Origin of the sequence: Streptomyces sp. NPDC051064 (assembly GCF_044455985.1) — a bacterium.
Lineage (GTDB): Bacteria > Actinomycetota > Actinomycetes > Streptomycetales > Streptomycetaceae > Streptomyces.
This window is the reverse complement of the sequence record NZ_JBITFK010000003.1, coordinates 56,670-112,848: the sequence shown is the minus strand read 5'-3', so window position 1 is coordinate 112,848 and position 56,179 is coordinate 56,670. Positions and strand designations below refer to the sequence as shown.

The 56,179-nt window shown below is 70.3% G+C and carries 56 protein-coding genes and 1 pseudogene (2 of these 57 only partly in view); 40 read left to right on the top strand and 17 right to left on the bottom strand.

What is annotated here, in order from left to right; translation table 11 throughout:
* The 4 genes from ACIBCU_RS12430 to ACIBCU_RS12415 form a co-directional block, all read left to right on the top strand.
* Positions 1–35, top strand: partial view of a DUF742 domain-containing protein gene (locus ACIBCU_RS12430; protein WP_033302786.1) — the final stretch only. The gene continues 334 nt to the left of window position 1, outside the view; 35 of the gene's 369 nt are visible here — the last part of the coding sequence; the start codon falls outside the window, past its left edge; the stop codon is at positions 33–35.
* The gene (locus ACIBCU_RS12425; RefSeq protein WP_362940143.1) at positions 16–630 is read left to right on the top strand and encodes an ATP/GTP-binding protein; all 615 of its coding nucleotides are present in this window, start codon (positions 16–18) and stop codon (positions 628–630) included. Before ACIBCU_RS12430 ends, ACIBCU_RS12425 begins: the two co-directional genes overlap by 20 nt.
* Before the next feature lie 78 nt (positions 631–708).
* Positions 709–2,220, top strand: a complete 1,512-nt coding sequence (locus ACIBCU_RS12420) for a cytochrome P450 (RefSeq protein ID WP_399231037.1) — start codon at positions 709–711, stop codon at positions 2,218–2,220.
* An 82-nt stretch (positions 2,221–2,302) separates the two neighbouring features.
* Positions 2,303–3,646 carry a 6-phospho-beta-glucosidase gene (locus ACIBCU_RS12415; protein ID WP_362940149.1) on the top strand — a complete coding sequence of 448 codons (1,344 nt, stop codon included), beginning with the start codon at positions 2,303–2,305 and terminating at the stop codon, positions 3,644–3,646.
* A 4-nt stretch (positions 3,647–3,650) separates the two neighbouring features.
* On the opposite strand, the gene ACIBCU_RS12410 is transcribed toward ACIBCU_RS12415, so the two are convergent.
* Both ACIBCU_RS12410 and ACIBCU_RS12405 read right to left on the bottom strand, forming a co-directional pair.
* A complete protein-coding gene (locus ACIBCU_RS12410) occupies positions 3,651–4,091 on the bottom strand; it encodes a hypothetical protein (protein WP_362940152.1) in 441 nt (146 codons plus the stop codon).
* A complete protein-coding gene (locus tag ACIBCU_RS12405) occupies positions 4,085–4,543 on the bottom strand; it encodes an ATP-binding protein (protein ID WP_399231033.1) in 459 nt (152 codons plus the stop codon). The genes ACIBCU_RS12410 and ACIBCU_RS12405 overlap by 7 nt, the downstream gene beginning before the upstream one ends.
* Positions 4,544–4,749: 206 nt before the next feature.
* On the opposite strand from ACIBCU_RS12405, the gene ACIBCU_RS12400 reads away from it, so the two are divergent.
* From ACIBCU_RS12400 to ACIBCU_RS12385, 4 genes are all read left to right on the top strand, one after another.
* Positions 4,750–5,610, top strand: a complete 861-nt coding sequence (locus ACIBCU_RS12400; protein ID WP_362940157.1) for a helix-turn-helix transcriptional regulator — start codon at positions 4,750–4,752, stop codon at positions 5,608–5,610.
* Positions 5,610–5,846 carry a DUF397 domain-containing protein gene (locus ACIBCU_RS12395; protein ID WP_014152862.1) on the top strand — a complete coding sequence of 79 codons (237 nt, stop codon included), beginning with the start codon at positions 5,610–5,612 and terminating at the stop codon, positions 5,844–5,846. The genes ACIBCU_RS12400 and ACIBCU_RS12395 overlap by 1 nt, the downstream gene beginning before the upstream one ends.
* Before the next feature lie 65 nt (positions 5,847–5,911).
* A complete protein-coding gene (locus tag ACIBCU_RS12390; RefSeq protein WP_362940160.1) occupies positions 5,912–6,721 on the top strand; it encodes an SAM-dependent methyltransferase in 810 nt (269 codons plus the stop codon).
* Between the two features lie 73 nt (positions 6,722–6,794).
* On the top strand, positions 6,795–7,244 hold the full coding sequence (locus tag ACIBCU_RS12385; RefSeq protein ID WP_362940163.1) for a YchJ family metal-binding protein: 450 nt from the start codon (positions 6,795–6,797) through the stop codon (positions 7,242–7,244).
* A 13-nt stretch (positions 7,245–7,257) separates the two neighbouring features.
* On the opposite strand, the gene ACIBCU_RS12380 is transcribed toward ACIBCU_RS12385, so the two are convergent.
* Both ACIBCU_RS12380 and ACIBCU_RS12375 read right to left on the bottom strand, forming a co-directional pair.
* A complete protein-coding gene (locus ACIBCU_RS12380; RefSeq protein WP_362940166.1) occupies positions 7,258–9,330 on the bottom strand; it encodes an MDR family MFS transporter in 2,073 nt (690 codons plus the stop codon).
* Positions 9,331–9,384: 54 nt separating this feature from the next.
* A complete protein-coding gene (locus ACIBCU_RS12375) occupies positions 9,385–10,221 on the bottom strand; it encodes a hypothetical protein (RefSeq protein WP_399231028.1) in 837 nt (278 codons plus the stop codon).
* A gap of 106 nt (positions 10,222–10,327) precedes the next feature.
* Here ACIBCU_RS12375 and ACIBCU_RS12370 point away from each other — a divergent pair, with 106 nt between their 5' ends.
* Together ACIBCU_RS12370 and ACIBCU_RS12365 are read left to right on the top strand one after the other, a co-directional pair.
* A complete protein-coding gene (locus tag ACIBCU_RS12370; RefSeq protein ID WP_399231026.1) occupies positions 10,328–11,563 on the top strand; it encodes a cytochrome P450 in 1,236 nt (411 codons plus the stop codon).
* Complete coding sequence (locus ACIBCU_RS12365; RefSeq protein WP_362940175.1) at positions 11,560–12,087, top strand: DinB family protein; 528 nt, start codon at positions 11,560–11,562, stop codon at positions 12,085–12,087. Before ACIBCU_RS12370 ends, ACIBCU_RS12365 begins: the two co-directional genes overlap by 4 nt.
* 15 nt (positions 12,088–12,102) lie before the next feature.
* On the opposite strand, the gene ACIBCU_RS12360 is transcribed toward ACIBCU_RS12365, so the two are convergent.
* The 5 genes from ACIBCU_RS12360 to ACIBCU_RS12340 form a co-directional block, all read right to left on the bottom strand.
* Complete coding sequence (locus tag ACIBCU_RS12360; protein WP_399231024.1) at positions 12,103–12,603, bottom strand: hypothetical protein; 501 nt, start codon at positions 12,601–12,603, stop codon at positions 12,103–12,105.
* Between the two features lie 95 nt (positions 12,604–12,698).
* Positions 12,699–13,913: an acyl-CoA dehydrogenase family protein gene (locus ACIBCU_RS12355; protein ID WP_399231022.1), complete on the bottom strand. Its 1,215-nt coding sequence runs from the start codon at positions 13,911–13,913 to the stop codon at positions 12,699–12,701.
* Between the two features lie 4 nt (positions 13,914–13,917).
* Positions 13,918–14,391, bottom strand: a complete 474-nt coding sequence (locus ACIBCU_RS12350) for an SCP2 sterol-binding domain-containing protein (protein WP_399231020.1) — start codon at positions 14,389–14,391, stop codon at positions 13,918–13,920.
* 77 nt (positions 14,392–14,468) lie between these two features.
* Positions 14,469–14,732: a hypothetical protein gene (locus ACIBCU_RS12345; RefSeq protein ID WP_362940187.1), complete on the bottom strand. Its 264-nt coding sequence runs from the start codon at positions 14,730–14,732 to the stop codon at positions 14,469–14,471.
* Between the two features lie 199 nt (positions 14,733–14,931).
* Positions 14,932–16,146, bottom strand: coding sequence for a helix-turn-helix domain-containing protein (locus tag ACIBCU_RS12340; RefSeq protein WP_362940190.1), 1,215 nt, complete (start codon positions 16,144–16,146; stop codon positions 14,932–14,934).
* A gap of 659 nt (positions 16,147–16,805) precedes the next feature.
* On the opposite strand from ACIBCU_RS12340, the gene ACIBCU_RS12335 reads away from it, so the two are divergent.
* From ACIBCU_RS12335 to ACIBCU_RS12250, 18 genes and pseudogenes are all read left to right on the top strand, one after another.
* A complete protein-coding gene (locus tag ACIBCU_RS12335; RefSeq protein ID WP_362940192.1) occupies positions 16,806–17,444 on the top strand; it encodes a hypothetical protein in 639 nt (212 codons plus the stop codon).
* A 213-nt stretch (positions 17,445–17,657) separates the two neighbouring features.
* Positions 17,658–17,786: a hypothetical protein gene (locus ACIBCU_RS12330; protein ID WP_362940194.1), complete on the top strand. Its 129-nt coding sequence runs from the start codon at positions 17,658–17,660 to the stop codon at positions 17,784–17,786.
* Between the two features lie 151 nt (positions 17,787–17,937).
* Complete coding sequence (locus ACIBCU_RS12325; protein ID WP_362940196.1) at positions 17,938–19,386, top strand: DUF6801 domain-containing protein; 1,449 nt, start codon at positions 17,938–17,940, stop codon at positions 19,384–19,386.
* 70 nt (positions 19,387–19,456) lie between these two features.
* Positions 19,457–20,413: a hypothetical protein gene (locus ACIBCU_RS12320; RefSeq protein ID WP_362940199.1), complete on the top strand. Its 957-nt coding sequence runs from the start codon at positions 19,457–19,459 to the stop codon at positions 20,411–20,413.
* Between the two features lie 710 nt (positions 20,414–21,123).
* A complete protein-coding gene (locus ACIBCU_RS12315; protein WP_362940202.1) occupies positions 21,124–22,107 on the top strand; it encodes an ATP-binding cassette domain-containing protein in 984 nt (327 codons plus the stop codon).
* Positions 22,104–22,949 (top strand): annotated as a pseudogene (locus ACIBCU_RS12310) (MlaE family ABC transporter permease); the annotation flags it as partial. The gene ACIBCU_RS12315 and the pseudogene ACIBCU_RS12310, both read left to right, overlap by 4 nt.
* 7 nt (positions 22,950–22,956) lie before the next feature.
* Entirely contained in the window at positions 22,957–23,760 is an 804-nt protein-coding gene (locus ACIBCU_RS12305) for an ABC transporter permease (RefSeq protein ID WP_351280556.1), read from the top strand.
* Positions 23,760–25,058, top strand: coding sequence for an MCE family protein (locus ACIBCU_RS12300; RefSeq protein WP_399231667.1), 1,299 nt, complete (start codon positions 23,760–23,762; stop codon positions 25,056–25,058). The genes ACIBCU_RS12305 and ACIBCU_RS12300 overlap by 1 nt, the downstream gene beginning before the upstream one ends.
* Positions 25,055–26,086: an MCE family protein gene (locus ACIBCU_RS12295; protein ID WP_399231016.1), complete on the top strand. Its 1,032-nt coding sequence runs from the start codon at positions 25,055–25,057 to the stop codon at positions 26,084–26,086. The genes ACIBCU_RS12300 and ACIBCU_RS12295 overlap by 4 nt, the downstream gene beginning before the upstream one ends.
* The gene (locus tag ACIBCU_RS12290; RefSeq protein WP_399231014.1) at positions 26,083–27,102 is read left to right on the top strand and encodes an MCE family protein; all 1,020 of its coding nucleotides are present in this window, start codon (positions 26,083–26,085) and stop codon (positions 27,100–27,102) included. Before ACIBCU_RS12295 ends, ACIBCU_RS12290 begins: the two co-directional genes overlap by 4 nt.
* 1 nt (position 27,103) lies before the next feature.
* On the top strand, positions 27,104–28,243 hold the full coding sequence (locus ACIBCU_RS12285; RefSeq protein ID WP_399231012.1) for an MCE family protein: 1,140 nt from the start codon (positions 27,104–27,106) through the stop codon (positions 28,241–28,243).
* Positions 28,240–29,382: an MCE family protein gene (locus ACIBCU_RS12280; RefSeq protein ID WP_399231010.1), complete on the top strand. Its 1,143-nt coding sequence runs from the start codon at positions 28,240–28,242 to the stop codon at positions 29,380–29,382. The genes ACIBCU_RS12285 and ACIBCU_RS12280 overlap by 4 nt, the downstream gene beginning before the upstream one ends.
* Positions 29,382–30,617 (top strand): MCE family protein, encoded by a 1,236-nt coding sequence (locus tag ACIBCU_RS12275; RefSeq protein WP_399231008.1) that lies wholly within the window; start codon positions 29,382–29,384, stop codon positions 30,615–30,617. The genes ACIBCU_RS12280 and ACIBCU_RS12275 overlap by 1 nt, the downstream gene beginning before the upstream one ends.
* Positions 30,614–31,135: a hypothetical protein gene (locus tag ACIBCU_RS12270; protein ID WP_362937217.1), complete on the top strand. Its 522-nt coding sequence runs from the start codon at positions 30,614–30,616 to the stop codon at positions 31,133–31,135. Before ACIBCU_RS12275 ends, ACIBCU_RS12270 begins: the two co-directional genes overlap by 4 nt.
* A complete protein-coding gene (locus tag ACIBCU_RS12265; RefSeq protein WP_399231006.1) occupies positions 31,132–31,719 on the top strand; it encodes a hypothetical protein in 588 nt (195 codons plus the stop codon). Before ACIBCU_RS12270 ends, ACIBCU_RS12265 begins: the two co-directional genes overlap by 4 nt.
* A 12-nt stretch (positions 31,720–31,731) precedes the next feature.
* Positions 31,732–32,262: a nuclear transport factor 2 family protein gene (locus ACIBCU_RS12260; protein ID WP_399231004.1), complete on the top strand. Its 531-nt coding sequence runs from the start codon at positions 31,732–31,734 to the stop codon at positions 32,260–32,262.
* Positions 32,263–32,303: 41 nt separating this feature from the next.
* A complete protein-coding gene (locus tag ACIBCU_RS12255; protein ID WP_362937226.1) occupies positions 32,304–33,053 on the top strand; it encodes a hypothetical protein in 750 nt (249 codons plus the stop codon).
* A gap of 19 nt (positions 33,054–33,072) precedes the next feature.
* Positions 33,073–34,305, top strand: a complete 1,233-nt coding sequence (locus ACIBCU_RS12250; RefSeq protein ID WP_362937229.1) for a lytic murein transglycosylase — start codon at positions 33,073–33,075, stop codon at positions 34,303–34,305.
* Between the two features lie 4 nt (positions 34,306–34,309).
* Here the strand turns inward: ACIBCU_RS12250 and ACIBCU_RS12245 are convergent, their stop codons facing one another.
* Positions 34,310–35,371, bottom strand: a complete 1,062-nt coding sequence (locus ACIBCU_RS12245) for an ATP-dependent DNA ligase (protein ID WP_362937232.1) — start codon at positions 35,369–35,371, stop codon at positions 34,310–34,312.
* Between the two features lie 94 nt (positions 35,372–35,465).
* Between ACIBCU_RS12245 and ligD the strand changes: the two genes are divergently transcribed.
* Entirely contained in the window at positions 35,466–36,473 is a 1,008-nt protein-coding gene (gene ligD / locus ACIBCU_RS12240) for a non-homologous end-joining DNA ligase (protein WP_362937345.1), read from the top strand.
* Positions 36,470–37,549: an ABC transporter permease gene (locus ACIBCU_RS12235; RefSeq protein WP_399231001.1), complete on the top strand. Its 1,080-nt coding sequence runs from the start codon at positions 36,470–36,472 to the stop codon at positions 37,547–37,549. Before ligD ends, ACIBCU_RS12235 begins: the two co-directional genes overlap by 4 nt.
* Before the next feature lie 13 nt (positions 37,550–37,562).
* Here the strand turns inward: ACIBCU_RS12235 and ACIBCU_RS12230 are convergent, their stop codons facing one another.
* Positions 37,563–39,800, bottom strand: coding sequence for an OmpL47-type beta-barrel domain-containing protein (locus ACIBCU_RS12230; protein WP_399230999.1), 2,238 nt, complete (start codon positions 39,798–39,800; stop codon positions 37,563–37,565).
* Positions 39,797–42,241 carry a ThuA domain-containing protein gene (locus ACIBCU_RS12225; RefSeq protein ID WP_399230997.1) on the bottom strand — a complete coding sequence of 815 codons (2,445 nt, stop codon included), beginning with the start codon at positions 42,239–42,241 and terminating at the stop codon, positions 39,797–39,799. Before ACIBCU_RS12225 ends, ACIBCU_RS12230 begins: the two co-directional genes overlap by 4 nt.
* Before the next feature lie 285 nt (positions 42,242–42,526).
* Here ACIBCU_RS12225 and ACIBCU_RS12220 point away from each other — a divergent pair, with 285 nt between their 5' ends.
* On the top strand, positions 42,527–43,516 hold the full coding sequence (locus ACIBCU_RS12220) for a multicopper oxidase domain-containing protein (RefSeq protein ID WP_362937244.1): 990 nt from the start codon (positions 42,527–42,529) through the stop codon (positions 43,514–43,516).
* A 33-nt stretch (positions 43,517–43,549) separates the two neighbouring features.
* On the opposite strand, the gene ACIBCU_RS12215 is transcribed toward ACIBCU_RS12220, so the two are convergent.
* Together ACIBCU_RS12215 and ACIBCU_RS12210 are read right to left on the bottom strand one after the other, a co-directional pair.
* Positions 43,550–45,730 (bottom strand): DEAD/DEAH box helicase, encoded by a 2,181-nt coding sequence (locus tag ACIBCU_RS12215; RefSeq protein ID WP_399230995.1) that lies wholly within the window; start codon positions 45,728–45,730, stop codon positions 43,550–43,552.
* A 94-nt stretch (positions 45,731–45,824) separates the two neighbouring features.
* A complete protein-coding gene (locus ACIBCU_RS12210) occupies positions 45,825–46,604 on the bottom strand; it encodes an IclR family transcriptional regulator (RefSeq protein ID WP_399231665.1) in 780 nt (259 codons plus the stop codon).
* 195 nt (positions 46,605–46,799) lie between these two features.
* On the opposite strand from ACIBCU_RS12210, the gene ACIBCU_RS12205 reads away from it, so the two are divergent.
* The 9 genes from ACIBCU_RS12205 to ACIBCU_RS12165 all read left to right on the top strand — a co-directional run bounded on the left by ACIBCU_RS12205 (position 46,800) and on the right by ACIBCU_RS12165 (position 53,964).
* Positions 46,800–46,910 carry a putative leader peptide gene (locus ACIBCU_RS12205; RefSeq protein WP_362937250.1) on the top strand — a complete coding sequence of 37 codons (111 nt, stop codon included), beginning with the start codon at positions 46,800–46,802 and terminating at the stop codon, positions 46,908–46,910.
* 148 nt (positions 46,911–47,058) lie between these two features.
* A complete protein-coding gene (locus ACIBCU_RS12200; RefSeq protein WP_399230992.1) occupies positions 47,059–48,102 on the top strand; it encodes an ABC transporter substrate-binding protein in 1,044 nt (347 codons plus the stop codon).
* Positions 48,099–49,106 carry an NrtA/SsuA/CpmA family ABC transporter substrate-binding protein gene (locus ACIBCU_RS12195; RefSeq protein WP_399230990.1) on the top strand — a complete coding sequence of 336 codons (1,008 nt, stop codon included), beginning with the start codon at positions 48,099–48,101 and terminating at the stop codon, positions 49,104–49,106. The genes ACIBCU_RS12200 and ACIBCU_RS12195 overlap by 4 nt, the downstream gene beginning before the upstream one ends.
* Positions 49,103–49,942 carry an ABC transporter permease gene (locus tag ACIBCU_RS12190; protein ID WP_399230988.1) on the top strand — a complete coding sequence of 280 codons (840 nt, stop codon included), beginning with the start codon at positions 49,103–49,105 and terminating at the stop codon, positions 49,940–49,942. The genes ACIBCU_RS12195 and ACIBCU_RS12190 overlap by 4 nt, the downstream gene beginning before the upstream one ends.
* Complete coding sequence (locus ACIBCU_RS12185; protein WP_362937262.1) at positions 49,939–50,721, top strand: ABC transporter ATP-binding protein; 783 nt, start codon at positions 49,939–49,941, stop codon at positions 50,719–50,721. Before ACIBCU_RS12190 ends, ACIBCU_RS12185 begins: the two co-directional genes overlap by 4 nt.
* Positions 50,722–51,618, top strand: coding sequence for an ABC transporter substrate-binding protein (locus ACIBCU_RS12180; RefSeq protein ID WP_399230986.1), 897 nt, complete (start codon positions 50,722–50,724; stop codon positions 51,616–51,618).
* Positions 51,619–51,623: 5 nt separating this feature from the next.
* Positions 51,624–52,697 carry an LLM class flavin-dependent oxidoreductase gene (locus ACIBCU_RS12175; RefSeq protein WP_399230984.1) on the top strand — a complete coding sequence of 358 codons (1,074 nt, stop codon included), beginning with the start codon at positions 51,624–51,626 and terminating at the stop codon, positions 52,695–52,697.
* 123 nt (positions 52,698–52,820) lie between these two features.
* Entirely contained in the window at positions 52,821–53,612 is a 792-nt protein-coding gene (locus ACIBCU_RS12170) for a VOC family protein (protein ID WP_362937271.1), read from the top strand.
* Positions 53,613–53,706: 94 nt separating this feature from the next.
* Positions 53,707–53,964, top strand: a complete 258-nt coding sequence (locus ACIBCU_RS12165) for a WhiB family transcriptional regulator (RefSeq protein ID WP_362937274.1) — start codon at positions 53,707–53,709, stop codon at positions 53,962–53,964.
* Between the two features lie 24 nt (positions 53,965–53,988).
* Here ACIBCU_RS12165 and ACIBCU_RS12160 read toward each other — a convergent pair whose 3' ends face one another.
* The 3 genes from ACIBCU_RS12160 to ACIBCU_RS12150 all read right to left on the bottom strand — a co-directional run.
* Positions 53,989–54,873, bottom strand: coding sequence for a chitosanase (locus ACIBCU_RS12160; RefSeq protein WP_362937277.1), 885 nt, complete (start codon positions 54,871–54,873; stop codon positions 53,989–53,991).
* Positions 54,874–55,044: 171 nt separating this feature from the next.
* A complete protein-coding gene (locus ACIBCU_RS12155) occupies positions 55,045–56,022 on the bottom strand; it encodes an acyl-ACP desaturase (RefSeq protein WP_362937280.1) in 978 nt (325 codons plus the stop codon).
* Positions 56,023–56,177: 155 nt separating this feature from the next.
* Positions 56,178–56,179 carry a 2-nt sliver of an ABC-F family ATP-binding cassette domain-containing protein gene (locus tag ACIBCU_RS12150; RefSeq protein ID WP_399230980.1) on the bottom strand. It continues 1,645 nt past the right edge of the window, so only 2 of the gene's 1,647 nt are visible here; its start codon lies beyond the right edge, outside the window — the gene reads right to left on this strand; only part of the stop codon is in view: it crosses the right edge, with 2 bases visible at positions 56,178–56,179.

Sequence of the window (56,179 nt, the reverse complement as noted above, 5' to 3'; positions counted from 1 at the left end):
TCGAAGCGGTGATGCATGGACTTCAGAAGCTCTGACACGATCCCGGGCCCCCGCAGCGAGGACGTCCTTCCCGACACGGCCACGGCCGCGGTGAAGGTCGTCGTCGTCGGCGGGTTCGGGGTCGGCAAGACGACCATGGTCGGATCGGTGAGCGAGATCCGGCCCCTGACGACCGAAGAGACCATGACCCAGGCCGGTGTCGGCGTGGACGACAACGTGGGTGTGGAGACCAAGACCGCCACCACCGTCGCCATGGACTTCGGCCGGATCAGTCTCAGCGAGGAACTGATCCTCTATCTGTTCGGCACCCCCGGCCAGGAACGCTTCTGGTTCCTGTGGAACGGACTGTTCGAAGGAGCGCTCGGGGCCGTCGTCCTCATCGACACCCGGCGGCTCCAGGTCAGTTTCGACGTCATCGGCAGGCTGGAGGAGCGCGGCGTGCCGTTCGTCGTGGCCGTCAACACCTTCCCCGGTGCACCGCGCCACCCGGTGGAGGCCCTGCGCAGCGCACTGGATCTGTCGGACGAGGTCCCGATGATCGACTGCGACGCCCGGCTGCGCACCTCCAGCCGCGATGTGCTGATGACCCTGATGCGCTACCTGCACAGCCTTGCCGTGCCGCTCGCCTGAAGGCGACACGCACCCCTGCCTCTGAACGGGCTCTGTCCCCCTCGCCCGGTCTCGGAACGTCTTATTCCTGGAGCCACAGTGACAACCCCCTTCCACCATGAACCCGGATCGCCCACAGGTCCGGTTCCGCCCCCGCAATGCCCCGCGCACGGCATGGGTACCGGGCCCGGCGGGCTGCGTCGGCTGTACGGCCCCGAAGCCGAGGCGGACCCCGCGGGTCTGTACGAGAAGCTGCGCGCCGAACACGGCACGGTTGCCCCTGTCCTGATGCACGGGGACGTACCCGCCTGGCTGGTTCTCGGACACAGCGAGAACCTTCACATGACCCGTACCCCCTCCCAGTTCTCCCGCGACTCGCGCCGTTGGCGTGCCCTGCAGGAGGGAACTGTGGCCTCGGACCACCCACTCGCCCCGGTCTTCACCTGGCAGCCGGTGTGTTCGTTCGCCGAAGGCGCCGAACACGAACGGCTGCGCGGCGCGGTCACCGACAGCATGGCGCGCATCGACACGCGTGGCGTACGCCGCCACATCAACCGGTACAGCAACCGGCTCGTCAACGACTTCTGCCGGGAAGGCCGTGCCGAACTGGTCAGCCAGTTCGCCGAGCGGCTGCCGATGATGGTGATGTGCGCGATCATCGGTATGCCGGAGGAGTACAACGACCGCCTGGTGCAGGCTGCCCGTGACATGACACGAGGCTCGGAGACCGCCGTCGCGAGCAACGCCTACGTGATCGGCGCGCTGGACCGGCTGGTCCGACGCCGTCGGGAGGCGCCCGCCGAGGACTTCGCCACCTGGCTGGTCGAACACCCCGCCGGACTCACCGACAAGGAGGTCAGCGAGCACCTCCGGGTCGTCCTCATCGTCGCCTACGAGACGACCACGAACCTGATCGCCAACGTGCTGCGCATGGTTCTCACGGACCCACGGTTCCGGGCCAGGCTCAGCGGAGGGCACATGACCGTGCCCGAGGCCGTCGAGCAGACCCTGTGGGACGAGCCGCCGTTCACCTCGATCCTCGGCCGCTGGGCGGTGGGGGACACCGAGCTCGGCGGGCAGCAGATCAAGGCCGGTGACGCCCTCATCGTCGGTATCGCGCCGGCCAACACGGACCCCGTCGTGCGTCCCGACCTCACCGCGAGTATGGAGGGCAACCGCGCCCACATGGCCTTCAGCAGCGGCCCTCACGAGTGCCCCGGCCAGGACATCGGACGCGCCATCGCCGACGTAGGCGTCGACGCCCTGCTGATGCGTCTGCCCGACCTGGAACTCAGCGTCGACGAGAGCAAGCTGAGCTGGACCGGGAACTTCGTCTCACGGCACCTGGTGGACCTGCCGGCGAGCTTCGCCCCCAGTCCGCAGCAGGAGATCGACGCGGAACCCCTGCCGGCGGTGTCCCGGTCCCGGTCGCAGGCCGACTGGGAGGTGTCGTCGCCCGCCGCCCCCAGGAGGGGCCCTGCGGCCGTCCCGGCCGCAGCGCGCACCGCCGAGCCGTACGCGGCACCCGGAGAGGGGGCCGTCATCCCCGCGCAGAGGAGTGGGCCGACGAAGATCTGGCGCGCCGTCGTGCGCTGGTGGAACGGCCACTGACACCGGAGCGGTCCGCCGCTCCGGGTGCCCCGGACCCCAGGGTCCGGGGCACCCGGCTCCCCGCCCCGTACCATCGATCAGCGTGAAGCTGACAATTCTTGGCGGCGGCGGATTCCGGGTCCCTCTGGTGTACGGGGCACTGCTCGGCGATCACGCCGATGGCCGCGTCTCGCGGGTGACCCTGTACGACACGGACGCGGACCGGCTCACCGCCGTCGCCCGGGTCCTCGACGAACAGGCGCGGGGCATCCATGACGCGCCCGCGGTCGTCGCCACCGACGATCTCGACGAGGCACTGCGCGGCGCGGACTTCGTCTTCTCCGCTATCCGCGTCGGCGGCCTCGAAGGCCGCGCCGCGGACGAACGCGTCGCCCTCGACGAAGGCGTCCTGGGCCAGGAGACGGTCGGTGCGGGCGGCATCGCGTACGGGCTGCGCACCGTGCCCGTCGCGGTCGCCCTCGCCCGGCGCATCGCGCGGCTCGCCCCAGACGCGTGGGTCATCAACTTCACCAACCCGGCCGGTCTGGTCACCGAGGCCATGTCCCGGCACCTCGGCGACAGGGTCATCGGGATCTGCGACTCCCCGGTGGGGCTCGGCCGTCGCATCGCCCGGGTCCTGGGCGCCGATCCGGACCGGGCCCGGGTCGACTACGTCGGGCTCAACCACCTCGGCTGGGTGCGTGGCCTGGAGGTCGACGGCCGCGACGAACTCCCGCGCCTGCTCGCGGATCCCGCCCTGCTCGGCTCCTTCGAGGAGGGCAGGCTCTTCGGGGCGGACTGGCTGCGCTCCCTCGGCTCGATCCCCAACGAGTACCTGCACTACTACTACTTCAACCGGGAAGCGGTCCGCGCCTACCAGGAGGCCGACCGGACCCGCGGAGCCTTCCTCCGTGACCAGCAGGAGGGCTTCTACGCCCGGATGAAGGATCCGGGCGCCCCGGCGCTCACCACCTGGGACCGTACGCGCGCCGAACGCGAGGCCACGTACATGGCGGAGAACCGCGACGTGGCCGGGGCCGGAGAGCGTGAAAAGAGCGACCTGGACTCCGGGGGCTACGAACAGGTCGCCCTGGCCCTGATGCGGGCCGTCGCCCGCAACGAACGGACCTCCCTGATCCTCGACGTCCGCAACCGGGGCACCCTCTCGGTGCTCGACGAGGACGCCGTCATCGAGGTGCCCTGCCTGGTCGACGCCAACGGCGCCCATCCCGTGGCCGTCGACCCGCTCCCGTACCACGCGGTCGGCCTGGTCACCGCCGTCAAGGCCGTGGAACGCGCGGTGCTCGAAGCGGCGGAGACCGGCTCGCGTGCCGCGGCCGTCAAAGCCTTCGCCCTGCACCCGCTGGTCGACTCCGTCTCCGTGGCCCGCCGGCTGGTCGACGGGTACACGAAGGTCCACCCCGGCCTCGCCTACCTCGCGCCGTGACCGGTCAGGGAGCGGGCACGGCCTTCGGCCGGCCGGACGGGTCCCAGGACGGCACGACACCGGTGACCTGACACACCATGAGGAAGAGCGGAATGGGCGGCGTGTACGGCGTCCGGCTGTCCGGTGCGTGGATCAGGCGGGGACGCCCGGCGGGGACGTAGGCCCCGGTGGCGTACGACGCCTGCTCCGGCCAGTCGAGATCGAGATCCGAACCCGACGGGACGATCCACCACCACTGGTCGGCGTCGGCGAACACGCACCCGGCGCGCGGCAGATGCGACATCAGCCTGAATCCGTACCGCGCGGGCACGCCCACCGCGTCGTAGCCGAGGCTCGCCGACAGCGCGGGCGGCAGCGGAAGCCGGACCCGGCCCGCCGCGCCGTCCTCCTCCGGGACCCGGGCGCGACGCGCGCCGAGCAGCTGGGACAGGGCGTTCTTCAGCATGTCGGCTCCGGGCCGCACGGCAGTTCGGCCCATACGATGCGCCCGGAGTGGTTCCCCGCGTCGTGGGATCCCCACGCACTGCTCACGGAGTCGACGAGCAGCAGCCCGCGTCCGTGCTCCCCGTCGGCGGTGAGGGACAGCCGGGGGCCGCCGGGCTGATGCCCCTGGTCCTGTACGGCTATGCGCAAGCGGCCGTCGTCACAGCGGAGTTCGCAGACGACCCGGGCGCTCGCGGTGTGCACCACCGCGTTGGTCACCAGCTCGGAGACGATCAGCACCGCCGCGTCGTGGGCGTCCCCCGTCAGCCGCCAGTCCGCAAGCCGGGCCCGGGTGAGGCGCCGCGCACCGGCAACGGACTCGGGGTGCGCCGGGAGCGCGAAGCAGTAACGGAGCGCTTCCGCCCCGGGGCTGAGGTCCACGAGCCGGGGGATGAGCGCACTGCCAGGTGCCACGACCGATTCCTCACAGTGGGGGCTGTGTCACGCTTCGCACCGTCCCGCAACGGGGCGGGCGCGACCACGCGAACTTGGTTCGGTTACCAACTCTCCCCCCGACATGAACACTTGGCAAGAGGCACTCTGAAAAATTCAGAGTGACTGTGTCCCTGGCGCCCCGCGCATGGCACACTGCTCGCACACAGCGCATCGGGAGGTCTGAAGTGAGCGAACCGCGGTCGGCCCCGACCGTGGGCCAGGTCGTTCTCGGTAAGCGTCTGCAGGACCTGCGGGAACGCGTGGGCCTGAGCCGGGACCAGGCGGCGAAGGTGCTCCGTGTCGCCCCGGGGACCATACGCAGGATGGAGACCGCCGAGGTCGGGCTGAAGATCCCGTACGTCCAGCTCCTCCTCAAGGCCTACGGGATCGCAGACGACGAGACCGACGCCTTCGTCGAGCTGGCGGAAGAGGCCAACAAGCCCGGTTGGTGGCAGCGTTTCCACGATGTGCTGCCCGACTGGTTCAGCATGTACGTCAGCCTGGAGGGCGCCGCGAGCCTCCTGCGCACGTACGAGCCGCACTTCGTCCCCGGGCTCCTGCAGACCGAGGACTACGCACGCTCCGTCCTGCGCACCGGCGCGGTCGGCCAGACCAGGCCCGCCGACATCGAGCGCCATGTCGCCCTGCGGATGGAGAGGCAGGCGCTGCTCACCAAGGCGGAGGCGCCGAAGCTCTGGGTGGTCATGGACGAGACGGTCCTGCGCCGCCCCGTCGGCAGCCCCGACGCCATGCGGACCCAGGTCGACCGTCTGCTCGAAGCGACCGACCTGCCCAACGTGACCCTGCAGATCGCGGAGTTCGCCACCGGCCACCACCCGGGCACGTACGGTCCGTTCGTCCTCTTCCGCTTCGCGGTCCCCGAGCTGCCCGACATGGTCTACAGCGAGTACCTGACGGGCGCCGTGTACTTCGACGCGCGCCCGGAAGTGGCCTCGTACCTCGAGGTCATGGACCGAATGGCGGCTCAGGCCGCGACTGCACAACGCACGAAGGAAATCCTCAGGGACTTCCGCAAGGAGCTGTGATGAACCACATATACAACGGCATGCCGGCCGCCGACCTCGGCACCGAAGGCTGGTACAAGCCGTGGAGCGGTGGTAACGGCGGCAATTGCATCGAAGCCATGAAGCTGGCCGACGGCAGGGTGGCGGTCCGTCAGTCCGCGGACCCGGACGGGCCCGCTCTCATCTACTCCAACGGCGAGATCGCCGCCTTCATCCAGGGCGCCAAGTCCGGGCAGGCCGATTTCCTCCTCACCTGACGCACGGGCCGCCTATTATCGCACCACACGCTGTTCGCCGAAGTCCCCGACCAACGGAGTGCGTTATGACCGGGCAGGATCCCGAGACCGTCGAGATCGACACGAGCAAGCCGCATCCGGCACGGATGTACGACTGGTTCCTCGGCGGCAAGGACAACTACCCGGTCGACGAACAGATGGCCCAGCAGCTGCTCGCCCTGGACGCCCGGGGCCGCGACATGGCCCGGGTCAACCGTGCCTTCATGCACCGGGCCACCCGCTGGCTCGCGGAGAGCGGCGTGCGCCAGTTCCTCGACATCGGCTCCGGCATACCCACCGAGCCGAATCTTCACCAGATCGCCCAGGGGGCCGCCCCGGACGCGCGCGTCGTCTACTGCGACAACGACCCGATCGTCCTCGCACACGCGGCGGCGCTGCTGCGCTCCACGCCCGAGGGTGCCACCGAATACATCCAGGCCGACGCCCGCAGGCCCGACGCCATCCTGGAGGCGGCGGGCAAGATCCTCGACTTCGACCGGCCGATCGCGCTCTCCCTCCTCGCCCTGCTGCACTTCGTCGACGACGAGGACGGGGCCGCCGAGCTCGTCGACCGCCTCGTGGAGCAGCTGCCCTCCGGCAGCTATCTCGTGCTGTCGCACACCACGGGTGACTTCGACCCCGAGGGCGCGGCCCAGGCCCGTGCCATGTACAAGGCGCGGGGGATGACCCTGCGGCCCCGCTCGCGCGCCGAACTCACCGCGTTCTTCCACGGCCTCGAACTCGTCGAGCCGGGCGTCTCGCTCTCCGCGGACTGGCATCCGGAGCTCGGCGAGGTCATCGACGTGCCCGGCGTCGAGCCGATCCCCGGTTACGCGGGAGTGGCGCGCAAGCGCTGACCGCGCACGGCGGGGGGCCGCCGGCCCCTGCCCCGTTCCCCGGGCGCCCCGGCCGGCAGGCCACAATGGACGCATGTCACGACGCACCTCACGCCCCCGCCGGCCGGACTCCCCGCAGGCAGGACCCCCGCGGATCACCCCGGAGGCACCGTGCCCGTGCGGTCTGCCGGCCGCCTACGGGGAGTGCTGCGGCCGACTGCACGCGGGCACCGTCGCCGCCCCGACGTGCGAGGCGCTGATGCGCTCGCGGTACGCCGCCTTCGTCGTCCGGGACGCCGGATACCTGCTGCGCACGTGGCACCCGGCGACCCGCCCGCCTGCCGTCGACTTCGACCCGGCCCTGCGCTGGGAGCGGCTGGAGATCCTGGACACCACCGAGGGCAGCGCCTTCCACACCACCGGTACGGTCACCTTCCGCGCCCACTACACCGACGACGGCAGGCCCGACTCGCTCCACGAGCAGAGCCGCTTCGTCCGCGAGCAGGGAGCCTGGGTGTACGAGACCGCGGTCTTCGTCGAGTAGCCGTCCGCCCTGGTCAGGCCGGGACCCCCGTCCGCTCGGGCGGGGCCAGCTGCTGCTCCAGGTCCTCCGCGAGCAGCCGCTTGGCGATCACGTCGACCGCCGCGCGCAGCTGCCGGTCGTCGGGCCGGGCGCCGTCCTCGGCCAGCCGTTCGTTGAGCCAGCGGCCCCAGGCCGCCGAGATCGTCGCCGCCTCACGGCTGCCCGCGGCCGTATGGGTGAAGAGCCGGCCGTCCCCGGTGAGGTAGCCCTCCTCGATCATCCGGTCGAAGACGGGCACCAGCACCTCCGGCGGGATCCGGTGCCGGGCGGCGATCAGACTGAGCCCCGCGTGGCCCACCATCCGGGTGAAGAGGTCGACCTGCATCACCGCCCAGGCCCCCGCCATGTCGAGCCGGGTGTCGGAGTCCGCGACGATCCGCCGGGCGGCATCGGGACCGGCCTGGTGCAGGATCCGGGCCACGGCGGATTCGAGCACGCTCGCCGCGTCGCCGGTGTTCGGCCGGGCGAAGCCCTCACCCATGTCGGTCGAGCCCGCACGGGCGCTGTCGCGCAGCTTCACCTGCTTCAGGAAGAGCGAGACGACGAACCCCAGCAGGGCCACCGGCACCGTCCAGAGGAAGACGGTGTGCAGCGTGTCCGCGTACGCCTGGGCGAGGGGCGCGGTCTGGTCGGCGGGCAGGGCGTGCACGGCCTTCGGATTCTCCGCGACCCGCGCCAGCGAGGCCGGATCACCGCCGGCCCGCGCCGCCTGCTCGACGCCCTGGGTCAGATTCGGCCGCAGGGCGTTGGCGTAGATCGTGCCGAACACCGCCGTGCCGAACGAACTGCCGAGCGTACGGAAGAACGTCACGCCGGACGTGGCGGTGCCGAGGTCCGCGTAGTCGACCGTGTTCTGCACGGCGATCGTCAGCACCTGCATCGACAGGCCGATACCGATGCCCAGCACCAGCATGTACAGCGACTCCAGCCAGACGCCGCTGCCGGGGCCCATCCGGGACAGGAGGTAGAGGCCGACCGCCATGACGAGCGAACCGATGACGGGGAAGTAGCGGTAGTGGCCGGTCTTGCTCACCACGTTGCCGCTGAAGATCGAGGCCGCCAGCAGCCCCACCACCAGGGGCAGGGTCCGCACCCCGGACAGGGTGGCCGAGTCCCCGTCGACGTACTGCAGATAGGTCGGCAGATAGATCATCGCGCCGAGCATGGCGAAGCCCACGATGAAGCTCAGGATGGAGCAGACCGCGAACACCGGATTGCGGAACAGCCGCATCGGCAGCATCGGTTCCTTCGCCCGTGTCTCCACGACGCAGAAGAGCGCCAGCGCGACGAGGCCGCCGACGAACAGGCCGATGATGACCGGTGAGCCCCAGGCATACTCGTTGCCGCCCCAGCTCGTGCCGAGGATCAGCGCGCTGGCGCCGACGGCGACCAGCGCGATGCCCAGGTAGTCGATGGCCGGCCGTCCCACCGCGCGTACGGAAGGGATGGTGCGGGCGGCCGCGATGACCACCACGATCGCGATCGGCACATTGACGTAGAACGCCCACCGCCAGGTCAGATGGTCGGTGAACAGCCCGCCCAGCAGCGGTCCGACCACCGTGGCGACGCCGAAGACCGCACCGATCGCCCCCTGGTACTTGCCCCGTTCGCGCAGCGGGATGACATCGGCGATCAGCGCCATGGAGGTGACCATGAGCCCGCCCGCGCCGATGCCCTGCAGACCACGCCAGATGATCAGCAGCAGCATGTTGGACGCGAGACCGCAGAGGAACGAGCCCGTGATGAAGATGACGGCCGAGATCTGGAAGATCAACTTCCGGCCGAAGAGGTCGCCGAACTTGCCGACCAGGACCGTCGCCACGGTCTCCGCCAGCAGATACGCCGTCACGACCCACGACATGTGCTCCGCGCCGCCGAGGTCCGAGACGATCGTGGGGAGCGCCGTTCCCACGATCGTCTGGTCCAGCGCGGCGAGCAGAATCCCCAGGACGATCGTGGCGAACACGATGTTGCGGCGTCTGGGGTCGAGGACGGGTGGCGCTGCGGCACTCTGCGCGGCGGGGACGGTCTCGCTGGCAGTGGTCACCCTCGCACCCTCACACCCGGTCAGGCCCCACGCATGCGGGAAGGGCCGGACGGGTCAGGCCAGCAGCTCCCGTACGGAGTCCCTCATCCGGGCGACGAACGCCTCGCGGACCTCATCCGGAACCAGGTCGAGCGACAGATACGGATTGAGGTCCTCCAGCTCGACGAGCAGCAGGCCACCCTCCGGAGTCCGGCAGGCGTCCACCCGCTGGATGCCGTGCGTGAGGGTGTTCCACTCGACGAAACCGCGTGCGAAGTCCAGGTCCTCAGGGCTGGGGACGTACGGTTCGAGCACCCAGCGCCTGTCCGGACGCGGTGCGTGGAGGGCGTACTGGAAGTCGTGGTCGACGAAGTAGAAGGACACCTCGTAGCGGAAGTCGATCCTGGGCTGGACGAGCAGGGTGCCGTCGGCGCCCTCGGGATACTCCGGCCCCTCGGTGAAACGCAGCCCAACCGAGTCCGCGCCGAGCTTGGGCTTGACCACATACCCCGCCGAGCGGGGGAGCAGCCCGAGATCCGCCGCACGGTCCACGGTCGGGATCACCGGGAAGCCGGCCCGGCTCAGATCGACCAGATACTGCTTGCCGGCCATGTCCCCGCGTCCGTCGAGCGTGTTGTACACCCGCGTCCCCGACTCCCGAGCGCGGGTACGGAACGCGTCGTACGCCTCCTGGTAGTGCAGGACCGGTCCGCTGTTACGGACGACTACCGCGTCGAACCCGTCCAGCAGCGCCGCCGCGTCACGGGGGTGACAGAGCGCGACGTCGAAGGACTCGCGGAGCCGGGACGTCAGGAAGATGTCCTCGTCGCAGTAGCGCCGTCCGCGCGCCTCGTAGGCGAGGTCGGTGACGAACAGGACGGACGGACGTGGTGCCTCGGACCCGGCGATCAAGAAATACTCCCAGGGGGTGCGCTATCCGGCTGACGGTCAATAGCCTTGCTGGTGTTGCCCGTTCATGGAAATGAAGCCCCTGATCTCTGCCCCACAGGAGTCACACGTGTCCCAGGCGTTCTCACCGCCCGATATTCTCTCGCCCGCCTTCGCCGCCGATCCCTACGGGGCCTACCGGACGATGCGCGAGAGCGCCCCGCTGATCCACCACGAGGCCACGGGGAGCTATCTCGTCTCGCGCTACGAGGACGTCGAGCGCGTCTTCAAGGACCGGGCGCAGGAGTTCACCACCGAGAACTACGACTGGCAGCTGGAGCCCGTCCACGGCCGCACCATCCTCCAGCTCAGCGGCAGGGAACACGCCGTACGCCGGGCCCTGGTCGCCCCCGCCTTCCGCGGCGCCGACCTCCAGGAGAAGTTCCTGCCCGTCATCGAACGCAACGCCCGCGAGCTCATCGACACCTTCCGGCACAAGGGGGAGGCGGACCTCGTCGAGGCGTTCGCGACCCGCTTCCCCGTCCTGGTCATCGCCGACATGCTGGGTCTGGACAGGGCGGACCACCAGCGCTTCCACGGCTGGTACACCAACGTCATCGCCTTCCTCGGCAACCTGGCGGGCGACCCCGCGGTCACGGCGGCGGGGGAGCGGACCCGCCAGGAGTTCGCCGAGTACATGATCCCCGTCATCCAGCGGCGCAGGGAGGAGCCGGGGGACGACCTGCTCTCCGCGCTCTGCGCCGCCGAGGTCGACGGCGTACGGATGAGCGACGAGGACATCAAGGCGTTCTGCAGTCTGCTGCTCGCGGCCGGCGGCGAGACGACCGACAAGGCCATCGCCTCGGTCTTCGCCAATCTCCTGGCACACCCCGAGCAGCTCGCCGCAGTACAGCGGGACCGGTCCCTGATCGACCGGGCCTTCGCCGAGACGCTGCGCTACACCCCGCCGGTCCACATGATCATGCGCCAGACGGCGGGGGAGGTGGAGCTGTCCGGGGGTACCGTCCCCGCCGGTGCCACCGTCACCTGTCTGATCGGCTCGGCCAACCGGGACGGGGCCCGCTACACCGAACCGGACCGATTCGACCTGTTCCGTGACGACCTGACCAGCACCACGGCGTTCTCCGCGGCCGCCGACCACCTGGCGTTCGCGCTGGGCCGGCACTTCTGCGTGGGTGCCCTGCTGGCCAGGGCCGAGGTCGAGACCGGGGTGAACCAGCTGCTCGACGCTATGCCGGCCCTCCGGCTCGCCGACGGCTTCACCCCGGCCGAGGAGGGCGTCTTCACCCGGGGCCCGGCATCGCTCCCGGTGCGCTTCACCCCGGTCGGAGCAGTGGGCGCATGACGTGGACGGCACCGCGGACCGAGCGGACCACGTCACTGAGCACTCTGGGCATGCTGCCTGAGCGCCAGCTGCTGGAGGGATGGCTGAACTGGCATCGGGAGACCCTGCTGGCCAAGTGCGCCGGTCTCGACGCCGCGCAACTGGCGACGGCGACCGTCGAGCCGTCGAATCTCACCCTTCTCGGTCTGGTCCGCCACATGGCGGAGATCGAGCGGTGGTGGTTCCGGCGCAGCTTCGCGGGCGAGCCCGTCGGCGATGTCTTCACCGGGCCGTCGGACGGTGACGAGGGCTTCGACGGCGTGGACCCGGCCGACGCGGAGAGGGACTTCGGGAGATACCGGGCCGAGATCACGGCATGCGACGCGGCGGTGGCCGGGCGCGCTCTCGACGACACCTTCATGTCCACGCCCGAGGTCGGCCTCAGCCTTCGCGCGGTCTACGTGCTGATGATCCAGGAGTACGCCCGCCACAACGGCCACGCCGATCTCCTGCGGGAGCGGACCGACGGGATGACGGGCGACTGAACCGGCGGTCCGGACTCAGCCGATCCGCGCGCACACGTCGTCGGCGGACCCGTGGACCAGGCGCACCGACTTGTAGCCGGTGGCGCTGATGTCCATGGTGTACACACCGTCCAGCACGTACAGACCCCGCGCCAGGTTCCCGGCGTTCTCGCCGACGCCCGCCAGCACGGGGCCGACGACGTACCACTTCTGCGAACCGTCCGCGTGGTGGTCGACGATCGCGCTGCCGCTGACATCGGCGTCGTAGAAGGCGCCGGTGTCCGTATTGGTGACGCGGACGACGAGGTCGCCGCGGTAGGCGACCCGGGAGGGGGAGCCGTCCGGCCGCCGGTCCAGGACCCGCTGCACCACCTCGTCCACCACGGGCTCCGTGTGGACCGGGACGTCGCAGCGGGCTCCGGCCGGCAGATCGTACGGAGGGGTCGGGGCCGGCTCCCACCCGTCGGCCCCGGACGCCGGGGACGTTCCCAGCACCACGGCTCCGAGAGTGGTCGCGGCAAGGAGTGCGCGTCGCATGGGACCTCCGTCGGGGAGGCGTGACCGGCACGGCGGACCCGCCTCCCCACGCGGTCTGCCGCACTGCACGATCATGCCGCGTCCGGCTCCCGCTGTCAGCGGATGTGACGCCCCGAAATGGCCCGGGCGATGACCAGCCGCTGGATCTCGCTCGTACCCTCGAAGATCGTGTAGATCTTGGCGTCGCGGTACATCCGCTCCACCGGGTGCTCCCTGCTGTACCCGGCGCCGCCGAGGATCTGGACCGCCTTCTCCGTCGCGGAGACCGCGAGTTCACCCGCGCGGAGCTTGGACATGGAGCCCTGGCCCGCGTCGAAGGTCCGGTCGTTGCGGGCCATCCAGGCCGCCTGCCAGATCAGCAGGCGCACGGCCTCGATCTCCGTACGGATGTCGGCGAGGGCGAAGGCGATCGACTGGTTCTCGATGACCGGCCGGCCGAAGGCCTCGCGTTCACCGGCGTACTCCAGCGCGTACTCGTACGCGGCGCGCGCGATACCCAACGCCTGGGCACCCACGGTGGGGCGACTGACCTCGAAGGTCGCCATCGCCGCCTGGCCCTTGGCGGTGCCGCCCTCACGGGCACGCGCCAGCCGGGCGTCCAGCTTCTCCTTCCCGCCCAGCAGGCAGTGCCCCGGGACGCGGACGTCGTCGAGGAACACGTCCGCGGTGTGCGACGCGCGCAGGCCGAGCTTCTTGATGGTGCGGCTCGCCACCAGGCCCTCCGTGCCGGGCGGCACGATGAACGCCGCCTGGCCGCGGGCCCCGAGCGCGGGGTCGACCGAGGCGACCACCACGTGGATCTCGGCGATCCCGCCGTTGGTGATCCACGCCTTCTGGCCGGAGAGCACCCACTCGTCCTTGGCCTCGTCGTAACGGGCCTTCGTGGTCATCGCGGAGACGTCGGACCCGGCCTGGGGCTCGGAGACGCAGAAGGCGGCCACCTTCGGGTCGTCCTCGTCGCCATAGCACTGCGGGACCCACTCGGCGAGCTGGTCGGGCGTGCCGGAGGCGAAGATCCCGGCGACCGCGAGCGAGGTGCCGAACAGTGCCATGCCGATCCCGGCATCGCCCCAGAAGAGCTCCTCGTTGGCGATCTGGAGGGAGAGTCCGCTCGGGTCCCCGTACATGTCGGCGAGCGACTCGAACCCGTACAGCCCGATCTTGGCCGCTTCCTGGATGACCGGCCACGGAGTCTCTTCGCGTTCGTCCCATTCGGCCGCCGCGGGGCGCACGACCTGGGCGGCGAAGCCGTGAACCCACTCCCGCAGGTCCCGCTGTTCCTCGGTCAGGGCGAGGGAGAAGTAGCTCACGGGCTCAGGCCTTCGGGATGTCGAAGTAGCGGGTCAGGCCCGAGGCCAGGCCGACGTCACCGGCGACCTTCAGCTTGCGCATCATGAACATCGTCACGGGATTGCCGTTACCGGAGACCAGCTTGAGGAATTCGGCGTCGCCCATCACCAGCGTCGTACGGGGCTCGGCGTCGGAGCGGCCCGCGCTCACCGTGCAGGTGCCGTCGGCTATGGAGGTCTCGTAGACCTCCTCGCTCTCGCCCGTGATCTTCCAGCGGATCAGGGCCGTCAGCCCGCCCGCCGCCTCCGGGCGGAACTGCTGCCGCATCCGGCCGAAGACCTCGCTCAGCACCCGGGCACGCAGGTCACCGTGCATGACCTCGCCGAGCTGCCTGGCGGACAGGCCCTTGACGATCCGAGCGAACTCCTCCGGGGAGACGGCACCGAAGTCGAGCCCGGACAGTTCGTCCGTGAGGTTGCCGCTGCTGTTGTCGGCCACGCCAAATCCTTACTTCAGAGTAAACTTACTTCTGAGTAAGGTAAGTCGGCCGTCGCCCCCGCGCAAGCAGGCGAGCGTCACCAGGCGCTGTCGTGGCGCACCGCGAGATGAGGGTGATGGGCGGAGAGCACCTTGTTGGCCCAGGCGAGCTCGGACAGCGCCTGTTCGCGGTCGGCCTGGTCCTCGATGCCGAGCCTCGGTCCCCGGAACCTGCGCACCTCGCGAGCGGCGCAGTCGGCGTCGAACTCCGCCTGAAGGATGTGCGGCGGAGTGCAGGACCCGATCAGTGCGGCGACCCGGTCCGGGATCGGCACGGGGACGAGGAGGTGCGAGGCGGTCATGTGGGGGTTCCCTCTCGGATGGTTGGCCAGGAGGTGGCGCTTCGCGGCGGCCGGTGGGCCACCGCTCCTCCCTATGTAACGGGACGCAGTTCCGGGTTTCTTGTTGAGAACGTCTCCGTGTCGCAACCGTTTGGGACTGACCGTCTATTTCGCGTTACCTGGCAGTAAGTTGACTCTGTGCGCGGCGTGTGATGCTCCCTCAGTTCAGCGACTGGCCGCTGCGAGCCCGTAACTGCATGGCGCGCAGCACGGCTTCGGTCGAGAAGCGGCTCTCGGGGTCGGTGAGCTGGTCGCCGAAGATGGCCTCCAGGCTGCGCATCCGGTAGCGGACCGTCTGAGGATGCACATCCAGCAGCTCGCCCATCTGGGCGGCGGTGCCACGGGTGTCGAGCCAGATCCGCAGCGTCTCGATCAGCCGCTCGCGTCGTGTGGCGCTGATGCCGGAGACCGCGGCCAGTTCACGCTCGGCGAGCTGGTCGAGGAGGACCGGGTCGGACAGGAGCCACAGCGTGGTGAGGTGGTCCTCGCAGAGGATGACCGGCGCGTCGTCGATGACCCCCGCGTCGACGAGTTCGAGGACACGCCGGGCCCAGCGGATCGAGTCGGCGGCGAGCGCGGTCGGCACCGTCAGCCCTATAGCCGCACCACCACCGGGGATCGTCCGGTCGAGCATCTCCCTGCGCGCGTCGTCCATCGGCCCGGGAACCAGCAGGTGCGGCTGCGGATCGGCGGGGTCGATCAGGACGTCGTGGTCCGCGCTGATCCGGTCCAGGCCGGACGGGGCGCGTACGGCGACGAGCGTGACCTGCTCGGGCAGCGTCCAGCCGGTCTGCTCGCACAGCTCGGCGATGGCGCTACGGGGTACGGGCCTGCCCGTGAGGATCAGATGCAGCAGCCGCCGGCGCACCGCCTCGCTCTGCTGGTCGGACTGGGCCTGCACTTCCAGATAGCCCTCGCGGGACAGCGACTCGAGCTCGTCCACGTACGCGAAGAGCGCGTCGGCGAAGCTGAGCATCAGCGCCGGCGAGAAGTTGTAACTCCGGCCCACCTTCTTCGCCCGCCGGAGCGCGACCCGCGCACCCAATCGATAAGCGCCCTGGAGCGCGTCCATGGTGCGGCCCTCGTAGGCCTCGAACCTGCCGAATCTCCGGCACATGTCGTCGCGCAGGACCGTGGGGGACGAGGGTTCGGCGACCAGGTCGACAAAGGAGGAAAGGCTCTGCTCGACGCCCATGCGGATGGATGTCCCATTGGGGCCGTTCAGCAGACGCGCGTATTCCGGATAGGCGCGGGTCACTTCCATGCCTATCTCTTTGATCAGGCTCGGCAGTTCGGGCCGCATGATCGCGGCGAACTCCTGGGGGAGGGGCCCCAGCGGATCTCCGGTGTCCAGTGGCTGGATGAGTCTCGACATGACCGTCCCCTTGCTTCCTGGGCCCGGAGTGGGTGGAACGTGTGGGGGAAAGCGCTCCCACGGACCGACAGGTGTATACCAACATCGGCGCCGAAGATAGACCAAGTCGGGCGGGGTGCCCACCGCCTGGACAGGATGGAAGTGCAGGGGGCACACAACGTGGCCCTGTTGTGGGGCTCCGGTGCAGGTGGGGCCGTAAATGCTCACTTCCGGACAATGTTTTCGGCCGTGGGCGCACCGAGGGCGTCGGCGGGGTGTCGCGGCGCCCGCCGCACCGGCTGTCCTGAGGGATGTCTCCGGACTCTCCTCGGCATCCTCTGATCTTCTCCGGAAGTTCCGGGCGGTGGTGGCGTCGAGCCGGGGGCGGGCGGCAACGCGGCATTTCCGCAGGGATATTGCGCAGGAAGTGACAAGTGCGCCAGGCGAATTAGTGACGTACTGACGAGGAAAAAAACTTGCCCAACCAATCTTGACCGGCGGGATTGTGCTCCAAGTTTCCCGCAAGTAACGTCACGCCCTGTCACAGAACGTGTGTGGCTGAAAGCGCAGCACGGCCCCCACGCAACACGATTCATCGCGGCACTCCCTGCGCCTTTGCAGGAATTCGGGTGCCTTCCCCGCAACAGTGCACCCGCACTGGCGAATCGGAGGAACTCACTGTGCGCAACTCCCTCAGAAAGATCGCGATCGCGGCCGGTGCAGCCGCAGCCGCTGTCACGCTCGGCACAACGACCGCCACCGCCGGCGTCGCCGCTCCGACCTGGACCGTCACCCCCGCGCCCTCGCCGGTGGCGGTCTCGGCCACCAACTCCGGCACCGTCTCCCTCAGCCTCAACGGTATCCCGCTGACGTGTACGTCATCGGCGGCCAGCGCCGTGCTGGCGACCGCCTCCGGTACCTCCAACGTGACGGTCGGCACCATCGCTCCGCTGACCTGGAGCGGGTGCACCAGTCCGTTCGGCCCGGTGACACCGACCGCCAACACCTCCCCGGCGTGGCAGCTGAAGGCGAACACTTACAGCGCCGGAACCACCAACGGTTACATCGCCGGAGTGAAGGCCACGCTGACGGTCCTCACGTGCACCTTCACGGTGACGGGCGACGTCACGGCCGGCTACAACAACACCAGCGGTCAGCTCACGATCGGCAACAACGCCACGTATCAGCTGACCGTCGCCACCGTCACCCCGGGCTGCTCCGGCATCGCGGCCGTGGGCCAGCACCCGACCTACACCGCCAAGTACAACGCGGTCAAGACGGGTACCACCATCAAGCCGGGCATCGTGTACACGCCCTGATCCGTGCCACGAGCCACTCAGGAATGAAATGAGCAGGGATCGCACGGCGGGGTCCGCCCGCCGTGCGATCTCCGTGCCCACCAACTCGTCACCGAGACGGAGGAGCCGGCGTGCGCAGCTGTCTCAGGAAGCTCGCGACGGCGGCGGGTGCCACCGTCGCTGCCGTCACCTTCGCGGCACCCGCTGCTCGACGACAGCACCTACAAGCTCACCGTGGGTACAGCCTCTGCGGGGTGGGCCGGGCTCGCGTCCGTGGGCGACAACTGGGTGTACGAAGCCCTGTACTCGGTGACCACGCCGAGCGGCGGCACCACCAGGCCGAGCATCGTGTACACCCCCTGATCCGGGTGCAGGCCAGTCCTGAGCGATCAAGGAGCCCGTGGCGAGTACACCCGCCACGCGATGCACCGTCCGACCGGTCCGAAAGGGGACATCGTCAGTGAGAGGCACTCGTACGACGGGAGCACGCAGGCGCACGGCACGGGGCGCCGCAGTGGCCACCGCGGTGCTGCTGGGAGGCATGGTCCCCGGTGCGCAGGCCGCCGCCGGTGTGCAGGACGTCGATACGGAACTGGCTTACACCTGCCGCCTTCCGGAGGGTGAGCAGTCGGTGAAGGTCAACGTCACCGCGAAGGTTCCCGAGTCCGCTCGGGCAGGACAGGCGATCCAGCCCGAGGACCTGGGGTTGGACCTGACGCTGCCCGAGGGCGTGCCGGCCGCACTCTCCGACTCCGGAGCGGCGACTGTGAGCGCGGAGGCCCAACTCTCGGTCGGCGTTGCCCAGGGGGATCAGCGCGCCCGGACGGAGTGGATCGGGAAGACCGCCGAGCCGGTACCGGTTCCCGAAGCGGGCGACCTGGCGCTGAGTACGTCGGGGAGCGTCCCCTACGTGAAGCCCGAGGTGCCCGGCGACCTGGCGTTCGAAGCGGGCGACCTCTCCGTGGAACTCGCTCTCAAGAAGGCCGACGGGGCACCGGCCGTGCCGCCGGCCCTCGCCCTGAGCTGCGCGCTGGACGCCGGGCAGGAGGCGACGCTGGCAGAGGTGCCCGTGAGTGACGAGGGTGGGGAGGCGGGGGCGGAGCCCACTCCGACCGGGTCCTGGCCCGAGGAGCAGGTGACAGGCGGAGACGACGACCTCCCGGAGGTCGGAGCTCCGGCGCACCAGCCTGCTGCGGCCGACGCGCCTCCGTGTGTGGGCGATCCGAGTGAGGACATGAGCATGATCGCCTATGTCACCGGCTATGCGAACGTGGCAAAACTCAAGGGGGCGACCAAATTCCCGTTGGCTTGTGCGCGGATCACGCAGGGCGAGAGCAGGATCGTGCCCGATGGTGAATTCCTGCATGTGTACCAGGACTCGGCGGTGGATCTCGACCACGAGGGGAAACCACAGCTTCCTCCTGCGTCCGGCACCTTTCTGACCTTCGGATTCATGCCGACGACCGCGACCCTGGAAATGACGCAGATCCCCCCGGAAACCAACCCTGACGGGACTCGCGTTCCGAACATCAAGTCAGACCTGGCGATCAATATCGCCGAGGGCTCGACCAAGGCCGTGACGGTGGTGACTCTCGAGCTGATGCTCAGGCTCCGTGACGTCGAGGTCAACGGCGTTCCCTTGGACGTGGGTGACAACTGCCGCACCAGCGAACCCTTCACTCTGAGACTGGAAGGGCATATGACTCTGAAGGACGGAGTCCAGGTGGGGTACACCCTGGCGACCGGGGGCGAGCTGACCGGGGCGGTGACACTGCCTCCCTTCAGCGGGTGCGGTGCCGACGAGGACCTGGACAACGTCTTCACCGCGTCCCTCTCCGGAGCGCCCGGCTATGTCAAACAGGTGCAGGGGGCTCCTTGTGCGCCCGCGCAGCACACGCCCGGTGCCGGCGGCGTCTGCACGGACGCCTACGGGCCGGCGGACGTGCCCGAAGCGAGCCGTTGACCTGCGGCCGAACCGACCCACCGCACCGAAGACAGCAACCCCCCGACCCACCTCACGAATTGAGGGAACCATGAGATCTGCCTCGAAGACCTGGATCAAGGCCGGCGGAGCCGTCGCCGCGTCCGCCGCGCTGGTCATGCCCCTGACCGCATCGCCGGCCGGTGCCGCTACCGCCGCAGCGACCCAGCTCAACGGCTCCTGGGCTCCGTTCGACCGTTGTCCGGTGGATGCACCCGCGATGCTCGCGACGGACGGCGACACCGACGTTCCCCTGTGCGTGACGTCCACCTCGCCCAACGGGACGATCAAGCTGGGCAACACCGAGGCGACGACCGGCTCGACGAATCTTCAGTTCGGAGTCATCCAGCACCCGGCCGAGGGGACCTACACGGTCGTTCCGCCTGCGGCCGGGTCCATCATCAGCGGCAAGACCACCATCCCCGGTGGCCTCCTCGGCATCATGTGCCCCAGCAATGTCCCGGTCGTCTCGGCCGTCTGCGGGCAGATCACCAACGCCACCCTGAACAAGGTGACCGCGACCGTCGAGTCGGCCGGTACGCCGACCGACTTCAGCCTGGTCGCCGGGATCTCCTCCGGGCCGATCGTCAAGCTGCCTGTCAAGATCCGTCTCGAGAACCCGCTGCTCGGCTCCAAGTGCTACATAGGAAGCAGCAGCAACCCGGTGCTTCTGCGTCCCGGGAACATCAGTGCCCCCAACTTCGCGGCCTCGCGATTCAACGCTGACGGCACGGCGAACCCGGACGAGGGGTCGATGATCCAGATCGCTCTGTCCGGAGCGGCCCAGGGTGACAGCCAGTTCTCCGTGCCGAAGGCCGGCGGCTGCGGTCTCGGTGGCATCCTCAGCTGGGCGATCGACCTCAAGGTGGGCCTGCCCGCTGCGGCCGGTACGAACAACCTCGTCCTGAACGACGCCAAGACCTACACGGCCGGTCTCACCGCTCCGGGTGTGTCGGTGCCCAACGCCGGCAAGGAGCTCTCCGAGAGCTGGCACTCCGCGGTGAAGTAGCCGTCGGAGAGTACGGGCCGCCGTCTCCGGTTTCTTGTCACTTCGTGCGCCCCGGCCCTTGACCGCCCATGAGCCCGCCCCGACCGGACGAACCCTGGTCGGGGCGGGCTTCGGCATGTCCGGACCGGCTGCCGAGCGCCTGCCGCTTCGGCCCGGAGGCCCTCACTTTTCGACAGGTTTCGCGGCCCGATCACTCACCGGGGCATAAGAAAACGGTGCGCTGCAATTACCTCGGAGAAAGTTCGTGAAGTGCTATTGCGGACTTAGGTTACCGGCCCGTAGCGTCCCGCTTGAGCAGCTCGGAAACGCGTCCGTACCTGCTTGTTCGACGCACGTGGAGTCCCGGTCGCGCCCCTCTTGACCCGGGATTCCTCCGGGAGTTCCTCCGGTCCCGAACCCTCCCACCGGGGCGGGATTCTCCCGGCCGCCGGTGTCTCGTGGCTCCGGCCCTCCTGGGCCGCGGGACCCCGGTGCACCGGGAGAGCTTGCGCAGATTCCGACAAGGCCGCCGGGCGGGTTTGTCAATCGGTGACAAGTGATCCACGCAGAGATCAAAGTCCGGCGATTTCCGCTGTTCAACGGCTTGTCCTCGCGGTTTCGACGGACATAACGTGCGCCTCCTGGTGCATGTGTGACGAGCCGCCATTGCTTTTACCGGAGCCGGAGCGCTGACAGATGACGTCGTTCACCACCACTTCGAGGGAGGGTCGATGGGTATCGAAGTAGTCGTCGAAGGCCTGACGAAGTCCTTCGGCAAGCAGAACATCTGGCAGGACATCAGCCTCACGCTGCCGGCCGGTGAGGTGAGCGTCATGCTCGGGCCTTCCGGTACCGGGAAGACCGTGTTCCTGAAATCCATCGTCGGACTGCTGAAGCCGGAAAGGGGCCGTGTCCTCATCAACGGCGTCGACATGGTGAACAGCCCCGAGCGCGAAATCATGGAGACCCGGAAACTCTTCGGCCTCATGTTCCAGGACGGCGCCCTCTTCGGCTCGATGTCGCTCTTCGACAACATCGCCTTCCCCTTGCGTGAGCACACCCGAAAGAAGGAGTCCGAGATCCGCCGCATCGTCATGGAGCGGATCGACATCGTGGGTCTGCTGGGCGCGGAGGGAAAGCTGCCGGGCGAGATATCCGGCGGTATGCGCAAGCGGGCCGGTCTCGCCCGCGCCCTCGTCCTGGACCCGCAGATCATCCTCTGCGACGAGCCGGACTCCGGCCTCGACCCGGTCCGTACGGCCTACCTCTCGCAGCTCCTTATCGACCTCAACGCCCAGATCGACGCGACGATGCTCATCGTCACCCACAACCTCGACATCGCGGCCACCGTCCCCGACAACATGGGGATGCTGTTCTGCCGCAACCTCGTCACCTTCGGCCCGCGCGAGGTCCTGCTCACCAGCGACATGCCCGTCGTCTCGCAGTTCCTCGCCGGACGCCGCGAAGGCCCCATCGGCATGTCCGAGGAGAAGGACGCGGCCACCCTCGCAGCGGAGCAGACCAACGGCTTCGGCCACACGGCCGGGCCCCGCACCGTCGTACCGCAGCTGGAGCCCTCACCCGGGCTGCCCGTCCGGCAGGCCGCCCTGCGCCGCCGGGAGCGGGTCCTCTCCATGATGGGCCAGCTGCCGGAGGCCGCCCGTACAGCCATCCTGAACAGCTACACGCCGACCCTGGACGGTGGGCGCCGATGACGGCACCACTGCCCGTACGCCCACCCGTGCCGGCCGCCGAGGAGGCGCGGGCGCAGGCACCGAAGCAGAGACGGCCCTCGCGACTCCTCGCCCCGCTGCGCCAGACCGGGCAGCTGTACGCCCTCGCTCTGGCCGTCGGCCGGGCGATCTTCCGCCGCCCGTTCCAGGTGCGGGAGTTCATCGAGCAGTTCTGGTTCGTCGCCAGCGTCACCATCCTGCCCGCCGCCCTCGTCTCGATCCCCTTCGGCGCGGTCATCGCCCTCCAGGTCGGATCCCTCACCGAACAGCTCGGCGCCCAGTCGTTCACCGGCGGCGCCAGCGTCCTCGCCGTCATCCAGCAGGCCAGCCCCCTCATCGTGGCCCTGCTGATCGCCGGGGCCGCGGGGTCCGCCATCTGCGCGGACCTCGGTTCGCGCAAGATCCGCGAGGAGCTCGACGCCATGGAGGTCATGGGCGTCTCGCCGATCCAGCGCCTCGTCGTCCCCCGCGTGCTGGCCACCATGTTCGTCGCCGTCCTGCTCAACGGGCTGGTGTCCGTGGTCGGCACGCTCGGCGGCTACTTCTTCAACGTGATCATGCAGGACGGCACACCGGGTGCCTACCTCGCCAGCTTCTCCGCCCTCGCTCAGCTGCCCGACCTCTACATCGGTGAACTCAAGGCGCTGATCTTCGGCTTCATCGCGGGCATCGTCGCCGCCTACCGGGGACTGAACCCGCGCGGCGGCCCCAAGGGGGTGGGCGACGCGGTCAACCAGTCCGTCGTCATCACCTTCATGCTCCTGTTCGCGGTGAACATGGTCCTCACGGCGATCTACCTCCAGATCGTCCCCGCGAAGGGGGGGCTGACCGATGTCCATGCTCGGCTGGCTCGACCGCTCAGGGGAGCAACTCACCTTCTACGTACGGGCGCTCGTCTGGATCCCCCGGACGCTGCGCCGCTATCTCAAGGAGGTGCAGCGGCTGCTCGCCGAGGTCGCCTTCGGCAGCGGCGGCCTCGGTGTCATCGGCGGAACCATCGGCGTGATGATCGCGATGACCCTCGCCACCGGCTCGGTCGTCGGCCTCCAGGGATACGCGGCCCTCGACCAGATCGGCACCTCCGCCTTCACCGGCTTCATCTCCGCCTACTTCAACACCCGCGAGATCGCCCCGCTCGTCGCGGGCCTCGCCCTCTCCGCGACCGTCGGCGCCGGCTTCACCGCCCAGCTCGGCGCGATGCGGATCAACGAGGAGGTCGACGCCCTCGAAGCGATGGGCGTGCGCTCCATGCCCTACCTCGTCACCACGCGGATCATCGCCGGCGTCGTCGCCATCATCCCGCTGTACGCGATCGGGCTGCTCTCCTCCTACCTGGCGTCCCGCTACATCACCGTCCTGTTCAACGGGCAGTCGGCGGGCACCTACGACCACTACTTCAATCTCTTCCTCTCCCCGGACGACGTACTGCTGTCGGTGCTCAAGGTGCTGATCTTCAGTGTGCTGGTGATCCTCGCCCACTGCTACTACGGCTTCCACGCCACCGGCGGCCCGGCCGGCGTGGGAGTGGCCGTGGGCCGCTCGGTGCGCAACGCCATCGTGCTGATCAGCGTCACCGACTTCTTCCTCTCGCTCGCCATCTGGGGCGCGACGACAACGGTGAAGGTGGCCGGCTGATGCATTCCCCAACGGCGCGGACGGTGCGCCGCAGACTCGCGGGTGTGGCCTTCGTGCTCGTGCCCGCCGTGCTCGTATGGCTGTCGGTCTCCGTCTACGAGAAGGACTTCACGGACGACGCCACCGTGACCGTACGCACCGGAAGCGTCGGCAACGAGATGCACGACAACGCCGAGGTGAAGCTGCGCGGAGTCGTGATCGGCGAGGTGCGTGACATCGAGGCGGCCGGGGACGGGGCGCGGCTGACCCTCGCCATCCAGCCCGGCCGGCTGGAGCAGATACCCGCGGACGTCACCGCACAGATGCTGCCCACCACCCTCTTCGGCGAGCGGTTCGTCGCCCTCGTACCTCCGTCCGTCCCGTCCACGCAGACCCTGCGGGCCGGTGCCGTGATCCCGCAGGACCGCTCCTCCAACGCCATCGAGCTGGAGGAGGTCCTCGACAACGTCCTGCCGATGCTGACCGCCGTCCAGCCGCAGAAGCTCGCCGCCACCCTCAACGCGGTGTCGCAGGCGCTCGAAGGACGCGGCGACAAGCTCGGCGACACGCTGGTCACCCTCGACGCCCACCTCAGGGAGTTCAACCCGCAACTCCCCACGCTCAACGCGGACATCAAGGAACTCGTCAAGGTCAGCAGGCTCTACGCGGACGCCGCCCCCGACGTCCTGGACGCGCTCACCGACTTCACCACCACCAGCGGCACCATCGCCGAACAGCAGGCGGAACTCGCCGGTCTGTACGGCTCCACCACCGCCTCCGCCCAGGACGTCACCTCCTTCCTGCGCAAGAACAAGGACAACCTCATCCGCCTCTCCGCCTCGGGCCGGCCGACGCTGGAACTCCTCGCGGAGTACTCGGACGCCTTCCCCTGCACCCTGCGTACGATGGCCGGCTTCGTGCCCGCCATGGACAAGGCGCTCGGCAAGGGCACCGACCGGCCCGGCCTCCACGTCACCCTCAAGCCCGTGGAGTCGAAGGGCACGTACGTGGCGGGCAAGGACACCCCGGTCTACGACGCGACCGGCGGGCCGCACTGCTACTCGGTGCCGTACACCGGCAGGCCGGTGCCGACCGCCGACGCCCGGACCGCTTCCGTCACGGACAGCGCCGCCGGCGCGGCCGGCCAGGACACCGGAGCCGCCGACACGGCCCTCGGCATGCCCAACTCCCCGGAGGAGAGCCGACTCGTCAACGAGCTCGTCGCCCCCTCCCTGAATGTGCGGCCCCAGAACCTGCCCGACTGGAGCGGCGTGCTCATCGGTCCGGCCTTCCGCGGTGCGGAGGTGAAGCTCAAGTGAAGCGCCGCTCCCTCGCGGGACCCCTCGTGAAGTCGATCGTCTTCGTCGTGGTGACCGCCCTGGCCACCACCGTCCTGGGACTGTCCATCGCCAACACCGGCGTCGGCGACACCGTTTCGTACAAGGCGCGGTTCACCGACGCGACCGGACTCGTCGTAGGCGACAGCGTCCGGATCGCCGGCGTCAAGGTGGGGCAGGTCGAATCCATCCAGGTCGCCGACAAGCGGCTGGCCGAGGTCGGCTTCGCCGTCCGGAAGGGCCGGAAGCTGCCCGCCTCGGTGACCGCCTCGATCAAGTACCTCAACATGGTCGGCCAGCGCTACATCGACCTCGACCAGGGCGCCGGGCCCGTCGGCGCGAGCTTCAGGTCGGGAGAGACCATCCCGCTCTCGCGCACCACACCCGCGCTGGACCTCACCCAGCTCTTCAACGGCTTCCAGCCGCTCTTCGAGGGGCTGTCGCCACCGGACGTCAACCAGCTCGCCGGCTCGATCGTCCAGGTCCTCCAGGGCGAGGGCGGCACCGTCGACAGCATCCTCTCCCACGTCGGATCGCTGACCGGCACCGTCGCGGCCAAGGACGAGGTGATCGGCGAGGTGATCAGGAACCTCAACACGGTCCTGAAGACCGTCAACGACCGGGAGGCGGGCTTCGACGACCTCGTCGTCACCCTCCAGAAGCTCGTCACGGGCTTCTCCGGCGACCGCAAGCCGCTCGGCGAGGCGGTCACGGCGATGGGCGCGCTCACCACCGTCACCGCGGACCTCCTCCAGGACGGCCGCAAGCCGCTCAAGGAGGACATCGCCCAGCTCGGACGGCTCACCGGAGGGCTCGACGAGAACGCCCCCAAGATCGAGAGCTTCCTGCAGAAGACCCCGGCCAAGATGGAGGCGATCACCCGCCTCACCTCGTACGGGTCATGGCTCAACCTCTACCTCTGCGAAGCCAGGGTCAACGGTGTGACGACCGAGGACGGCAGCGCGCCGCCCACCGGCGTCACCATCGACCAGCCGAGGTGTCAGGGATGAGAATCAAGCCCGTACGGGAACGCAACCCCGTCGCCGTCAGCATCGTCGGACTCCTCGTCCTGACACTCGTCGGCCTCGCCGCCTACCGTGCCGACGCACTGCCCTTCATCGGTGGCGGCACCACCTACAGCGCCGACTTCACCGAATCCGCCGGCCTCGACGAGGGCGACGAGGTACGGATCGCCGGAGTGAAGGTGGGCGAGGTCACCGGCGTCTCGCTCGACGGCGCCAAGGTGAAGGTGGACTTCCGGGTCAAGAACGCCTGGATCGGCAACTCCTCCACCGTGGGCATCGCCATCAAGACCCTCCTGGGCGACAAGTACCTCGCCGTCGACCCCCTCGGCAACGACCGGCAGGACCCGGACTCCCGCATCACCGCGAGCCGCACCACGTCCCCGTACGACGTCACCCAGGCGTTCAACGGACTCGGCGAGACGATCGAAGCGATCGACACCGCCCAGCTCGCCCAGAGCTTCGAGACGATCTCCGAGACGTTCAAGGACTCACCACCCGACGTACGCAGTGCGGCGAACGGGCTGTCGGCGCTGTCGAGGACGGTGTCCGAGCGGGACGCCCAGCTCGCCACCCTCCTCAAGGGCAGCAAGCAGCTCACCAAGACGCTCGCGAGCAAGAAGAGCAGCTTCGAGACCCTCCTGGAGGACGGAAATCTGCTCCTCGGCGAGATCCAGGCGCGCCGCGACTCCATCCACCTGCTGCTCACCGGCACCCGGAACCTCGGGACGCAGCTCACCGGGCTCGTCACGGACAACGACAAGCAGCTGAAACCCACCCTGGACTCGCTGGGACGGGTCACCTCGGTCCTGGTGAAGAACCGCAAGAGCCTCGACAAGGTCCTCTCCCTGGCCGGCTCCTACAACCGGCTCGTCGGCAACACCCTCGGCAACGGCCGCTGGTTCGACAACTACGTCTGCGGGGTCGTCCCGAAGAGCTACCTGCCCGCCGGCACACCCCCCGAGGACGGCGACTGCATGCCACCGAAGCAGGGAGGGCGCTGACATGAGACGCACACGCATCATCGGGATCGGCGCCGGGCTCGCGGTCGTGGCGGTCGCCGCCACCTCGGGTGTGATGGCGATGGACGACCAGGGGAAGACCACCGTCACCGCCTACTTCGACCAGGCCACGGGCGTGTACGCCGGATCGGACCTGCGGATCCTCGGTGTGAAGGTCGGCACCGTCGCATCCGTCGAACCGAGCGGCAAGGAGGTCAGGGTCACCCTGCGGCTCGACAAGGGCGTCAAGGTTCCCAAGGAGGCGCACGCCGTCGTCGTGGCCCCCAGTCTGGTCGCTGACCGGTACGTACAGCTCGCGCCGGCGTACACCGGGGGAGCGCGGCTCGAGGACGACGCCGTACTCCCGGCCGCCCACAACGCCACCCCCGTCGAGGTGGACCAGCTGTACGAGTCGATCACCGAGCTCTCCACGGCTCTCGGCCCGGACGGCGCCAACACGGACGGCGCGCTCGCGGAACTCCTCGACACCGGGGCCAAGAACCTCGACGGCAACGGAAAGGCCATCGGAGACTCCGTCGAACAGTTCGGCAAGGCGACGAAGACGCTCGACAGGAGCAGCGGGAACCTCTTCGACACGCTGTCCTACCTGCAGACCTTCACCACGGTGCTGAAGGACAACGACGGCGACGTGCGGGCCGCCGAGCAGCAGTTGAACACCGTCACCGGCTTCCTAGCCGACGACAAGAAGAACCTCAGCGCGGCCCTGAAGGAACTGGGCAAGGCGCTCGGCCAGGTCAAGGGCTTCATCCAGAGGAACCGCGGCGCCCTCAAGCAGAACGTGGACCTTCTGCTGCCGCTCACCCAGACCCTGGTCGACCAGCGCGCCTCGCTCGCCGAGTCCCTCGACACGCTGCCCCTCGCGGCGGGCAACGTGCTGAACGCCTACGACCCGGCGAACCGCACCCTCAACGGGCGCACCGACCTCAACGAACTGTCGATGGGCGGGCCGCTCACCGGGACCGAGACCGGCGCCGCCGGACTGCGAGGGCTGGCCCCGGTGGACACCACCCGGCAGGAGGCACTGCCCGCACTCCCGCTGCCCGCCGTCGGCACCGTCTACGGCACCCCGGAGAAGTCCGGGACGAAGACCGGAACGGACGAGAAGAAGGAGGCGACCCCATGAGCCCCGCCCTGCGCAGTCCCGGCACCCGCGCGGTCACGGGCCTCGGCGCCCTGGTCGCCGCCGGTGTCGGCTTCGTGCTGGTCGCCACGACCGTCGGCCTGCCGTCGTTCTCGGGCATCGAGCAGGTGCCGCTGCCCGGCGGGGCCGATCTCGGAGACCACCCGTACGAGATCACCGCCGAGTTCGGCGACGTCCTCAGTCTCGCCCCGCAGTCCTCGGTCAAGGTCAACGACGTAGCCGTCGGCCGGGTCACCGAGATCGCCCTGACCCCGGGCAGCTGGACCGCCAAGGTCACCATGCGCGTCAACGGGAAGATCGACCTGCCCGCCAACGCCTACGCCCACCTCGAACAGTCCAGCCTTCTCGGCGAGAAGTTCGTCCAGCTCTCGCCCCCGAGCGCCGGCACCGCCCAGGGCGCCCTCAAGGACGGTGACCGGATCCCGCTCTCCCGCACCAACCGCAACCCGGAGGTCGAAGAGGTCTTCGGCGCCCTGTCGATGCTCCTCAACGGGGGTGGGGTCGACCAGCTCAGGACCATCACCACCGAGCTCAACAAGGCACTCGCCGGACAGGAACCGCAGATCCGCTCGATGCTGAAGCGGGTCGACACCCTCGTCACGAACCTGGACGGCCACAAGGAGGACATCACCCAGGCACTCGACGGCGTCAACCGGCTCTCCGCCACCCTCGCCACCCGCAAACAGGACGTCGGCACGGTCCTCACCGGTCTCAGCCCCGGTCTGAAGGTCCTGGAGAAGCAGCGCGGATCGCTCCTCACCATGCTGCGCTCGCTCGACTCGCTCTCCACCGTCGCCGTCGACACGATCAACAAGAGCAAGGCCGACATGATCGCCGACCTCAAGGCCATCGCACCCACGCTCACCGCGCTCGCCGACTCCGGCAACGACCTGCCGGACTCCCTCCAGGTGCTGGTCACCTACCCGTTCACCGACGAGGTGCTCCGCGGGGTGAAGGGCGACTACCTCAACGTCTACCTGGACGTGACCGCCCAGCCCGGCACCCAGGTCATCCCCGCACTCACCCCGCCCACGGAGTCCGGCGCGCAGAAGACGTCCGGGGCGGCGCTGCCCCTGCCGCTCCCCTCGGTCACCCCACCGGGAACGGAGGGCACCCGCTGATGATCACCCTCGCCATCCGGCTCAAGAACATCGCCTTCCTCGTCATCGCCGTACTCGTCCTCGGCTTCCTGGGGGTGCGGTACGCCGACCTCGGCCACTACGTCGGGCTGCGCGACTACTACACCGTCACGGTGCAACTGCCGCAGACAGGAGGTCTGTACACCCATTCCAACGTCAGTTACCGAGGCGTGTCCGTGGGCAGGGTCGGCCCGATCGAGCTCACCGACGACGGGGTCGAGGCCGAACTGCGCATCGAGAACGACGCGCCGCGCATCCCGGACAGCCTGCAGGCCGTCGTCGCCAACCTCTCCGCGGTCGGCGAGCAGTACATCGACCTGCGCCCCACCCGCGCGGACGGCCCCTTCCTGGAGAACGGCTCGGTCATCGACCAGGCCGACACCACCATCCCCGCACCCGTCACCGACGTCCTCGTCGGCGTCAACGACCTGACGGCCTCCGTCGACACGGAAGCCCTGCGCACGGTCGTCGACGAATTCGGCACGGCGTTCAGCGGGCGTGGCGACGACCTCCAGGTCCTGCTCGACACCGGCAGCGAGTTCATCGAGGCCGCCGACGAGGCCCTGCCGACCACCACGAAGCTGATGGCCGACGGTGAGACCGTGCTGCGCACCCAGAACGAACAGGGTGAAGCACTCAAGGGCTTCGCCTCCGGGGCCGAAGAACTCGCCGCCGAACTCAAGGGATCCGACACCGACCTGCGCCGGCTCATCGCCGCGGCGCCCGATGCCACCGAACAGATCAGCGGCCTGCTGCGCGACCTCGACCCCGCCTTCGGCGTGGTCGTCGCCAACCTCCTCACCACCTCCGAGGTCGCCGTCACACGGCAGCGCGGACTGGAGGAACTCCTGGTCAAGCTCCCCGCCGTCGCGGCCGCCGGCGCCGGCGCCGTCGACCAGGACGGGGCCAGGTTCGGCATGTCGGTCACCTTCTTCGAACCACTGCCCTGCACCGCCGGATACGGCTCCACCACCTACCGCCCCGGCACCGACGTCTCGGCGGCCCCCGCGGCCAACACCAAGGCCCGCTGCGCGTCCTCGCCCGGCAGCGGCATCAACGTCCGCGGCAGCGCCAACGCCCCGAAGGGCGGCCCCGTACCCGAACCGTTCACGCCGGGCTCCGGCCTCCTCCCGGACACGCTCGGCACCACCGGGAAGGCCACCGTGCCGCAGGCCGACGGTATGGCCGGCCTGCTGGGCCTGGGAGGCGGCTCATGAGCGACCGTACGAGAACGGGGCTCGGCTGGGCCGCCCTGCTCACCGCCGTGCTGGTCTGCGCGCTCGGCACCTGGTCGTACGCCCAGGCCCGGGGGGACGACACGCTGGCGTACGCGAAGAGCCGCGACGCCGCCCTCGCCGACGGCAGGCGGCACCTCGCCCGGCTGACCAGCATGGACGGCAAGAGCGCCGCGCGTGTGAAGTCCGGCCTCACCGCGTGGCTGGACGCCTCGACCGGACCGTTGCACGACCGGCTGGAGCGCACCCGGAAGAAGGACGCCGGCGAGCTCACCGAGTCCGGCGCCACCGTGCGCGGCAAGGTCACCGACGCCGCCCTCACCGTGCTCGACGACCGGGCCGGCACCGCGGCGCTCATCGCGACCGTCGACGTCGAGATCACCCCACGCACCGGCAAGGGCGGGACGGAGCGCAAACGCTTCGAGGCGACGCTCGCCCGGACCGGGGACGGCTGGAAGATCAAGGCACTTGACGCGCTACCGGTCGGGAGCGGCTCATGAAGCAGAACACGGGAACAGCGACGATCCCGCCGGACCTCGACCCCGTACCGGACGCGGATCCCGCGCCGGACGTTCCCCCCGCCCGTCGGAGGTGGGCCCGCCCGGCCGCGGCACTGCTGGCAGTCGCCCTGCTGGGCGTGGGCGCCACCCTGTTCGTCCAGGGGCAGCGGCTGCGCGACACCCCAGCCACCTCCAACCACGCCCTGACGGACTCCACCGCGACCACCCGGGTCGCCGGCGACGTGAGCAGCGCGCTGGGCAAGGTCTTCTCGTACAGCCCGCAGACCACCGGCGCCACCAAGGAGTCGGCGAAGCAACTGCTCGGCGGCCGGGCCCTCCAGCAGTACGCGGCGCTGTTCGGCCAGGTCGAGAAGCAGGCCGCGGACCAGAAGCTGACGCTCACCAGCGAGGCCGTACGCGCCGGAGTCACCCGGCTCACCGGCAGCAGCGCCCGCCTCCTCGTCTTCCTCGACCAGATCTACGAGCGCGAGGGGAAGCCCGCCACCACGGCGGCGGCGCAGCTGTCCGTGACCGCGGAACTGCGGGACGGGCACTGGCGGATCGTCGACATCACCTCCAGGTAGGGGAGCACCGAGATGGCACGGGTACGCACGACGAGGAATCCGCTGCGGGCGGCAGCGGTCGCGCTGACGGTCGCGGCCGCCGTCGCCGCGGGCTGGGGAGGCTGGTCCCGCTACGAGGCCACGCACGACGACTCGGCGGCCTACGCGCAGGCCCGCGACGACGCGCTGGCGGCGGGGGAGCAGGGGGTGCAGAACATGAACACGCTCGACCACGCCCGGCTCGCCGAAGGGCTCGACAGCTGGGAGGACTCGACCACCGGTGAGCTGCACAAGCAACTCGTCGACGGGCGGGACGCGTTCGTCAAGCAGATCGAGGCGGCCAGGACGGTCAGCACCGCCAAGGTCCTGTCCGGAGCGGTGACGGAGCTGGACGACCGGGAGGGGAAGGCGGGTGTGATGGTGGCGCTGCGGGTCACCGTCACCGCCCCCGAGGGCGAGCCCGCGGTCAAGGAGAGCCGGATGCTGGGGCAGCTCACCCGCACCCCCGGCGGGTGGAAGCTCAGCGCCCTCGGCCAGGCGCCCGTCGGAAACACCACCGGCTGACCCCGCCCGTCCGCCACGCACGCCTTCGAGAGGACCCCGACATGTCGACGACCCGTCACCTCGTCAACCGCCGCCGCCGGCTCGCCACCGTCGCCGCCACGACCGCGCCGCCGCGTACGGCCGCGGCACCGGGACCGGCGCCCGGAGCTCCTGGGACACCCGGGGCGACGGAGCCACCGGAAGCGGCGGACACGGCCGCCGCCCAAGCGCCCGAGGACGGGGCCGGGACGGAGGAGGAGGCCGCAGGCGACGGGCCGCCGCGCAGACGGCTGCCCCGCCTGCGCATCAGGCTGCCCGCCGTCCTCTGCGCCGCGACGGTCCTCCTCGGCGCCTTCGCCGTCTGGTCGTTCACCTCGGCCGGAGCGCTGCGCGACGAGCCGAGCCGGCAGAACGCGGCCCTCACCGACATCGGCAGGACCAGCGAGGTCAAGGGACAGATCACCGAGGCCGTCGGCGCGGTCTTCTCCTACGACTACGCCTCGCCGGCCAAGTCCGACCGGGCCGCGCGGAAGCACCTGACCGGCAAGGCGGTCCAGCAGCACAAGGACATGCTCGCGGAGGTACGCGCGCAGGCGCCGAAGCAGAAACTCGTCCTCACCACGACCGTCACCCGGAGCGGCGTCGAACTGCTCGACGGCGACCGGGCCCGGCTGCTGATCTTCGCCGACCAGAGCAACACCCGTACCGGCAAGGAGGAGGAGACGACGTACGCCGCCGCCATGTTCGCCGTGGACGCCGTTCGCCGCGGGGACACCTGGCGGATCGCGGCCATCGACACGTTCACGCGATGACCCAGGAGAGGGAGGACACATGAGGTTCGACGGAACCATGCGCCGCGGACTCGCCGGCACGGCCACCGCGGTCGCGGCCATGGCGGCGCTCACCGCGTCCCAGGCCCCGGGGCTCACGGGCGGCGGAGGTGCCGACGACATGAAGAACGTGGCGTCGGACGACGTGGTCTGGACCGAGGTGCCGAACGACGACAGCTACCACACCGAGCTGCCACCCCTGGAGTCACCGGAGCCGCCGAAGAGCACCGACAGGAAGCCCCGACCCGCCGTGGCGCAGTCCTGGGCCGAGGCGGGCATCCCCGCCACCGTCCTGGCCGCCTACCGCGACGCGCAGAGAGCGCTCGGCCGCAGCGACCCCGGCTGCCGTCTGCCCTGGCAGTTACTCGCGGCGATCGGCAAGGTGGAGTCCGGCCACGCGAGCGGGGGGCGGGTGGACGCCGCCGGCACCACCCTCACGCCGATTCTCGGCCCCGTCCTCAACGGCAGCGGCTTCGCGCACATCGCCGACACCGACGGCGGCGCGTACGACGGCGACGCCCGGTACGACCGGGCCGTCGGGCCCATGCAGTTCATCCCCTCCACCTGGGCCCACTGGGGGAAGGACGGCAACGGCGACGGGCGCGAGGACCCCGGCAACATCGCCGACGCCGCGCTCGCCGCCGGCCACTACCTCTGCGCCGGGCCCCGCGACCTGTCCGTACGGGCGGACCTGGACAGGGCGGTCCTCAGCTACAACCACTCGGACACCTACCTCCGTACGGTCCTGTCCTGGCTGGAGTTCTACCGCAAGGGCGTCCACCCCGTGGCCGACGGCGAGGGCGTGATCCCGAAGAGCCCCGGTGCGGGAGGTCCCCACGCCCCCAGGAGCCCGGTCGGCGGGGCCGCTCCCGGCAAGGGCGGCGGCATCGTCGTCGGCCCGCAGCCCACCCGCACACCGGCTCCCTCCACCTCTCCGGCCCCCACCCCGACGGATTCGGGCACCCCTGATCCGAGCGGTTCGGCGACGCCCACGGAACCCGGCCCCGACCCGACCGACAGCGGGCCCACGGATCCGACGACGACCCCCGGTCCGACGACGGCGCCCGACCCGACGTCCACGCCGGATCCCACCACGACACCGGACCCGACCACTTCCCCCGACCCGGACCCGAGCACCACCGGCCCGGCCTGTCCCACGCCCTCCGCGGATACCGGACCCGCCGCCCCCACGGACGCGCCCACCGACGACCCCTGCCCCACGCCCACCGCATGACGGGTCAGCGGCCGCCGAGCACCTCGGAAAGGTCGTACCGCACCACTTCCTCCAGTTGCGCGTAGGTGCAGCCGGAGGGGGTGCGGTCCGGCCGCCACCGCCGGAACTGGGTGGTATGGCGGAAGCGGTCACCCTCCATGTGGTCGTACGCCACCTCGCAGACCCGCTCCGGGGCCAGCGCCACCCAGGACAGGTCCTTCTTGCCGGACCAGCGGCTCGGGGCGCCCGGCAGCCGTGCCCCCTCGTGTGCCGCCGCCTCCGCCCAGGCCGCCCACGGATGCTCCGAGGGGTCGATGCGCAACGGGTCGAGCTCCTCCAGGAGTTCCGCGCGCCGCTTCATCGAGAAGGCCGCGCACACTCCCACGTGCTGGAGTGCGCCCCCGGCGTCGTACAGACCGAGCAGCAGTGAGCCGACCACCGGGCCGCTCTTGTGGAAGCGGTAGCCCGCCACCACGCAGTCGGCGGTCCGCTCGTGCTTGATCTTGTACATGGTCCGGGCGTCCGGCCGGTACGGCAGATCGAGTGGCTTGGCGACCACCCCGTCGAGCCCCGCTCCCTCGTACCGCTCGAACCACTCCTGGGCGAGGGCCGGGTCCGTGGTCGACGGGGCGAGATGGACGGGTGCCGAAGCGTCCCCGAGCGCCCCCTCCAGGACCGTCCGCCGGTCGGTCTGGGCGGTGGCGAGCAGGGACGTGTCGTCGAGGGCGAGGATGTCGAAGGCGACGAAGCCCGCCGGGGTCTGCCCGGCCAGCATCCGCACCCGCGAATCGGCCGGATGGATGCGCTCGCTCAGCCGGTCGAAGTCCAGTCGCCCGTCGTACGGCAGGACGATCTCGCCGTCGATCACACACCGCGGCGGCAGATTCTCCCGCACGGCGGTGACCACCTCGGGGAAGTAGCGGGTGAGGGGCTTCCCCGTCCGGCTGCCGATCACCACCTCGTCGCCGTCCCGGTGCACGATCGCCCGGAATCCGTCCCACTTCGCCTCGTACTGCATACCGGGGGGAATCGCGGACACGGACTTGGCGAGCATCGGTTTCACAGGAGGCATCACCGGCAGGTCCATGGCCCGATTCTCACTCACCGCGCGGAGCACGTCTTCCGATATGCGGCATATGTGGGCCCGGCCTACGGTGTCCGACATGGGAGCAGGAGCAGCGGTGGAGCTGGACGTGGACGGACGGGCCGTGCGGCTGTCCAATCCGGACAAGGTGTACTTCCCGGAGAAGGGCTACACCAAGAAGGACGTGGCCGGCTACTTCCAGGCCGTCGGGCCGGGGATCCTCCGAGCCCTGCGCGAGCGGCCGACCACCCTCCAGCGCTTCGTCGACGGGGTCGAGGGTGATTTCTTCTACCAGAAGCGCGCGCCGAAGAACCTCCCCGACTGGACCCCTACCGCCCGGATCGAATTCCCCAGCGGCCGGCACGCCGACGAGATGTGCCCCACCGAGCTGGGCGCCGTCCTCTGGGCGGTCAATCTCGGCACCCTCACCTTTCACCCCTGGCCCGTGCGCAGGGCGGACACCGACCACCCCGACGAGCTGCGCATCGACCTCGACCCGCAGCCCGGCACCGATTACGCCGACGCGGTGAGGGCCGCCCACGAACTGCGGTCGGTCCTGGAGGACCACGGGCTGCGCGGCTGGCCCAAGACCTCCGGCGGGCGGGGCATCCACGTCTTCGTCCCGCTGGTCCCGGAGTGGACCTTCACCCAGGTCAGGCGCTCCGCCATCGCGGTGGGACGGGAACTGGAGCGCAGGATGCCGGACCGGGTGACCACCGCCTGGTGGAAGGAGGAGCGGGGCGAGCGGATCTTCGTCGACTACAACCAGACGGCCCGCGACCGCACCATCGCCTCCGCCTACTCCGTACGCCCCTTCCCGCACGCCCCGGTCTCCGCCCCCCTGCGCTGGGAGGAGATCGACGACGCCGAGCCCCGCGACTTCGACCTGCGCACCATGCCCGCGCGCTACGCCGAGGTGGGTGACCTGCACGCCGACATGGACGACCACGCCTTCCGCCTCGACCAGCTGCTGGAACTGGCGAGGCGGGACGAGCACGAGCACAAGCTCGGCGACCTGCCCTATCCGCCGGAGTACCCGAAGATGCCGGGCGAGCCGAAGCGGGTGCAGCCCAGCCGCGCCCGGCAGGACGACGGAGACGCATGAGCGCCGACGAGGGGACCGAGCACCCGGCGCACGGCGCCCACGGCAGACCCCCGACCCGGGCCGAGAAGTGGGCATCGTACAAACAGTCCCCGTACGTCCCCGCCTTCGTGCTGCTCTTCATCCTCGCCGCCGCGGCCGGGCTCTTCGCCGGCTCGTACACCTACACGATGGCCGACCCGACGCCGCGCCGGATCCCCGCCGCGGTGGTCGGCGACGTCGAGGCCCGGGGCGGGAAGCAGTTCGTCGCCGGGATGGAGAAGGCCCTCGACGCCTCCCTGCGCCTGCACCCGTACGCCACCCGGGCCGGCGCCCGCGAGGCCATGGAGGAGCAGAAGGTCTTCGTGACCCTGCGGCCGGGCGAGCGCGGGGTGGCCATGGACATCGCCGGTGCCGCCGGGGCCACGGTCGCCCAACTTCTCGCCGAGACGGGGGCGAAGGTCGCGAAGGCCACCGGGGCCCCGGTCACGATCACGGACGTCAAGCCGCTCCAGAAGGGCGACCCGCGCGGGCTGGCGCTCTTCTACATCTCGCTGGCCGCCGTCATCGTCGGCTTCGTCGGAGCCATCCAGCTCAGCGTGCACGCCCGAGCGCTGAATCCCCTGGAGCGGATCGCCTTCACCGTCGCCTACGCCCTGCTGGGCGGCTTCTCGATCGCCGCCGTGGTGGACTGGCTGATCGGCGCGCTGGACCTGCCGTTCGTCGAGTCCTGGCTGATCCTGTCGTTCACGATGTTCACGTCGGGCATGGTCTTCACCATGTTCAACACCCTGATGGGGCGCTGGGCGATGCTTCCCACCTGGGGACTCATGGTGCTGCTGGGCAATCCGTCGTCCGGGGGAGCGGTGTCCTGGCCGCTGCTGCCCTCGGCGCTCGGCCACATCGGGCGCTGGCTGCCGCCGGGGGCGTCGGTCAACGCCCAGCACACTGCGGTCTACTACCAGGGCCACCAGTACGCCTTCCCGTTCCTGGTGCTGGCGGCCTGGTCCCTGGTCTCCTGCACGGTCTTCTGGGTGTGGCGCCACCGGCACCCAGGAGGCCGTGACCACATGCCGGAGCATGCGGCCACGGCCTCGTGAGTGCGCCTCGCCCCTACAACTCCTGGATACGGATGTCGCGGTACGAGATCACGTCCGTGGTGCTGTGGACCTGGAGCCCGATGTAACCGGAGGCGTACCGCCGGCCGTCGGTGCCCGGGTCGTCGCCCCGCGGCGGCTCGAAGAGCTGGCCGCCGTTGTTGTCGAACTCGTTCAGCAGGACACCGTTGCGGTAGACCGAGTAGTGCTGGTCCACCACCCGGATCTCGTAGTCGTTCCAGGTGCCCTTGGGAGTGACCCCGGCCCCGCCGAGACCGACCCGGTCGAACCCGTAGACGGACCCGGTCTTGTACATGTCGCCGTCGGGCCGGTCGTTGACCTGGATCTCATGGCCGTACTTGATGGCGACCCACTCCGGACGGGACTCCTCCGGGTGGTCGTGGACGTTCGGGAAGCGGACGAAGACCCCGCCGTTGGCGTTGCCGCCCTCCGGGGCGTCGTCCCGCCACTGGAGCTTCAGCGAGAAGTCCCCGTACTGCCGGGACGGGAACCAGAGCATCCCCATGCCGTCCACCGTGGTGGAGCTGGTGATCGAGCCCTCCTCCTCGTTCAGCGCGAACTGTCCGCCGCCGACCTGCTCCCACTTGGCGAGGGACGCGGCGGTGCCGTCGAAGAGCTTGCGGTAGCCCTCGTCCTGGCCCGGCTTGCCGATGCCGGACTGCTTGGCCGCCTTGTAGATCTTCTTGTGCTCACGGGCGTCGATGACCCCGTCGGTGAGCAGCTTGTCCAGGACCTTGTCGACGTGCTTGAGGAACAGGGCGTGCGAGGACCAGTCCTTCTCGTCCTCGATGAGCTCGTTGATCGTGCAGCGGTTGCCGGTGAGGCGGTTGGGGACACCGGTGTCGACCGTGCCGACGATGACGGTGAGCCGTTCGTCGAACTCGGGGCAGTTGGGTGCCGGGACACCGCCGCTCTGCGCGACGGTGAACGAGCTCTGCTTCGCCTCCGAGGTGTTGCCGGCCTTGTCCGTCGCCCGGTGGGCGAACGTGTGGTGGCCGACGCGGTCGACGATGACGGGGGAGGAGTACGCGAGGTACGGGCCGCCGTCGAGGGAGTACTCGGCCTTGTCCACGCCCGAGTCGTCGTCGGTCGCGCTGAGGGTGACCTCGGCGCTCGTGATGAACGCGCCGTCCGAGTTCTTGTCGCCCGTCACGACCACGGAGGTCTCCGGCGGCGTCTTGTCCTGCGAGGGCGGTTCGACGACGGTGAAGCCGACGGACTTCTCCTCGGCCGCGTTCCCCGACTTGTCGGTGGCGCGGTAGCGGACCGTGTGGGCACCGACCTCGTGCACCATCACGGGTGCGGTGTACGGCTGCCAGGCGCCGTTTGCCCCGACGGCGTACTCGATGGTGTTGACCCCTGACCCGGTGTCGGACGCGGTCACGGTGACCGTGGCCATGCCGAGGTACGCGCCCGCGTCGTCCTTCTCGCCCGAGACGGTCGCGGAGGTCTCCGGCGGGGTCCTGTCGTCCGTCGGCGGCGCGGCGACCGCGAAGTCGACGGACTTCTCCTCCGCCGCGTTGCCCGACTTGTCCGTGGCGCGGTAGCGGATGGTGTGGCTGCCCACCTCGTCCACCACGACGGGCGCGGTGTACGGCTGCCAGGCGCCGTCCGCACCGACCGCGTACTCGACGGTGTCGACCCCCGATCCCGCGTCCGTCGCCGCCACGGTGACGGTGGCCTGGCCGATGTACGCGCCGTCGGCGTTCTTGTCGCCGTCCACCGTCGCCGAGGTCTCGGGGGCGGTGGTGTCGTCACCGCCGCCACCGTCCTCGCTCACCGTGAGGATGCCCTGCATCGAGCCGTGGCCGGGGATCGTGCAGTGGTAGAAGTAGCGGCCGGGTGTGAGAGTGACCTCGACGCTGTGCTTGCCGCCCTCGCTGTCACTGGGGTTGGCCAGGATGTTGACCGCGACGTCGTTGTTGAACTCCGGGTCCGAGACGCTGAACGTCAGCGTGTGCGGCATGCCCGTCGTGTTGCCCGTGGCCGCGCTGTTCTCGAAGACGATGGTCGCGGCGCCCGCCACCGCCGTCTTCGGCGCCGTCAGGTAGTGGTCGATGGGGTCGCCCGCGGTCCAGTTGAGAACCTGGTCGGCCGCGGCCGCCCTGCTGTCGTCCCGTCCGTAGGCTGCGGTCGACGCCAGCCCGAGGACCATCAGGAACGAACCGAGCAGGGCGAGCCACCATCGGGCGGGCCCGTACCGCCGTCGCGTGAGGAGTGAAGGGTGTCTCACTGCGCTGCCGCCTTCCTGGCCAGGTCTGCGGCGGCCGGGGTCGGACCGCCGCCCTTGTACGTCACGCGCCACAGCGCGGACTTGGAGTCGGAGGTGAAGAAGCCGCGCCCGTAGTCCAGGACGTAGAGCGAGCCGTCCGGGGCGAACTTCCAGTCCATGAGGTTGCGGATGCCGTCCGCACCGACCGGAATGATCTTCTTCAGGGACTCGGCGTGCGTGGGCAGTCCGCCCTTGCCGACCGTCTTCGGGTCGGTCAGCACGGCGTGACGCGGCTGGGTGTCGTCGTAGAAGTCACCGACGAACCACTTCCCGTCCCAGTACGAGGGCCACTTGGCCTCGCTGGTGCTCGCCGCGTCGTAGCGGTAGACCGGGCCGTTCATCGTGGCCTGGCCGCCGCCCTTGAGCCAGGGCAGGAGCTGCTTCTGGTCCTCGACCTTGTAGCTCGGGATGCCGTTCGCGTCCCGCGGGTAGTCGATGCCGCCGCCCTGGGGCGAGTACCAGATGGTGTTGCCGGTCACCGGCGGCAGCTTGACCAGGCCGTCGTTGTTCGGCGACTCGTTCTTCGGCGCGTCGCAGTCGTACCAGCCCAGCGGCTTGGTGGGATCGGGCAGGTTGCGGTCCCGGTAGGGCTGCTTGTTGCCCATGCAGTACGGCCAGCCGTGGTTGCCGGCCTTGGTGATCGCCGCGAACGTGTCGTACTTGGCGGGGCCCCAGGTCGTGCTCGGCGCGCCCGCGTCGGGGCCGACCCAGCCCGCGTACAGCGTGTCGGTCGACTTGTCGATGGAGATGCGGGCGGGGTTGCGGACACCCATCACGTAGATCTCGCCACGGGTCTTGCCGCCGCCCTCGTCCGGCTCCTTGCCCGTGAAGAGATTGCCCTCGGGCAGGGTGTAGGTGCCGTCGTCCTCGGGGTGGATCCGCAGGATCTTCCCGTTGAGGTTGTTGGTGTTGCCCGCGGTGCGCCGGGCGTCGGCGAAGGACACGCCCTTGTAGTTCGGCTGAGGGTTGTTGCCGGAGTAACCGTCGCTGAAGCCGGAGGAGTTGTTGTCCCCCGTGGCGATGTAGAGGTTGCCCTTCGAGTCCCAGGCCATCCCGCCGCCCGCGTGGCAGCAGCTGTGGATCTGGACCGGCCAGTGCAGGAGCACCTTCTCGGACGCCAGGTCCAGCTTGTTCGTGGCGTGGTCGAAGGTGAAGCGCGAGACCTGGCGCACCGCCATCTGCTTGTCGCGGTCGATCTTCGCGTGCGGGGTGTAGTGCAGATACACCCAGCCGTTGGTGGCGAAGTCCGGGTCCAGCTCGATCCCGAGCAGGCCCTCCTCCACCTTGACCAGTTCGTCTCCGCCGCCCTTGTTGCCGAAGACGCTCAGCTTGCCGGCGAGGGTGACCTTCTTGGTGGCGGGGTCGTAGACGTGGATCTCGCCCTCGCCCTTGCCGACGTTCGGGTCGTTCCAGTCGGTGACCACCGGCACGCTGCTGTCCGCGCCGCCCCGCCCGATGTAGAAGATCCGCCCGTCCTTCGCGGTCACGAGGCCGTGCGGTTCGCCGATCTGGTCGTTCCGGCCGGGCTGATTGGGCTGGGTGAGCCGCTCGGCCGCGTAGTTGGAGTCGATCGTGGCCTTGCAGTCGGCCTGCGACAGACGGCTCGTCCAGGCGAGCGCGCCGCGCAGATGATCGCGGAAGTCGGTCTCGGCGAAGCTCGCCGCCGTACCGCCCATGGCGGTGTAGAAGGAGCGCCCGCCGTCGTAGTCACGGCACCAGGAGACCGGGTGGTCCCAGCCGTTGGCGCTCTTGCCGGGGGTGTAGGTGAGCTCGCGGACGCGGGCCACGGTGTGCACGTCGCCGGACGGGTTGTCCTTCCAGTTCAGCCACTTGTCCGGGCGCTTCCACTCCAGCGGGAGGTTCTTCGTCGCCGGGTGCTGCCGGTCGCCGATCTCCACGGTGGCCCGCTGGACGCCTGTCGGGCTGTCCGCCGCCGGGCGGGCGCCGACCAGGCCGGTGAACCAGTCGGAGTACGGTTCGGTGCGCGCCGCGTCATGGATGCCGAGGAAGCCGCCGCCGGCCTCCATGTACGCCTCCAGGCCCGCCTCCTGCTCCGGGTCCAGCACATCGCCGCCGCCGGTCAGGAAGACGACGGCGTTGTACTTGCCGAGTTTCCTGCCGTTGGTGAAGACCCCGGCGTCGTCGGTGGCGACGGTCTTGAAGCGCCCGGCCTCAGGACCGCTGAGCCCGATCTTCTCGATGGCCGCGATGCCCGCGTCCACGGTCGGCGACTCCTCGCCGGCCGAAGCGTGGAACACCAGTACCTTGACGTCGGCCCCGCCGGGCGGCGTGGGAAGGGACAACGTTGTCGCCATCCGTTCCTTCAGCCCAGGATCCGGATAAGGGCTGGCAGTGGCCGCGTTGCCGCCGAGCAGGGACGCGGTCAGGGCACCTGCCGCCACGGCCGCCGCGATACCGCGGCGCGATCTGGACCTGTGATGTGGTGTGCGCTGCATGTGGTCACCCACCCCTCTTGGTCACTTCTCTGGTCACTTCTTCGTCACCGCACCTCTGTGGTCACTGCGACAGCGCACGAAGCTAGACCTCTTTTCGTGGCTCGCCAATAGGTATGGCAGCAATCGAACGAACTTTGTCCTGAGTGTGGATAAACCACCGGCTCACGGCTACCGTGTGGGCCGTCCAGGGGAGCAGCGCGTCAGTTTCCGTCTCGCAGTGGGGAGTTCGACATGGACCGAAGGACCTTCAACCGCCGGATGCTGGTGGGCGGCGGGGTGGCGGCGGCCACCGGTGTGACATCGATGTCACTCGGCGCCGTGCAGGCCACCTCCGCGGAGAACCCCGCGAAGACGGCCCCCGCGGGCGGCGTCGTCCGCCATCTCAAGCTGTACGCGGAGAAACTGGCGGACGGTCAGCTCGGATACGGCTTCGAGAAGGGCAAGGCGTCGATCCCCGGACCGCTCATCGAGATCACCGAGGGCGACACGCTGCACATCGAATTCGAGAACACCACGGACGTCGACGCCAGCCTCCATGTACACGGCGTCGACTACGACATCGCGAGCGACGGCACCCGGATGAACCGCAGCCATGTCGAACCCGGCGGCACCCGGACGTACACCTGGCGCACCCACGCCCCCGGCCGCCGCAAGGACGGCACCTGGCAGGCGGGGAGCGCCGGTTACTGGCACTACCACGACCACGTGGTCGGCACGGACCACGGCACGGGCGGCATCCGCAAGGGGCTGTACGGGCCACTCGTCGTACGCCGCAAGGGAGATGTGCTGCCGGACAAGACGATCACGATCGTCTTCAACGACATGACCATCAACAACAAGGCGGCCCACGAGAGCCCGAACTTCGAGGCCACCGTGGGCGACCGGGTCGAAGTCGTGATGATCACGCACGGCGAGTACTACCACACGTTCCACATCCACGGGCACCGCTGGGCGGACAACAGGACGGGGCTGCTCACCGGCCCCGACGACCCCAGCCGCGTGGTCGACACGAAGATCTGCGGACCGGCGGACTCCTTCGGCTTCCAGATCATCGCGGGCGAACACGTGGGAGCCGGCGCCTGGATGTACCACTGTCACGTCCAGAGCCACTCCGACATGGGGATGGCCGGCCTGCTGCTCGTCGCCAAGGCGGACGGCACGGTGCCGGGCTACGACCCGCCGCACCACGCGGCAGGCGCGGCCGAGGAGCACGCACACTGAGACCGGCCGGCCCGCGGGGGCGGCCGGCCCGGGTCAGGCCCCGGCCGCCATCCGCTGCTGCTCCTCCTCGACGATGCGCCGGGCGAGGGCCCCGTCCGACACGTCGACGGCGTCGGGCGTCGCCTCGGCGAGATCGCTGCGCCGCGCGTACGCGTCGAAGAGCCGGTCCTTACGCGCCAGGATGTCCAGCATCCGCTGGTCCACACTGTCCGTCGCGAGGAGCCGGTGGACCCGCACGGTCCGTATCTGCCCCATGCGGTGAGCCCTGGCCACCGCCTGGTGCTCCATCGTCGGCTTGATCTGCGGCTCGCACAGGATGACCACCGACGCCGCCTGGATGTTGAGACCGACGCCACCGGCCTGTATCTGGCTCAGCAGCACCGCGTGCCCGTCCACCGCGCCGAAGCGGTCGACGAGTACCTGCCGGCGGGCCGCCGGGAGGCTGCCGGAGACCGGACCGAACACCCTGTCGCCCAGGGCCTCCCGGACGGTCCGGAGCACCTCACGGAAGTACGAGAAGACCACGACCTTCAGCCCGTTGGCCTCGGCCTCCGCGACGAGCTCGCGCAGCCGGTTCAGCTTCGCCGACGTCTCGGGGCGGGCGTACGCGGCGCGGCGCATCCGCATGAAGTGCCCCGAGCCGACCGCCTCGCGGTACGCCTCCAGGTCGGCCGGGGAGAACTCCTCCCACTCGTCGGCCTGCACCAGTGCCGGGAGTTCGCTCAGCACGTCGTCCTGGTTCCGGCGCAGATAGGCGGGCGCGACGGCCCTGCGGAACGCGTGCGATCCGGCGACGCCGTGTGTGGAGGTGACGAGCGGTGCCAGCTCGGGCCGCAGTTGCCGCACCAGGCTCCGGAACTCCTCGACCCGGTTCTCCATCGGGGTGCCGGTCAGGAACAGCACCCTCTCGGTGTGTCGCGTCCAGCCGCCCACGGCCCGGGAGCGCCGGGTCTCGGGGTTCTTCACGAAGTGGGCCTCGTCCACCACCACCATGCCCGGCCTGACCCCGGACTCCGGGCCTTCAGGCAGGGTGGACAGCGCGTCGAAGGTGGTCAGGGCGACCCCGCCCCGCTCGCACCACTCGCCGAACGCCCCCTGCCGCTCGGGACCGTGCACCGGCACGGCCCGCAGGGTGGAGCGGGCGGTGATCTCCCGCCGCCAGTTGATCAGGACGCTCGCGGGGCACACCACCAGGAAGTGCTTCTCGCCCCCGGCCGCGAGATGAGCCAGCGCGGCGATGGCCTGCACGGTCTTGCCGAGCCCCATCTCGTCGCCCAGGATCACCCGCTTCTGGGCCAGCGCGAAGCGCGCTCCGAAGGACTGGTAACCGCGCAAGGAGACCCGCAGGCACGCGTCGTCGAGCCGCAGCCCGCGGACCCGGTCCGCGATCCCGGCAGGCAGGAACCCCTCGGCCGCGTCCCGGTCCGGTCCGCTGCCGGACAGCTCGGCGAGCAGGCTGTAGTACTCGGCCGAGCGCAGCTCGAAATCGACCCAGGCCTCCGCCTCCGACGCGGGACCGCGCAGCAGGTCGACGGAGACCTGCCCGAACAGGGTCCGGAGTCCGCGTGCGTCCGCGTCCCGCACCACCGCCCGTACGGAGGCGACGGCGGCCGGAACCCGGGCGCCGGCGGCCCGTCCCGAGAAGAGCATCCGCAGCCGGCTCCGCGCCGGCGCCGCCGACACGAGCAGCGGTTCCAGCTCCGCGGACAGACGGCGGGCGGCGTCGACCGCCCGGCGCACGTCGGGGCCGCCCTCCACCAGCCGGTGCAGGGCGACGAGCAGCGCGTTCGTCGCCGCGTCCGACTCGTCCATGTCCATCCGTACGGCGACGGTGTCCCGGACCGCGTGCGCGATCTGCCGCGCCGCGGCCAGCGCCTGGTCCGCCGTCTGCGCACCGACACCGGGGATCTGGCGGAGTTCGTAACGCCCCGCTCCGTGGACGCGGCCGACCGTCCTGTACCCGGCCTGTTCCAGCGCGCCGAGCCGCAGCCGGCCCTCCGTGACGTCCGCCAGCCGGGAGGCGGGGATGGCGGCCAGTTCGAGGGCGACGAGGGAGTCCAGCAGGGGGGTGAGCGCGGCGTGCGCGGCCTCGACGGCGCCGCGGTGATCGTCCAGCACGGCGAGGGCCGTTCCGGCGAGCGTCCGGGCCTCGTCGAGCAGCTCACGTGCGGCTCTGCCCGTCGGCGTCCGGTCCGCCGGCGTTCTTCCCGTCATGTACGTCCTTCTGTCCCCGTGGCCCCGACGTGACCGGCGGCCGTGCCTCCCCGGGCGTCTCCCATCGTGCCACGGGCGCGAGGCGGTACCGCGCTCACCGGGCGGGCGCCCTGCGCTCCGCCGGTGTCAGCATCAGCACCTCCAGCGCACGCGCGCAGGACCGCGCCTCCTCGAGGAACCAGGCCGTCCGTCCGTCCGTGATCACGGAGGGAGTGGCGCGGACGGCGAGCGCGAAGCGCGCATGGCCGGCGCCGTCCAGCACGGGCACGGCCAGGGTGCGTACCCCGGGCGCCGACTCACCGTCGTTGAGGGCGTAGGCATCCGCCCGTACGCGATCCAGCTCGGCCTGGAGCAGCGCTGGTTCCACGATCGTGCGCTCGGTGAAGGCGTGCAGCGGGAGCGTGGCCGGGCCGCTCTCGCCCGGCCTGGCCCAGGCCAGCAGCACCTTGCCCAGGGCCGTCGAGTGGAGCGGCCGGCGGAGGCCCGTCCGCGGTGTGACGGAGCCTCCCGCGACGATCACGGCATGCGGGCCGCTGCGTAGGGCGAGATCGGCCGTTGCGCCCGTGCGCTCGGCCAGATCGGTCAGCTCCGGGGCGGCCAGGTGCAGCCCGCGCTGGTGGTACGAGAGCCGGCCCAGCTCCGTCACCGCGGGCCCCAGCCGGTAGCGCGCGGTCCGGGCGTCCTGTTCGAGGAACCCCGCGCCGAGGAGGGTGCGGGCCAGCCGGTGTGCCGTGGAGGCCGAGAGCTCCAGGCGCCTGGCGAGATCGGAGGCGCTCAGGTCGGGGCCGTTGTCGTGGAAACAGTGAAGGACGTCCAGCGCGCGCCGGACTGCCTGCGCCCCGCCGGGAGTACGCGCCGCCGCTGCCTCACTCATGCCGGTCTCGCTCTCCGTTCGGTGGATGGAAGGGGACATGGTTGCCACATTACGGGAGCGCGGAGATGGTCAATCCGCGTTGTGCAACATGCCGTTCATGTTGGGTCCCACATCATGGGAGGGCAGTTGTGGGCGGGAGCGGGCCCGTGGCAGGCTGCGGTTCCTCACCACCGGCGTACGGGAAGGAGCAGGGCCATGATCGGCCTCAGGTCCATGTCCCCCGGCGGCTCCGCTCCGGTCACCCTCGTCCTCACGCTGCGCCGTCACATCGACCTGGCCCGCGTCTCCAGCGCCGTCTGTCGCTGAAGCCCCGTACCGCTCCGGCCCCCGCACCCCGCTGACGCGGCCGGCCCTCTGTTCCCCGCGGCGCCCTCCGCCGCCCGCGGCCGTGCCCCCGTGCCTCGGGCCGGGCGCGGCCCGCCCTCCTGCTCCGCCGAGCCCCCGGGAAGACTCCATGACGCGTTCCGCCGTGCTGCCCAGCACCCTCTGGTTCACCCGCTGTCCCGTACCCACCGCGACGGGCATCGCCGCCGACCGGCGCTGGCTCAGCGAGGAGTTCGCCCCCGACGGTATCGCCGTGCGTTCCCTCCAGGACGCCGCACCCGACGCGGACCGCGCCAGCCACTACACCCACGCCCTGCCGGGCCTGTTCCGTGAGGGCGGCAACGTGCCCGCCCTCTGGGCCCGTTCGCGTGGCGAGGCGACCCGCTTGATCGGCCTCACATGGATCGAGGAACGCCAGGCCGTCCTGGTCGCTCCCGGATCCGGGATCAGGGGAGCCGACGCCCTGCGCGGTCTGCGGCTCGCGGTGCCCTCCCACACCATCGCCATCGACTTCTGGCGGGCCATGGCGCTGCGCGGGTTCGAGGGCGCGCTCGTCTTCGCCGGCCTCGCCCTGGACGACGCCGTACTCGTCGACGTACCCGCCGACGCGCACGAGGGCCAGTGGGCCGCCGAACTCGACGCGCTGCGGCGCGGTGACGTGGACGCGGTGTACGTGAAGGGCGCGGTCGCCGTGGAGGCCGCCCGCCGGGCCGGAGCGGAGGTCGCCGTCGAGCTCGACGAGCTGCCCGACCGCCGGTTCCGCGTCAACAACGGCACCCCACGCCCCATCACCGTGCACCAGCGGCTGCTCGACGACCACCCCGACCTCGTCGACCGGTTCCTCGCCGTCCTGCTCAGGGCGGCCGACTGGGCCACCGGACATCCGGCCGACGTCGACCGCATCCTGGGCGCCGAGACCGGCGCGGGCGCCGCCGGGGTCGCCGGAGCCTACCGGCCCGGCACCCACCTCACCCTGCGCCCCGACCTCTCCGCCGAGCGCCTCGGCCTGCTGGCCGGGCAGGAGGCGGCGCTGCGCGCCCACGGCTTCCTCCCGGAGCCCGTCGACGTCGTCTCCTGGGCCGACCCCGAGCCGCTGAACAGGGCAGCAGCCCGCGCTCGCCTCCACCCCGCCCCCTCGCCCGCCCGCGAACCCGAAGGACCGCTGTCCGTATGAACCAGCACCGATCAGTCCGTACGACGATCGCCCCCGCCCTCCTCACGGTCACCGCGCTCGTGGCCCTCAGCGCCTGCGGCACGTCCGAGGCCGACAGCGGGTCCGGCGCCACCGTCACCGTGCGCATCCCCGACCCCGGCAACTCCGGAGTCCTCGCCGTCGGCAAGAAGGACGGCAGCCTCGACAAGGCCCTCGGCAAGGTGGGCGCAGAGGTGGAGTGGACCGGCAGCGCCGGGCCCTTCGCCCCGGCAGCCCAGGCGATGAACGCGGACCAGCTCGACTTCGCCACCGGCTCCATCACCTCGGGCATCACCTCGCTCGCCCAGCGGCCCGGATTCAAATTCTTCACCGCCGTCGACCCCGACGCGGCGGGCGAGGGCATCCTCGTCCGCGACGGCTCGGACATCCGCTCCGTCGCCGACCTCGTGGGGAAGAAGGTCGCCGTCAACCAGGGCGGCACCGGCGAGTACCTGCTGCTGAAGGCGCTCGCCAAGGCCGGGATCCCGGCGGACAGGGTCCAGCGGGTCTATCTGCGCCCCGACCAGACCGCCGCCGTCTTCAACGCGGGCAAGGTGGACGCCTGGGCCGTCTGGGCCACCTACGCCGTGGCCGAGATCGGCAGCGGCAAGGCGCACTTCGTCGCGGACGGTGCGGCCATCGGCTCCGACAACTACAGCCTGAACGCGGTACGCACCGGCTTCGCCGAGAAGCACCCCGAGATCGTGAAGGCCCTCTACGGGTACCTCCACACGTCCAGCGTCAAGGAGAAGAAGGACCCGGCCGCCTATCTGAACGTCTTCACCGATGTCGGCCCCACCGCCGTCACCGGCAAGGCCGAGGAGGTGCAGACCGACTTCATCGCCCGGGGCGGCACGGTCGATCCGATCGTCCCCGAGGACATCGCCCGCTTCGAGGCCGTCGCCGCCTTCTACGCGGAGCAGAAGGTCACCAAGACCGAGGTGGACGTGGCGGCCCACCTCCTCGACATCGAGAAGCTGACATGAGCGCGGTCTCCGAGGCGGCCGCCGCCGAGGGCCTGGTCGCCCCGCGCCCCCAGCTCCGTACGGCACGCAGCCGCCCCTTCGCCCTCACCGTCCGCGCGCTCGGCCCGGTCGCCCTCCTCGTCCTGTGGGGGGCCGCCTCGGCCACGGGAGTGCTCACCCCCGACGTGCTGGCCTCACCCGCCGAAGTCCTGCGAGCCGTGGGTGAGCTGTGGGGGAACGGGCAGCTGCCCGACGCGCTCACCACCTCACTGACCCGCAGCGGCATCGGCCTGCTGGTCGGCCTCGCCGCCGGGCTCACCCTCGGCGTCGTCACCGGGTTCACCCGGATCGGGGACGAGCTCCTCGACTCCTCGCTCCAGACCCTGCGCACCATCCCCTTCCTCGCCCTGGTGCCGCTCTTCATGGTCTGGTTCGGGATCAACGAGACGGCCAAGATCCTCCTCATCGCCGTCGCCACGACGTTCCCCATGTACGTGTCCACATCCAGCGGCGTACGCAACACCGATCCCAAGCTGGTCGAGGCCATGCGCAGCTTCGGGATGAGTCGCCTCGCCGTCGTCAGGGAGGTCGTCGTCCCCGGGGCCCTGCCGTCGCTGCTGGCCGGGCTGCGGCTGTCCATGACGCTCAGCGTGATCGCGCTGATCGCCGCCGAGGAGATCAACTCCACCGAGGGCATCGGATACCTGATGTCCCAGGCGCAGAGCTACGCCCGGACCGACATCCTCGCCGTCTGCATCCTGATCTACGGCCTCCTGGGCCTGGCCGCCGACATCGTCGTACGCCTGCTCGAGCGCGTCCTGATGCCGTGGCGGACCCCGCAAGGAGGGACACGATGACCACCGGAGCGGAACGGCCCGCCGTACGGGTACGGGGACTGCGCCGGGTCTTCGGCACCAGGGCCGTGCTCGACGGCCTGCGGCTCGACATCGCACGGGGCGAGTTCGTCGCCCTGCTCGGTGCCAGCGGAAGCGGCAAGACCACCTTGCTCCGCATCCTGGGCGCACTGGACGGTGCCGACGGGGGAGAGGTGCTGGTCCCCGAGGCGCGCACCATCGTCTTCCAGGAGCCCCGCCTCGTACCGTCCAAGAAGGTCCTCGCCAACGTGACCGTCGCCCTGTCGCGCAGCCGTGCGCCGCACGGGCTGAGGGCCCTGGCCGAGGTCGGTCTCGAGCGGCACGCGGAGGCATGGCCAGGCACCCTCTCCGGCGGCGAGGCGCAGCGCGTGGCCCTCGCCCGGGCACTCGTGAGGGAGCCCGAACTCCTTTTGCTGGACGAGCCGTTCGCGGCGCTCGACGCCCTGACCCGGCTGAAGATGCAGGACCTGGTGGGGGAGTTGTGCCGCAAGCACCGCCCCGCCGTCCTGCTGGTCACCCACGATGTCGACGAGGCCGTACGGCTCGCGGACCGCGTCGCCGTCCTGCGCGACGGAAAGCTCGTCACGGACGAGTCCGTCGACGTCGACCGGCCGCGCGACCCGGGCGACCCCGCGTTCGCAGCACTGCGCCGCCGGCTGCTCGGCGACCTCGGGGTCGACGCGGGACCCGGCCCGCGGCCCGAACCTTCCACCACCTTGCCCTCACCGTCCCTCGCGCCCTCCGAAGCTGGAGTGATCTGAATGACCGTCACCATCGGTGTCCACAGCAGCAACCCGTCGCTCTACCACCTGTACCACCTCTCCCGTCTGGGCTTCGCCCAGGAGGAACTGGCCGCGCTGGACGAGACGGTGGCCTTCTTCCCGTACACCGACGGCGTCCGCACCGGCGAACTCCTCTCCCGGGGCGTCATCGACTTCGGCGGCACCGGCTCCACCCCGCCGGTCACCGCGCAGGCCGCGGGGCACGACCTCGTCTACACCGCCGTCTCCGCCCCGCGTCCCGAGCACGGAGCCATCCTGGTGCCCGAGGACAGCCCCGTCCGCACCGTCGCCGGTCTCGCGGGAACGACCGTCCACCTCGCTATCGGTTCCTGGCAGACCCACCTGATCGCCAAGGCGCTGGACGACGCCGGACTCTCGTACGCCGACGACATCACCGCGGTGCGCAGCAACGGTGACAGCGAACGGCTGCTGCGCGCCGGAGAGATCGGCGCCTGGATCGCCCAGGGGCCCGAACTCGCGGCAGCCCGGAAGGCAGGCGGTCTGCGCATACTCATCGCCACGGGCGACGTGATCTCCGACCGCTCCGTCTTCTTCACCCGGCGCGACTTCGCCGAGAGCCGCCCCGAGATCGTCGACGGGCTCACCCGCGCCCTGCGGCGGGCCGACGACTGGGCGGCCGCCAACCCCCGTGCAGCCGCCGAGATCGCCGCGGCGGACCTGGGCGGAAGCGCCGACGACTGGGAGACCGCGCTGCGCGCCCTCCCCTGGAGGATCGAGGTGGTGAGCGACGAGTTCATCGCCGAACAGCAGGAGGCCGCGGACATCTTCCACCGCACCGGCTTCATCGACCGCCCGGTCGAGGTCGCCGCCGCCCGGGCGCGCGTCACCGGCTCCACCGGCCCGAGGACGGTCTGAGCACCGTGGCGGCAGAAGTCCTCTGGTACGTCATCCCCCGCGAAGGCGCCTACCCCTGGGAGCCCGAAGGCCGGCGGACCGCCGATCTCGGCTATCTCACCCGGCTCGCCGGAACCGTCGAACAGCTCGGATACAGCGGTGCCCTGCTGGCCACCGACCTGTACGACGTCTGGCCGCTGGGCAGCGCTCTCGCCGCATCCACCAGCACCCGGTTCAAGCCGCTGCTCGCCGTCCACCCCGGACTCGTGTCGCCGACCCTGCTGGCCAAGATGGCGCTCAGCTTCGACCAGCTCTTCGGGGGCCGGCTGCGCTTCAACGTGGTCAACGGCTCGACGAAGGCGCTGCGGGAGTACGGGCTCCACGTGGAGCACGACGAGCGGTACGCGCTGAGCGCCGAGTACTGGTCGATCGTGAAACGGCTCACCGCCGGTGAGGTCTTCGACCACAAGGGCCGCTTCTACGACCTGCGGGACGCGGGGGCCTCGTTCCGGGACCTGAAGCCGGTGCAGGAGCCGCACATCCCGCTGTGGTTCGGCGGTTCGTCCGAGCCGGGGATCGAGATGGCGGCCCAGCACGTGGACGTCTTCCTCACCTGGGGCGAGCCGCCGCACCTGCTGAAGGAGAAGCTGGAGAAGGTCCGGGCGCGGGCCCGCGCCCACGGCCGCACCCTCCGTATCGGGCTGCGCCTCCACCTCATCGTCCGCGACACCGAGGACGAGGCCTGGGCGGCCGCCGACCGGCTGCTGGACGTCACGAGCGAGGCGACGTACGCCCGCATGCTCGGGGATCGGTCCGGCGAGGAGGGGGTGGGCTGGCAGCGCCAGTTCCGCCAGCACGGCGGACGGGTCCCGGCCCGCGCGCGGGAGCTGGAGACGCACCCCAACATGTGGCCGGGCATGAGCCTGTTCCGGCCGGGTCCGGGCACGGCGGTCGTCGGCTCGACGGCCCAGGTCGTCGAGCGTCTCAAGGAGTTCGAGGACCTGGGTGTCGACACCTTCATCCTGTCCGGGAACCCCCTGCTGGAGGAGGCCTACAGAGTCGCGGAAACGGTACTTCCGGCGCTGGGTGTCGCGCGCTGAGCCCCCGCAGCCCCGGCCGGCCCGCCGGGGCTGCGGTTGTCGGTGGCCGGTGCAAGACTCGAAGGGTCAGGACGTCTGGCGTGAGGAACGCGTGAGACACCGATTCCGCCCGAGGAGCACACCATGCTCGACCCGGCCTTCGTCACCGGCGCCCCCAACTGGATCGATCTCGGGACCCCCGACCTCGCCGCGGCCACCACCTTCTACAACGGCCTCTTCGGCTGGGACATGGTGGCCGGCGCCCCCGAGACCGGTGGCTACGGGATGTACCAGCTGCGGGGCAAGACCGTCGCCGGTGTGATGACCGTGCCGGAGGACCAGGGGAAGCCCGCCTGGTCGGTGTACTTCCAGACCCCCGACGCCGACGCCACCGCGAGGACGGTCGAGCAGGCCGGGGGCACCGCCGCGTTTCCTCCGATGGACGTGCTCGACTACGGGCGCATGGGCGGCTTCACGGACAGCACCGGGGCGTACTTCGGCGTCTGGCAGCCCGGGACGAACACCGGCCTCGGCATGATCAGGGAGCCGGGTGCCCTGATCTGGTCCGAGCTGTACACCCCGGACGTGCCCGCGGCGGCCGCGTTCTTCCACACCGTCTTCGGCTGGCAGACCGACGAGATGTCGTACCCCAGCGGTACCTACACGATGATCCAGCCCGCCGGCGGCAAGAGCGCCGACTCCTCGTTCGGAGGGGTCGTGCCCCTCGACGCGGTGCCCTCCCAGTCCGAGGCGGGACCGCACTGGCTGCCGTACTTCGCCGTGGACGACACCGACGCCACGGTCGCCGGCGTGGAACGCCTCGGCGGCCGGGTCACCATGCCGGCCACGGATGTGCCGGAGGTCGGACGGATCGCCACCTTCGCCGACCCCGCGGGTGCGGCGTTCGCGGTGATCAAGCCGGCACCCATGGAGTAGGACGGACCGGGCCGGAGAGGTGGCAGGCCCCGAATCGGCTGCCGTTGAACAATCGTTGATCACTTGTTTATCGCGACCGGGCACCGTGTGGCGCATGCCGATCAACACCATGACCGACTCCGACGAGCTCGCCTGGCAGGAGACCGCGCTCTGCGCGCAGGCCGGGCCCGAGTTCTTCTTCCCGGCGCCGGGCAGCTCCACCCGCGAGGCCAAGCAGCTGTGCAACGCCTGCGAGGGCCGGGTGGCCTGCCTGGAGTACGCACTCGCCCACGACGAGCGCTTCGGCGTCTGGGGAGGGCTCTCCGAGAAGGAGCGGGACCGGCTGCGCAGAGGCCGGTCCGAGCGCGGCTGAACCGGGGGTGAGAGGCAGTTCCCCTCACGGGATCCGGAAGGTCTCGCCGTACACCTGCCACACCAGCGGCTTCTCCAGTCCGAGATTTCCCTCGCGGAGGAAGAGCCGCTGCGCTGTGTCGATCCGGGTCGTGTCGCGCTGCGCCTTCCGGGCCTTGATCGCCGACCGGCTCTCGTCGAGGAAGGCGTTCAGGTACGCAGTCTCGTCGCCGCCCTCCGCGGCCGTGTCCGCCGAGGCCATCGCCGCGTCGCGGATGCCGTAGAAGCCGTCCGCCTCGACACCGGGCCCGTGCAGGACCATCGCGTCGTAGTAGATGAACTGCCCCAGGGTGCCGAGGCCGTCCATCTTCGCCAGACGGACCGCCGGCTCGAAGTACAGCCTGTCGCGCGTCGCGTCCTGGGTCTTCCGGAACGCCGGGTCCTCCGCGGCCTTGCGCCAGGCGTCGGTGAAGCCCGGATCCAGGCCCTCGTGCGAATCGGTGCCGTCCACCGCGCGCAGGGCGGGGAGGTACGCGGCCAGCGGGTTGTCCGGATGCTCCTCGGTGTACGCCTCGACCAGTTGCAGCATGTCGTTGGTGCCGGAGCAGAAACCGATGATGCCGGCGGTGTATCCGGTGCCGTCGCCGACGTCCTCGATCGCCCCGTACTGGCTGCGCCAGTCCAGGGTGGACGCCTCCGCGCTGGCGACCAGCCGGGACGCGGTCTCCTTCATCGCCGGGGCGGCGAGGCCGGGCGGCAGGGCGTCGATCTCGTCGGCGTGCTCGTCGGCCTGCTCGGCCGCTGCCGGCGCCGCCGTGCCGGTCTTGTCGGGCGCCTGCCGGGCGACGGTGGGCGGCTCCGAGTCGCCACCGCTGAACAGGATCGAAGCGACTACGGCGATCGGTGCGCCGAAAAGGACAAGACGCGTCACTGGTTTCACCCGGGACAGAGTACGTTCCGTGAAGCTGTGGGGGCAGCCTGGATGTGCTGTGGGGGCAGTGTGAACGCACATCGGCGGCGCACGCGTCACGCGTGCGCCGCCGATGTCCGGCGGGGTCGGGGAGCGGATCCCGAGCCCGGCCGGGCGGATGTACCGAGCGGATCAGCCCTGTGCGGCCCGGGCGGCCACGCGCGCCTTGCGGTTCGCCAGCTTCTCGTCGAACTTCGCGGCCTCGCTGTCCAGACCGTTCATGTACAGCCCGAGCTCCTCCTGTGCCTTGAGACCCTCCGGGCCGAGGCCGTCGATGTCGAGGACCTTCAGGTAGCGCAGGACGGGCTGGATCACGTCGTCGTGGTGGATCCGCATGTTGTAGATCTCGCCGATCGCCATCTGTGCGGCGGCCCGCTCGAAGCCCGGCATGCCGTGTCCGGGCATCCGGAAGTTGACGACGACGTCGCGTACGGACTGCATCGTCAGGTCCGGGGCGAGTTCGAAGGCCGCGCCCAGCAGGTTGCGGTAGAAGACCATGTGCAGGTTCTCGTCGGTCGCGATCCGCGCCAGCATCCGGTCGCAGACGGGGTCGCCCGACTGGTGGCCCGTGTTGCGGTGCGAGACGCGGGTCGCGAGCTCCTGGAAGGCCACGTACGCCACGGAGTGCAGCATGGAGTGGCGGTTGTCGGACTCGAAGCCCTCCGCCATGTGCGCCATGCGGAACTGCTCCAGCTTGTCCGGGTCCACGGCGCGCGAGGTGAGCAGGTAGTCGCGCATCACGATGCCGTGCCTGCCCTCCTCGGCGGTCCAGCGGTGCACCCAGGTGCCCCAGGCGCCGTCGCGGCCGAAGAGGGAGGCGATCTCGTGGTGGTAGCTGGGGAGGTTGTCCTCGGTCAGCAGGTTCACGACGAGGGCGATGCGTCCGATGTCGGTCACCTTCGACTGGCCGGTCTCCCACGCCTCCCCGTCCTCGAAGAGGCCGGGGAAGTTACGGCCGTCGGAGAACGGCACGTACTCGTGGGGCATCCAGTCCTTGGCGACCTTGAGATGGCGGTTGAGTTCCTTCTCCACCACCTCTTCCAGCGCGTACAGTAGCTGGGCGTCGGTCCACGCCTTCGAGCTGCCTGTGTGGGGAGAGGTGATCGTCACGGGGGGCTCCTGGGGACGGGAGGATTACCTACGGCTTCGTAGGTTACGTGACCGTAGGTTAAGGGGGCGGTAAGGCCACGGCCAAGCCCGGTCCTTGCGGTGCGCGCTCACACGCTGTTATCCATGCAGGTCGTGGGCGCTTTTGAGGGGACAAGTC

Excerpts from the sequence above, each read along its gene's own strand:
- ACIBCU_RS12425 (WP_362940143.1), top strand. The coding sequence starts at position 16 with ATGGACTTCAGAAGCTCTGACACGATCCCGGGCCCCCGCAGCGAGGAC.
- ACIBCU_RS12190 (WP_399230988.1), top strand. The coding sequence starts at position 49,103 with ATGAGCGCGGTCTCCGAGGCGGCCGCCGCCGAGGGCCTGGTCGCCCCG.
- ACIBCU_RS12170 (WP_362937271.1), top strand. The coding sequence starts at position 52,821 with ATGCTCGACCCGGCCTTCGTCACCGGCGCCCCCAACTGGATCGATCTC.
- ACIBCU_RS12385 (WP_362940163.1), top strand. The coding sequence starts at position 6,795 with ATGTCACGACGCACCTCACGCCCCCGCCGGCCGGACTCCCCGCAGGCA.
- ACIBCU_RS12360 (WP_399231024.1), bottom strand. The coding sequence starts at position 12,603 with ATGCGACGCGCACTCCTTGCCGCGACCACTCTCGGAGCCGTGGTGCTG.
- ACIBCU_RS12410 (WP_362940152.1), bottom strand. The coding sequence starts at position 4,091 with ATGCTGAAGAACGCCCTGTCCCAGCTGCTCGGCGCGCGTCGCGCCCGG.
- ACIBCU_RS12185 (WP_362937262.1), top strand. The coding sequence starts at position 49,939 with ATGACCACCGGAGCGGAACGGCCCGCCGTACGGGTACGGGGACTGCGC.
- ACIBCU_RS12395 (WP_014152862.1), top strand. The coding sequence starts at position 5,610 with ATGAACCACATATACAACGGCATGCCGGCCGCCGACCTCGGCACCGAA.
- ACIBCU_RS12280 (WP_399231010.1), top strand. The coding sequence starts at position 28,240 with ATGAGCCCCGCCCTGCGCAGTCCCGGCACCCGCGCGGTCACGGGCCTC.
- ACIBCU_RS12215 (WP_399230995.1), bottom strand. The coding sequence starts at position 45,730 with ATGACGGGAAGAACGCCGGCGGACCGGACGCCGACGGGCAGAGCCGCA.
- ACIBCU_RS12205 (WP_362937250.1), top strand. The coding sequence starts at position 46,800 with ATGATCGGCCTCAGGTCCATGTCCCCCGGCGGCTCCGCTCCGGTCACC.
- ACIBCU_RS12345 (WP_362940187.1), bottom strand. The coding sequence starts at position 14,732 with ATGACCGCCTCGCACCTCCTCGTCCCCGTGCCGATCCCGGACCGGGTC.
- ACIBCU_RS12235 (WP_399231001.1), top strand. The coding sequence starts at position 36,470 with ATGAGCGCCGACGAGGGGACCGAGCACCCGGCGCACGGCGCCCACGGC.
- ACIBCU_RS12255 (WP_362937226.1), top strand. The coding sequence starts at position 32,304 with ATGTCGACGACCCGTCACCTCGTCAACCGCCGCCGCCGGCTCGCCACC.
- ACIBCU_RS12300 (WP_399231667.1), top strand. The coding sequence starts at position 23,760 with ATGCATTCCCCAACGGCGCGGACGGTGCGCCGCAGACTCGCGGGTGTG.
- ACIBCU_RS12210 (WP_399231665.1), bottom strand. The coding sequence starts at position 46,604 with ATGAGTGAGGCAGCGGCGGCGCGTACTCCCGGCGGGGCGCAGGCAGTC.
- ACIBCU_RS12250 (WP_362937229.1), top strand. The coding sequence starts at position 33,073 with ATGAGGTTCGACGGAACCATGCGCCGCGGACTCGCCGGCACGGCCACC.
- ACIBCU_RS12390 (WP_362940160.1), top strand. The coding sequence starts at position 5,912 with ATGACCGGGCAGGATCCCGAGACCGTCGAGATCGACACGAGCAAGCCG.
- ACIBCU_RS12320 (WP_362940199.1), top strand. The coding sequence starts at position 19,457 with ATGAGATCTGCCTCGAAGACCTGGATCAAGGCCGGCGGAGCCGTCGCC.
- ACIBCU_RS12220 (WP_362937244.1), top strand. The coding sequence starts at position 42,527 with ATGGACCGAAGGACCTTCAACCGCCGGATGCTGGTGGGCGGCGGGGTG.
- ACIBCU_RS12245 (WP_362937232.1), bottom strand. The coding sequence starts at position 35,371 with ATGGACCTGCCGGTGATGCCTCCTGTGAAACCGATGCTCGCCAAGTCC.
- ACIBCU_RS12270 (WP_362937217.1), top strand. The coding sequence starts at position 30,614 with ATGAGCGACCGTACGAGAACGGGGCTCGGCTGGGCCGCCCTGCTCACC.
- ACIBCU_RS12200 (WP_399230992.1), top strand. The coding sequence starts at position 47,059 with ATGACGCGTTCCGCCGTGCTGCCCAGCACCCTCTGGTTCACCCGCTGT.
- ACIBCU_RS12285 (WP_399231012.1), top strand. The coding sequence starts at position 27,104 with ATGAGACGCACACGCATCATCGGGATCGGCGCCGGGCTCGCGGTCGTG.
- ACIBCU_RS12340 (WP_362940190.1), bottom strand. The coding sequence starts at position 16,146 with ATGTCGAGACTCATCCAGCCACTGGACACCGGAGATCCGCTGGGGCCC.
- ACIBCU_RS12265 (WP_399231006.1), top strand. The coding sequence starts at position 31,132 with ATGAAGCAGAACACGGGAACAGCGACGATCCCGCCGGACCTCGACCCC.
- ACIBCU_RS12315 (WP_362940202.1), top strand. The coding sequence starts at position 21,124 with ATGGGTATCGAAGTAGTCGTCGAAGGCCTGACGAAGTCCTTCGGCAAG.
- ACIBCU_RS12305 (WP_351280556.1), top strand. The coding sequence starts at position 22,957 with ATGTCCATGCTCGGCTGGCTCGACCGCTCAGGGGAGCAACTCACCTTC.
- ACIBCU_RS12275 (WP_399231008.1), top strand. The coding sequence starts at position 29,382 with ATGATCACCCTCGCCATCCGGCTCAAGAACATCGCCTTCCTCGTCATC.
- ACIBCU_RS12195 (WP_399230990.1), top strand. The coding sequence starts at position 48,099 with ATGAACCAGCACCGATCAGTCCGTACGACGATCGCCCCCGCCCTCCTC.
- ACIBCU_RS12365 (WP_362940175.1), top strand. The coding sequence starts at position 11,560 with ATGACGTGGACGGCACCGCGGACCGAGCGGACCACGTCACTGAGCACT.
- ACIBCU_RS12260 (WP_399231004.1), top strand. The coding sequence starts at position 31,732 with ATGGCACGGGTACGCACGACGAGGAATCCGCTGCGGGCGGCAGCGGTC.
- ACIBCU_RS12165 (WP_362937274.1), top strand. The coding sequence starts at position 53,707 with ATGCCGATCAACACCATGACCGACTCCGACGAGCTCGCCTGGCAGGAG.
- ACIBCU_RS12180 (WP_399230986.1), top strand. The coding sequence starts at position 50,722 with ATGACCGTCACCATCGGTGTCCACAGCAGCAACCCGTCGCTCTACCAC.
- ACIBCU_RS12290 (WP_399231014.1), top strand. The coding sequence starts at position 26,083 with ATGAGAATCAAGCCCGTACGGGAACGCAACCCCGTCGCCGTCAGCATC.